The organism is Amycolatopsis alkalitolerans (genome assembly GCF_006152065.1).
In the GTDB taxonomy this organism is placed as follows: Bacteria; Actinomycetota; Actinomycetes; order Mycobacteriales; family Pseudonocardiaceae; genus Amycolatopsis_E; species Amycolatopsis_E alkalitolerans.
The window spans coordinates 110,621-159,216 of the sequence record NZ_VDFW01000013.1; the positions used below are offsets into that span (position 1 = coordinate 110,621).

Sequence of the window (48,596 nt, forward strand, 5' to 3'; positions counted from 1 at the left end):
GCCGTCTGGGTGGTCGAACACCATTTCTCCGACTACTCGTCCTGCCCGGACAACCTGCTGCTCCTGGCACATCTGGCCGGGCGCACCGAGCGGATCAAGCTCGGCACCGCCGCGGTCATCCTGCCGTGGAACAATCCTTTGCGGGTGGCCGAAAAGGCGCTGATGGTCGACACCGTCTCCGAGGGCAGGCTCCTGCTGGGCTTCGGCCGCGGCCTGTCGCGCACCGAGTACGAACCGTTCCGGATCCCGCTCGGCGAGACCCGCGACCGGTTCGACGAGGCCGCCCCGATGATCTTCGACGCGCTCGAAACCGGGTTCATCGAGGGCGACGGGCCGTTCTACCCGCAGCCACGCGCCGAACTGCGGCCGCGGCCACGCGCGTCGTTCCTCGGCCGCCGGTACCTGGTCGCCGGCTCGCCGGACTCCGTGGTCATGGCGGCGAAACTGCGGGCGAAGATGATGTCGTTCATCGTGCGGCCGGTGCCGGACCTGATGCCGACGTTCACGAAGTACCGCGAGCTGTACGAGACCGCGCACGGCGAAATCGCCCCGCCGATCGCGCTCAACGTCAACATGTACTGCCACGCCGACGACGAGCTGGCGCGAGAGCGGCATTTCGAGTACGTCAACCGGTTCTTCATGTCCAATGTGGAGCACTACGAGATGGCCGGTGAGCACTTCGCCGGGATCAAGGGCCACGAGCGGTACGCGGCGAATGCGGCCTACTTCCGGGAGATCGGGCTGGAGAAGGCGGCCAACGACTACGCGGCCACGGCTTTGTGGGGCAGCCCCGAGCGGATCCTCGGCCAGATCGAGGCGATCCGGGACGCCATCGGCGACTTCGAGCTGACCCTGGCGCCCGCTTTCGGCGGAATGCCGTATGACCAGGCGAAGGCCAGTCTCGGGCTGTTCGCGCGCGAGGTGCTGCCGAAGGCCCGCGGGCTGCGGGGCGAGCCGGTCAGCGTCGCGGCCTGACCCGTGGATTTCGCCGGCAGGGTCGCGTTCGTCACCGGCGCGGCGAGCGGGATCGAAGCCGAGAGCGCCGCGCTCGACGTGTCCGATCGCGAGGCGTACGCGCGGGTGGCCGGTGTGTTCGCGATCGGGCCGACCGAGGCGTCCCGCTACGAGGATGCGGCGGCTCCGCTGAAACAGCATTTCGACGCCGTCCTCGCGGCCATGCCACCGAGTCGGCGGATCCTGAAGGCATGGCGAGACGGAACGCGGTGCTACGCGCGTGGGCGGCCGACCGGGATCGTTTCGCCGGGCGGAAAAGCTCTCTGGCCGCGCCCGGGCTCCGGGATACCGTCGAATGATGCCGCTGCCGTCGATCCCGCGCACCGTGGCCGAGTGGGACCGGATCCGGCGTGTCAAGGAGGACGTGCTCTCCCGCGACCCGTTCTCGGTGGATCCGGCGGACCATCCCGAGGTCCGGCCGGAGGTGGTCGCGTCATGGCGGCGGTCGATGCTCGCCCGCGTCGATCCCGGGGCCCGCGACTACGTGTTCGACGAGGAGGTCCGGCCCCGCACGCGGCTCGCCGCGGTCGCCGAGCCGGTCCTGAACCGGCTCAAGGACGAGATCTCCGATCTGAACTCGTGGGGTTTCCTCGCCGACCGGGCCTGCCGGCTGCTCACCGTCGTCGTCGGGGACTTCCCGGACGCCGGCCGGGTGCACCGGCAGAACCTGGCCCCGGGCATGTGCTTCGGCGAGGACCTGATGGGCACCAACGGACTCGGCTGCGCGCACGAGACCCAGCAGGCGTTCCTGATCTCCGGCACCGAACATTTCCGTCGCGACACCGAGATCCTCACCACGACCGGGGTGATCATCCGCGACCCGTTCACCAAACGGTACGCCGGCACGCTCGGCTTGCACTGCCTGCGCGAGTACGGTTCGGCCGCCGTGCTGCCGCTGGTGGCCGAGATCGGGCGGTCCATCGAGGCGCAGCTGCTGGGCAGCCGCACGAGCGGTGAGCGGGAGTTCTTCGACGCCTTCACCGCCGCGCAGGGGCGCTACCGCGGGCCGGTCGTCGGGGTGAGCCGGCAGCTGTGCGTCGTCAGCACGCGGGCGCGGGCGCTGGTGCACGAGCAGGACGAGGAGTTGCTGCGGCGGATCGCGGAGGAGACCGGGTCGCGGCGGCAGAGCGTGCGGCGGAACCTGAGTTCCGGGGCGACCGTGACGATCGACGTGCTGCCCGTGCGCCAGCCCAAGGGCGAGTTCGCCGCCGTCCTCGTGCTGCATCCCCACGAGCCGCGGTCGCGGGTGAACCTCGGCCCGCCCTCGGCGGATCCGATGGGGGACTTCCGGAGCCGGCTCACCCGTGCCCTGCGCGAGGGGCATCCGGTGCTGCTCACCGGTGAGCGGGGCACGGGCAAGCGGCACGAAGCTCGTGCCGCGCTGGGTGATCCGGTCGAACTCGACGGTGCGCTCGCGCATCTCGACCCGGGTGGCTGGCTGCGCCGGCTGGACTCCGCGCTACGCGAGGAAAGGGCTGTGCTGGCCGGTCATCTCACCGACCTCCCGCCGGAGCTGTCGACCAGCGTCGCCGATCTCGTCGCCGCGGCACGCACGCCGGTCGTCGGGACGACGGCGGAGGAGAGCGGCAACGTCCTGGTGCGGGAGAGCTTCCCGGTGCGGTTGACGGTGCCACCGCTGCGAGAACGCCGCGCCGATTTCCGGGCGCTGTGCAAGACGCTGCTGGCCGGGCTGGGCGGGGAACCGGTCATGCTGGCGCCGCGCGCGGTGGCCGCGCTGCTCGCGAGCGACTGGCCCGGCAATGTCCGGCAGCTGCGTCAGGTGCTGGCCAGCGCGCGGATCCACGCCAACGGCCCGATGATCGACCTGGCCGATCTGCCGGCCCGGCACGCGCGCGACCAGCCGCTCGACGAGGTGCAGGCGGCCGAGCGGCGGGTACTGCTGGCCGCGCTGCGCGACACCGGGGGAGACCGCAACGCCGTCGCGGACCGGCTGGGGATCTCCCGCGCCACGGTGTACCGCAAGCTCAAGCGCCACGAACTCCGCTGATCCCCACATAGATCCCGCCCTCCCCCACACAGACCTCACCCTCGCGCCCGAGATCTCGGCGGCGGGGGCGCGGCGGCGCCCGGTGGTCAGGATTCTTCGGGGACCATTTCGATCGCGCCGCACGGGCATTCGGCGACGCAGATGCCGCACCCCTTGCAGTAGTCGTAGTCGATCGCGTACGTGCCGTCGTCGAGCTTGATCACCGCGTTGTCGGGGCAGACGCCGAAGCAGTTGTCGCAGCCGAAGCAGTTGCCGCACGACAGGCACCGGCGGGCCTCGAACAGCGCGCTCGACTCGTCCAGCCCGTGCTCGATCTCGTCGAAGGTGGACGTCCGCCGCGCGAGGTCGAGCTGCGGGCGCACCGTCGCGGGCGCGTCGCTGTAGTACCACGTGTTGAGCCCGCCGAACTGCGCGACCGGATGCTTCGGCCCGGGCTCGTAACGCGAGCCGCGCAGCCACGCGTCGATCGCGCGGGCGGCCTTCTTCCCGTGCCCGATCGCGGTCGTCGCCGTCCGCTCGCCCGCGATCAGGTCGCCCCCGGCGAACACCCCCGGCCGCCCGGTCATCAGATCCGCTCCCACCTCGACGACCCCGTCCTCGGCCCGCACCCCGGCCGCGCCCTCGAGCACCGAAAGATCGGCCTCCTGCCCGAGCGCGAGCACCACCGAATCCGCCGCGAGCTCCTCGAACTCACCCGTCGGCTGCGGGTACCCCTTCTCGTCAAGGCGCATCTTCTCGACGGTGATGGTGCCGTCGCCCGCTTCGGCGATGGTGGACAGCCATTTCATCGTGACGCCCTCGGCCTCGGCGCCGGAAACCTCGCTCTCGTGCGCGGGCATGCGCTCACGCGTGCGCCGGTAGACCACGACCGCGTCGGTCGCGCCCAGGCGCCGCGCGGTGCGGGCGGCGTCCATGGCGGTGTTGCCGCCGCCATAGACCACGACCCGCCGGCCCAGCTCCGGCCGCTCCGATCCCTCCATGTCGTGCAGCACCCCGACGGCGTCGAGGACGCGCGAGGAGTCCCCGGCGGGGAGGTACGCACGCTTGCCGATGCCCGCTCCGGCGCCGAGGAACACCGCGTCGAACTCACGCAGCTCCGCTTCCAGATCGGTCACCCGGTGGTTCAGTTCGAGTGTCACGCCCAGGTCCAGGATCCGCTGGAGCTCCGCGTCGAGCGCGTGGCGGTCGAGCCGGTAGCGCGGGATGCCGTAGCGCATCATCCCGCCCGGCGCCGCCGCGGACTCGAAGATCGTCACCGCGTGCCCGAGCAACCGCAGGTGGTACGCGGCGGACAGCCCGGCAGGGCCGGAGCCGACGACGAGCACGCGTTTCCCCGTCGCCGCCGCGGGTTCCGCCGGCTTCCAGCCCTGCCTGATGGCCTCGTCACCGAGGAACCGCTCCACCGAGTTGATCCCGACCGCCTCGTCGAGCTGCCCGCGGTTGCACGCGGTCTCGCACGGGCGGTAGCAGACCCGGCCCATCACGGCGGGGAACGGGTTGTCCGCCATGATCTGCCGCCACGCATGCTCGTAACCGCCGTCTTCGGCGTCGTAGAGCCATTGCTGGATGTTCTGCCCGGTCGGGCAGGCCTGGTTGCACGGCGGCAGCAGGTCCCGGTAGACGGGGCGCTCGGTTCGCCACGAGCCGGTCTTGTTCATCCGGCTCGTGCCGATTTCCAGGGTGATCGCGAACGGCTTGTCCATCAATCCTCCAGCAGGCCGTAGCGGCGGATGTTGCGGTCCGCGCGAGCCTGGATGCGCGCGACGACGTCGGTGGCCGGGTGCTCGCCGAACAGGTGCGCGTAGCGGCTCTGCAGGCGCAGGTACTCCTCGACGGGCACCTGCTTGCGGATCTTCGACGACGCGACGACCTCACCGTGCTCGGCTTCGAACACCGGGAAGATGCCGCTCTCGTGCGCCAGCCGGGCGATCCGGATGGTGTCGCGCGACGCGCTGCCCCAGCCGAGCGGGCAGGGCACGAGGATGTGCAGGTACCTGGCGCCGCGGAACTGCATGGCGCGGTGCACCTTGTACTCCAGGTCGTGCAGATCGGCGACGGTCGCCGTGGCCACGTAAGGGATCTCGTGCGCCATCGCGATCTGCGGCACGTCCTTTCCCTGCCCGAACACGTTTCCCGGCTCGGACCCGACCGCCGGGGTGGTCGCGGTACGGGCCGCCGGGGGAGTGGCGCCCGAGCGCTGGACCCCGGTGTTCATGTAGGCCTCGTTGTCGTAGCAGATGTAGAGCACGTCGTCGTTCCGCTCGAACATCCCGGACAGGCAGGCGAACCCGATGTCGACCGTGCCGCCGTCCCCGCCCTGGCCGACCACCCGGACATCCGTGCGGCCCTTGGCCTTCATCGCCGCGGCGACCCCGGTGGCGACGGCCGGCGTGTTGCCGAACACCGAATGCAGCCAGGGCAGCCGCCACGAGGTCTCCGGATAGGGCGTGGAGAACACTTCGAGGCAGCCGGTCGCGTTGACCGCGATCAGCTGGTTCCCGGCCGCGCGCATCGCGGCGTCGAGCGCGTACCGCGCGCCGAGCGCTTCACCGCAGCCCTGGCACGCACGGTGCCCGGAATCGAGCGCGTTGGTGCGCGCGGTGCTCGCCTGCACTGTGCGCTGCTCCGGGTCGAGCAGGCGGTTGCCGACGACGAAGCTCCCGGTCTGGTAGAACTTGATGGGCTGTACGGGCACGATTCCTACCTTCTCCCCAGGTCGGCGAGCATGTTCTCGGCGTGCGGGCCCGAGCGGCGGGCCGCCGCCATCCGCGCGAGTTCCCGGTCCACCAGCGACCGGTTCAGGTCCAGGAACGTCAGCGGCTCCAACGCACCGGGGTCGTCGAGCACGCTGTGCAGGGACTGCTTCGTCACCGCGCGCCCGCCCAGCCCGGCGATCACGGTGTGGCAGGGCACGGGGGTGGTGCCGAGCGCCGCGCGCACGTCGGCGGACACGATCCCGCCCAGCCCGAGCGAAAACGCGCGCTCCACCACGACGATCCGGCGAGCGTGCCCAGCCAGGGCACGGATCGCGTCCGACGGGAAGGGCCGCAGGCTGGTGATCCCGAGAACACCGGCGCGGGTGCCGGTTTCGCGCAGCTCGTCGACGGTGTCGCAGATCGTGCCGAGCACCGAGCCGAGCGCGATCACGATGGTCTCCGCGTCCTCGGTCCGGTACGGGTGCACGAGCCCGCCGGAGCTACGCCCGAAGATCTCCGCGAACCGGCCGGCGACGTCCGGGATGACGTCGAGCGCCTGCATCTGCTTGAGATGCGCGAGGTAGCGGACCTCGGTGAACGCCTCGGGCCCGACCATCGCCCCGATCGACACCGGGTCCGCCGGGTCGAGCACCTGGCGCGGTTCGTAGGGCGGCAGGAACGCGTCGACCTGCTCCTGCGTGGGCAGGTCGACCTCCTCGACGGCGTGGGTGAGCACGAACCCGTCCATGCACACCATCACCGGCACCGAGAGCTCCTCGGCGATCCGGAAGGCCTGCACGTGCAGGTCGGCGGCCTCCTGGTTGGTCTGCGCGTAGAGCTGGATCCAGCCGGAGTCGCGCTGGGACATCGCGTCGCTGTGGTCGTTCCAGATGTTGATCGGCGCCCCGATCGCCCGGTTCGCCACGGTCATCACGATCGGCAGGCCCAGCCCGGCGGCGTTGTGCACCGCCTCGGACATGTACAGCAGGCCCTGGCTCGCCGTCGCGGTGTACGCGCGGGCGCCGGCGGCCGAAGCGCCGATGGCGACGGACATCGCGGCGAATTCCGACTCGACGTTGACGAACTCGCAGGGGGCCAGGGTGCCCCGCTTCACCATGCCCGACAGCGCCTCGACGATATGGGTCTGCGGCGAGATCGGGTACGCGCAGATCACCTCGGGGCGGCACAGCGCGGTAACCTCCGCGACGGCGCGGGATCCCTCAATCTGCCGCAACATGCACACGCTCCTTCATGCGGTCGTGGACGAAGGTGTAGGCGGCCTGGGCTGCCGCGACGTTGCCGTCGGCGACGCGGCCGGTGAACCGCTCGCGGATCGCCGCGCGCACCGAATGCAGCGAGACCTGCCCGGTCAGCGCGGCGAAACCGCCCAGGAGCACGAGGTTGGGCACCGGGCGGCCGAGATGCTCGCGGGCGATCGCGGTCGCCGGCACCGTCAGCACGCGCTCCGGGCGGAACCCGCCGACGAACTCGCCCAGCCCCAGTCCGGCGAACTCGTGCGAGGAGTTGATCAGCAGGTAGGCATCCGGGCCGAGCCCGTCGAACACGCGAACCTGGTGCAGCAGCGTCGCGTCCTGGACGATCAGGGCGTCCGGGCGCAGGACGGGTTCGCGCGAGCGGATCGTGTGCTCGGAAAGGCGGCAGAACGCCACCACGGGGGCGCCGGTGCGTTCGGAACCGAAGCTGGGAAACGCCTGGGCGTGGCGGCCGTCGAGGAACGCCGCGACCGACAGCAGTTCGGCCGCGGTGACCACACCCTGGCCGCCGCGCCCGTGGATGCGGATTTCGAACATGCTCCCGACGATGGCAGCGGCCCCCGGACCCGGCGAAGGGCGGCAAGGCATCCGCCGGGAGGACCAAGGTCCCGCGGCCGGACTGGTAAATCGGCGGCGGGAACGGAAAAGACCAGGCAGTATGGGGGACTGTGACTGGGGATGATCAACCGCGTGCGCAGGGTAGCTGGCGGCGGCTGCAGATGGTGGCGATCTCGGGCTCGGCGGCCGAAGGGCTCATGCTCGCGGTGCTGCCGCTGCTGGCCGTCTCGATCACGACGGACCCGCGCGAAGTGTCGTGGGTCAACGTGGCCGGGCAGTCGCCGTGGCTGCTGTTCTCGCTGTTCGCCGGGGTGCTGATCGACCGGGCGCGGCGGACGACGGTACTGGCCTGGGCGTATGCGATCCAGATCGTCGCGGCGGTCGCGCTCGCGGCGGCCGGTACGGCCGGGGCGCTGAGCCTGCCGTTGCTGGTGATAGTGGCGTTCGTGGTGACCTCGGCGCAGGTGCTCGGCGACGGGGCCAGCGGCACCCTGGTGCCGGAGGTCGTCCCGCCCGAGCGGTTCGCCGCGGCGAACACGCGGCTGCAGCTCATCGACCGCGGGGTGGTCCAGTTCATCGTGCCGCCGCTGACCGGCTGGCTCGTCGCGGTGAGCGCCGGGGCGCCCGCGTGGCTCGCCGCGGTCGCGGCCGTGCTGGCACTGCTGCTCGCCCGGCGGATCTCCTCGGCCGCGGTCACGCCGTCGCAGTCGCATCCGCTGCGCGACATCGGCGCGGGGCTGCGGTTTCTCGTCCACACGCCGCTGCTGCGCTGGATCACCGTGACCGTCGGGCTGGGGTCGCTGGCCTCGAGCGCGGAGACCGCGATGCTCGTGCTGTATGCGACGCAGGTCCTGCATGTCGGACCCGTCGGCTATGGCGCGCTGCTCGCCTGCGAAGCGGCGGGCTGGGTGCTGTGCTCGTTCGTGGTGAGCCGGATCGTGACGCGGCTCGGCTACTCGTGGTCGATGCGGATCGCGCAGTCACTGGCCGCGGTGGCGGCCGCGCTGCTCGCGATCGTGCCGCCGTGGCCGGTGCTCGTCGGCGCGGTACTCGTCGCGACGACGGCGATCGTGCTGGTGTGGAACGTCTGCTCGCAGTCGAGCCGGCAACGGTTCACGCCGTCGTCCCTGCTCGGCCGGGTGCTGACGAGCCACCGCGCCCTCGCGTGGGGCCTGACCCCGCTCGGCGCGCTCGCCGGCGGGTTCATCGCGGCGAACTGGAGCCTGCGCGGGGTTTATGCCGCGGCGGGCGCGATCCACGCGATCGGCGCGGTGGTCGTCTGGCTGGCGCTTTCGCCGGCGGCGTTCCGGGACGCCGAGGCTGCCGTTACTAATCCGACCAAAAGTAGGCAGTCCCCAAGCAACACGTAACCGTTGCTACGCAAGCCGTATTGCCGTGGCTGTGGTCGGATTAGTAACGAACGGCACCGTACACGTGCGGGCCCAGCAACGACAGGTCGGCGGGGCTGAGCCGGTCGGACGCCGTCTTCGCCTGGTGCCAGTACGGGTAGAGCAGCGGCGGGGCGCTCACCGCGTCGAGCCGCTTCCTGTCCTCTTCGGACAGTCGCAGTCCGGCCGCGCCGAGGTTGGCGGTGAGCTGCTCCTCGGTGCGCGCGCCGATGACCAGCGAGGTCACGCCCGGTTTGCCCAGCAGCCAGGCGAGCGCGACCTGCGCCGGGGACACGCCGTGCGCCTGGGCGATCGAGACCAGTTCTTCGATCGTGTCGTAGAGCTTGTCCTCGTCGCGCACCGGCGGCTCGTTCCAGTCGGTCAGATGCCGCGAACCGGACGGCGCCGCCTGCCCGCGGCGGTACTTGCCCGACAGCAGGCCGCCCGCGAGCGGGCTCCACACCAGCACGCCGAGGCCCTGGTCGAGCGTGACCGGGATCAGTTCGTACTCCGCCTCGCGCGCTTGCAGCGAGTAGTAGATCTGCTGGCTGACGAACCGGTTCAGACCATGACGCTCGGCGGTGGCGAGCGCCTTCATCAGGTGCCAGCCCGAGTAGTTCGACGCGCCGATGTAGCGGACCTTGCCCGCGTGCACCAGATCGTCCAGTGCGGCAAGGGTTTCCTCGAGCGGGGTGACCCCGTCCCACTCGTGCACCTGGTACAGGTCGATGTGGTCGGTGCCCAGCCGGCGCAGGCTCGCTTCGCATTCGCTGATCAGGTGATGCCTCGACAGGCCTGCGTCGTTGATGCCCTTGCCCATCGGCATCCGGGCCTTCGTCGCGATGAGGGCGCGGTCGCGGCGGCCGCGCATCACCTCGCCGACGATCTCCTCGGACAGCCCGTCGGAGTACACGTTCGCGGTGTCGATGAGGTTGACGCCGGCATCCAGGCACAGATCGACCTGGCGGCGCGCGTCCTCGACGCCCGTATTGCCGACATTGCTGAAGTTCCCCTGCCCGCCGAAGGTCATCGTGCCCATCGTGAGCACGGAAACCCGCAAACCGGACCGGCCAAGTTGGCGATATTCCATGCCGCCGACCCTAGACCCGCGCGCCGTGGTTGATCACGTGCTCAGGCGAGCCGATCGGAAGGACTTCGTGGGCGAACCGCTCACCGGTGCGCGGGCACTCGAATCCGGCCCTTGTGGGTCTAGCATCTCCGCGAGTACCGCACGGTGGGTGGGTTTCGCCTGCTCATAGCGCTGGCGCCCGGTTTCGGTCAGCCTCACGAAGATGCCGCGACGGTCCATCTCGCACATCGACCGTTCGACGAAACCGGCCCGCTCCATCCGGGCCACCAGGCGGGAAGTGGCGCTCTGGCTCAGATGCACGACCTCGGTCAGATCCGCGCCGCGGCACTGGCCTTCGTCGTTGCGCACGAGGGCTTCCAGCGCCTCGAACTCGGTGACCCCGAGACCGTGTTCCTCCTGCAAACGGGCCTCGAGAGTGCTGGACACGGCCGCATGGAGTGCCAGCAGATCATGCCATTGCCGCACCAGGCCCTGGTCAGCTACGTCGCCCACGACCGGCACCATAGCATGCAGGAGAATCTTATGCAAACAAATTAAAATCTGTTGCATTAGATGCACATGCATGTAATGTGTCCCGCATGAGCCCATCCGGATCTCTGTCAACGACTTCGACTCGCTGGGACACCCGCCTCTGGGGTGTCCTGCTGACTGTTTCCACCGTCATCGGCCTGGACGCGCTCGACGTGTCCATGGTCGGTGTCGCGCTGCCGTCCATCCGCGCTGACCTGGGGCTTTCGACCAGCGCGCTGCAATGGGTCGTCAGCGGTTACGTCCTGGGCTACGGCGGGCTGCTGCTGCTCGGCGGCCGCGCGGCCGACCTGCTGGGACGGCGCCGGGTGTTTCTCGTCGCGGTGACGGTGTTCGCGCTCGCGTCCCTGCTCGGCGGCCTGGTCGACAACGGCACGCTGCTGATCGCGAGCCGGTTCGTCAAGGGCCTCGCCGCGGCCTTCACCGCGCCGGCGGCACTGTCGATCATCACCACGACCTTCAAGGAAGGACCGGCACGCAACCGCGCGATCAGCATCTTCGCGGTGTTCGGCGCGAGTGGCTACTCCGCGGGGCTGGTGTTCTCCGGTCTGCTGACCGAGGTCGGCTGGCGCTGGACCTTCCTGCTGCCGGTGCCGATCGCGCTCGCCGCGCTCGCCTTCGGCTACCGGTTGATCCCCGCGTATGCGCCCGAGCGGACCGGCGGCTACGACCTGCCCGGCGCCATCACGGGTGCGCTCGGTGCGCTGCTGCTGGTGTTCGCCGTGGTCGAAGCGCCCGAGGCCGGCTGGGGCGCGCCCCGCACGGTGATCTCGTTCGCGGTGGCGGCGGCGCTGCTCGTGGCGTTCGTGCTGATCGAGAGACGCAGCCGGCACCCCTTGCTGCGCCTGGGCATCCTGCGGTCAGGCCCGCTCGCGCGGGCGAACCTCGGCGCCGCGGTGTTCTTCGGCCCGTACGTCGGCTTCCAGTTCGTCGTGATGCTCTACCTGCAGTCGGTGCTGCACTGGTCGGCGCTGCAGACGGCGCTCGGGTTCCTGCCGGCGGCGCTGATCGTGGCGTTCGGATCGCCGCGGATCGAGCCGCTCATCGACCGCGTCGGCACCTCGCGCACGATCCTCGGGGGAGTGGTCGCGCACGTCGTGGCGTACCTGCTGTTCCTGCGGATCGACGAGCATTCCGGGTACTTCGGGTCGGTGCTGCCGAGCATGATCCTGCTGGGCATCGGCTTCACGCTGGCGTTCTCCTCGCTCAACATCCAGGCGACCACCGGGATCGGCGATGACGAGCAGGGCCTTGCCGGTGGCCTGCTGAACACGTCGCTGCAGGTCGGCGGCGCGATCGGACTCGCGGTGACGACGGCGGTGCTGACCGCGAACGGCGGCGAGGACGCGACGGCGGCCGCGCTGCTCACCGGGCTGCGGCCCGCGTTGACCGTGGTCGCCGGGATCGCCGCGCTCGGCGTGCTGATCGCGCTGTCCGGCGTGATCCGGTTGCGGCGCCCGGCGCCGGCGAAGCTGGAGTCCGCGATGTCGGTGGAAGAGATGGTCTGACCGGTCTGGTTGGAATGCCGGTTTTCTCGGGAAATCTTCAGCCTCCGCACGGGCGGCCTTCAGCCTGTGCACCCACGATGGTGGCAAGGCAGAAGGAGCCAGTGATGCAGGACAACGACAAGACCCCCGGCGAACCGACCCCGGAACAGACCCAGCAGATCCCGCAAGCCGCCGCGGCCGGGCAGGCACCGCCCGCGAAATCCAATCGGGTGCGGCGGGGGTTCGCGATCGGCGGGATCGCGCTGGCCGTGCTCGTTGCCGGAGGGGCGAGTGGCTTCGCCATCGGGCACGCCACCGCCGACCAGCCCGGGGCCGGGTACCACCGTGAATCCGGCGAATGGCCGGGCGACGGCCACGGATCCCACTTCCGCGACCGGTAACCTCTCGACGTATAACGACCTATACGGCCCGGCATCTACCGATCGGTGGATGCCGGGCCTCGTCCAGACCGCCCGGAAAACCAGGCCACGAGGCCGATTCGGCCGGACGCCCCGGCGCCGAACACTGGTTCCGTGCCAAGCCCATCCGACGAACAGCTCCAGCATCCCCGGACCGTGCGGGCATTCCGCACGCTGCGCCGCCTCGTCACCGGCTACCAGGCGATCAGCTTGCTCGCGCTGGTCGCGATCGTGCTGCTGCGCGACGACGCGGCCGCGGTCAATCCCGCGGTCTGGACACGCGCGATCATCGTCGTGCTCACCGCAGTGCTGCTCACCCTGTTCCTCGCCCGTGCCCGTCGTGGCTCGCGCGGCGCGTTCCGGCGGCTGCGGATCGTCTCGGTCATCACCCCGGTGGCGATCGTCGTGATCATCGCCCTGCCCGGCACGTTCCCGCTCTGGATGAAGATCGAACAGGGGGCCTGCGGCCTGGTCATGGCCGGCGCCGCGGCCGTGGCGAACGAGCGTCACCTGCGCGAATTGTTCGCCGCGGGGTCACAATCGCAGATGTGACCGAGTATCAGGGGGACCCGTGGCGCGTGCGCCTCGAACGCTTGCGGCGTGTCGTGCCGCTGCCGCTGCTGGCTGTCTCGACGGTCGCGTCGTTCGTGGTGCCGCGTCACGGACTCGTGCCCGTCGAAGCGATCTTGGTGATCGCCGCGGCGATCTGGTCGGTCGCGGTCACCGGACGGTTGCCCGCGGACACCCCGCAGCCCTGGCGACTGACCGCCTTCGCCGTGCACACCGCGCTCGCGGCCGTGCTGGTGGGCATCAACCTGACGTTCGGGATCTTCGCCTACTCCGGCTTCCTGTTCGCCTATCCGCTCGGGAAACGGTGGCGCACGGCCGGGTTCGGGGTCACCGCGCTGATCGTGTCGGCCTCGCTCTCGGGTGGCTACCCGGCGGGACTGACCGGGCAGAGCCTCACCTACCTGGTCGTCGCCGCGGTGATGCTCACGCTCGTGTTCAACTCCGCGAGCATCACCAACCACGCGCTGGAGCAGAACGAGGAGCGCAAGCGGATCTTGGGCGAGAACGCCCGCCTGCACGAGCAACTCCTCGCCCAGGCTCGTGACGCCGGGATCACCGAGGAACGCCGGCGTCTCGCCGGGGAAATCCACGACACGCTCGCGCAGGGGTTCACCGGCATCATCGCGCAACTCGCCGCGGCCGAACATGTCCGCGACGAACCGGAGCAGCTGTCCCGGCACCTCGAACTGGCCCGGTCGCTCGCGCGGGCGAACCTGACCGAGGCCCGGCGGTCCGTGCGGGCGCTGCGCCCCGAGCAGTTGGAGAGCGCGAGCCTTCCGGAAGCGATCGGCACCCTGGTGCGGGAATGGTCCGAACAATCAGGTGTCGCCGCGGCGATGAGCACCACCGGCACGCCGGAACGGACCGCGGCCGAGGTCGAGGACGTCCTGTTCCGGGTGGCTCAGGAAGCGCTCGCGAACGCCGGGAAACACGCCCATGCCGCCAAAGTCACCGTCACCGTGACCTACCTCGGCGACGCGCTGTTGCTCGACGTTCATGACGACGGGTGCGGTTTCGACCCGGAAGTCGCGACGGACGGCTACGGCCTGGCCGGTATGCGCGGCCGGCTCGCGCGGGTGGGAGGAACGTTGACGATCGAATCCGCGCCCGCATACGGCACCACGCTCAACGCGGTGGTGCCGCTGCGATGACGAGCATCCGGTTGCTGATCGTCGACGACCATCCGATCCTGCGCGACGGGCTCCGCGGGCTGTTCAGCGGTGAGGACGAGTTCGAGGTCGTCGGTGAGGCGGGCGACGGCGCCGAGGCCATCCGGCTGGCGCGGCGGCACGAGGTCGACGTGATTCTGATGGACCTGCGGATGCCGGGGATGGGCGGCGTAGAGGCCATCACGCGGCTGCGGGAACTCGGGCATCCGGCGCGCGTGCTGATCCTGACGACCTACGACACCGACCGCGACGTGCTGCCCGCGATCGACGCGGGCGCGACCGGATACCTGCTCAAGGACGCGCCTCGCGACGAACTGCTGCGCGCGGTGCGCGCCGCCCACGCGGGTCAGTCGGTGCTCGCGCCTTCGGTGGCCAGCACCCTGATCGGGCCCGTCGGAGCCAACCCGCCCACCGCGCTGAGCCCTCGCGAACTCGAGGTGCTGCGGCTGGTCGCCGACGGCGCCACGAACCAGGTCGTGGCGCGGCGGCTGCTGGTCAGCGAGACGACGATCAAGACGCATCTGCTGCACATCTACACCAAGCTCGGCGTACGCGACCGTGCCTCCGCGGTCGCCACCGCATACAAACGTGGGCTCCTGACGTAACAGTCATCCGACCTGTGTGGCCAACAGTTCGCCGAATCATCGGACACTGCGGCAGCGATTCCCCAAAAAGATCGGATGTATCCTGCCGAGAGAGCAGCAGGAAGGAGCGGGGCCGTGTCGGTGACCGATGACGCCATCGAGGCGATCAAGCAGATGATCGTGGACGGCGAACTGAAGCCCGGCGAGCGGCTCCCGCGCGAACCGGATCTCGCGGAACGGCTCGGCCTTTCCCGCAACTCGCTGCGCGAGGCGGTGCGCGCGCTTTCGCTCATCCACGTACTCGACGTCCGCCGCGGCGACGGCACGTACGTGACGAGCCTCGAACCGTCGTTGCTGATGGACGCGATGGGGTTCGTGGTGGATTTCCACCGCGACGACACGGTGCTGCAGTTCCTCGAGGCGCGTCGCGTCGTCGAACCGGTCGTCACCGAGATGGCGGCGATCCGGATGTCCACGGAGGACATCGACGGGCTCGCCGTGCTGCTCGACTCGCTGGACGAGGCGCCGACCGTGGAGCAGCTGGTGGACAACGACCTGGAGTTCCACCGCCGGATCGCCGCCGGCTCCGGCAACGCGGTGCTGGCGTCGCTGCTGGAAAGCGTGTCCGGCCGGACGTATCGCGCGCGAACCTGGCGTGGCATCACGCAGGAAGGCGTGGTGGCGCGGACGCTCGCCGAGCATCGCGCGATCCAGCAGGCACTGGCCGCCCGGCAGGTCGACGTCGCCCGGTCCGCCGCCACGATGCACGTCGCCGGGGTCGAGCAGTGGCTCCGGCAGACGCTCGTCGAGCGGACGTAGCGCCGGGCGCGCGTTTCGCGCGCGGTGGAGGCCGGACTCACCCGCGGTCGGGGCCGGACTCGCCGGTGGCGGGAGCCGGACTCGCGTGGGGCGAAGGGGGTTACCGGGGGCGGAGGCGGAGGTCTTGCATGCCGCCGTCGACGGCGAGGCCGGTGCCGGTGGTGGAAGCCGCCAGTGGGCTCGCGAGGTAGACCACGGCGTGCGCGACCTCCTGCGCGGACACGAGGCGGCCGTGCGGCTGCCGGGCTTCGAGCGCGGCGCGCTCGGCGGCCGGATCCTCGGCCCGCTCCAGCAATCGCCCGATCCACGGGGTGTCGGCAGTGCCGGGGTTCACGCAGTTCACCCGGATCCCCTCGGCGAGATGGTCCGCGGCCATCGCCCTGGTCAGCGCCACGACCCCGCCCTTCGACGCGCTGTAGAGCGCGCGCTGCGGAAGGCCCGCGGTCGCCGCGACCGACCCGGTGTTGACGATCGCCGCCGCGCGGGAGCGGCGCAGGTGCGGGAGCGCGGCCCGGCTCGTGCGCACCATGCCGAGCAGGTTGACGTCGAGCACGCGTAGCCACTCGGCGTCCTCGTTGTCGGCGACCGTGCCCTGCGCGCCGATGCCCGCGTTGTTCACCAGGATGTCGAGCCCGCCGAACCGCGCCACGACGGTCTCGATCGCCTGGCGCACCGAGGAATCATCGGTGACGTCGGCCCGCACGCCGAGCACGCCGCCGGATTCGGGCACCGGCTGCACGTCGAGCGCGGCCACGTGCGCGCCCCGCTCCCGCAGCGCCGTGACCACCGCCGCGCCGATTCCGGAAGCGCCCCCGGTCACCGCCGCGACCAGGCCGTCGAACTCGCTCATCCTGTTCCCCTCAGATCGGGTGTCTGTGCGCGAATGCTCGGGAAAACTAGCATGGGAGCCGAGTCTTGACGCTCAATACATCCGATGTCTATCGTCTGCGTGACGTCAGTCATACGAGGGAGTGTGTACGTGGCCCGGTTCATCGCCCTGCAGGCGCACGACGTGCGGTTTCCCACCTCCCGGACGCTCGACGGGTCCGACGCGATGAACCCCGATCCGGACTACTCGGCGGCGTACCTGCGGCTGATCACCGACGCCGGGAACGGGCACGAGGGGCACGGTTTCGTGTTCACCATCGGCCGCGGCAACGACGTCCAGGTCGCCGCCCTGCGCGCGCTCGAAAGTCAGGTGCTCGGGCGCGACGTCGACGAGACCCTCGCCGACCTCGGCGGGCTGTGGCGGGAGCTCGTGCACGATTCGCAGCTGCGCTGGCTCGGTCCCGAGAAGGGGATCATGCACATGGCCATCGGCGCGGTGATCAACGCGCTGTGGGACCTGCGGGCGAAACGCGAGGGCAAACCGCTGTGGCAGCTGCTCGCTTCGCTATCACCGGAACAGATCGTGGATCTCGTCGACTTCCGGTACCTGACCGACGCGCTCACCCGCGACGAAGCGCTCGAGATCCTCCGCGCGGCCCAGCCGGGGCGCGCGGAGCGCGAAGCGCGCCTGCTGGCCGAGGGGTATCCGGCGTATACCACCACGCCGGGCTGGCTCGGCTACGACGACGCCAAGCTCGCCCGGCTCTGCCGCGAGGCGATCGCCGACGGGTTCACCCAGATCAAGCTCAAGGTCGGCAACGATCTCGACGAGGACAAGCGCCGCCTCGGCATCGCCCGCGAGGTCTGCGGCCCGGACATCCGGATCGCCGTCGATGCCAACCAGCGCTGGGATGTCGCGGACGCGATCGAGTGGATGGCGGCGCTGCGCCCGTTCGGCATCGCGTGGGTCGAGGAGCCGACGAGCCCGGACGACGTGCTCGGGCACGCGGCGATCGCGAAGGCCGTCGCGCCGATCCCGGTCGCCACCGGCGAGCATGTGGCGAACCGCGTGCTGTTCAAGCAGTTCCTGCAGGCCGGTGGGCTCTCGGTGCTTCAGGTGGACGCGACGCGGGTCGCCGGGGTCAACGAGAACATCGCGATCCTGCTGCTGGCGGCCAAGTTCGGGGTGCGCGTGTGCCCGCACGCGGGCGGGGTCGGGCTGTGCGAGGCCGTGCAGCACCTGTCGATGTTCGACTACGTGGCCGTGTCGGGCACGGCCGAGAACCGGATGATCGAGTTCGTCGACCACCTGCACGAGCATTTCGTGACCCCGGTCGAGGTGCGCGGCGGGCGGTACCACGCACCCAAGGCGCCCGGCGCCGGGACGGAGATGCTGGCCGAGTCCATCGCGGAGTACAGCCATGGGTAGCGCTCCGCGCGGCCGGTTCGGGCTCGGCGCGGCGAGCCTCGGCAACCTGTACGCCCCGATCGACGACGAGCAGGCGCACGCGGTGCTCGAGACCGCGTGGGAGCTCGGGATCCGGTACTTCGACACCGCGCCCCACTACGGGCTCGGGCTGTCCGAACGCCGCGTCGGCGCGTTCCTCGCCACGAAACCGCGGAACGAGTTCGTGGTGTCCACAAAGGTCGGACGCCTCCTCGTGCCTCAGCGGGGAACCGGGCTCGACCCGGAATTCCAGGTGCCGGCGGACTACCGGCGCGTATGGGATTTCTCGTCGGACGGGGTGCGGCGGAGCCTGGACGAGTCCCTGACGAGGCTGGGGCTCGACTCGGTGGACATCGTGTACCTGCACGACCCGGACGAGTACGACCTGGGTCCCGCGCTGGCCGAAGGGCTGCCCGCGGTCGCCGCGCTCCGGGATGCCGGGGTCGTGTCGGCCGTGGGCCTCGGCTCCAAGTCGGCCGCGGCGCTGGCCGCCGGAGCCCGTTCGGGCATGCTCGACGTGCTGATGGTCGCCGGGCGGTACACGCTGCTCGACCAGAGCGCGCTGGAGTTCCTGCCGGAAGCCGCCGACGTGGTCGCCGCCGGGGTGTTCAACTCGGGCGTGCTCGCGACCGGCGAGCCTTCGGCTTCGGCGCGTTACGAATACGCGCCCGTGCCGCCCGAGGTGCTGGGTAGGGCACGCGAGATCGCCGCCGTCTGCGCCGAGTTCGGGGTCGACCTGCCGACCGCCGCGCTGCACTATCCGCTGCGGGAACCGGTGGTGCGCACGATCGTGGTCGGCGCCGCCAGCCCGGACGAGGTCCGGCAGAACCACGCCCGGCTGCAGTCGACCGTGCCCGGGGACCTGTGGGCGACGTTGCGGGACAAGGGGCTGATCCGGCGATGAAGATGGATACCCACCTGCACCTGTGGGATCTCACGGTGAGCGAGTACGCGTGGCTGCCCGCGGGCGGCCCGCTGCACGCGACGTTCACCGCGGAGCAGGCCAAGTCCGAACTGGACAGTGCGGGCATCGACGCGGCGATCCTGGTGCAGGCCGAGGATTCCGAAGCCGACACGGAGTTCATGCTCGCCCAGGCGGGCGCGCACGACTGGATCGCCGGGGTGGTCGGCTGGATCCGCCTCGACGAGCCGGCGACCGCGCGAGGGCAGCTCGACCGCTGGCAGCGGGACCCGGCCTTCCGCGGCGTCCGGCATCTGGTGCATGACGACCCGCGCGACGAGTTCCTCGAGCTGCCCGCCGTGCGGCGGTCGCTCGCGATGCTGGCCGAGCGCGGCCTGCCCTTCGACGTCCCCGACGCGTGGCCGCGGCACCTCGCGCGGACCGCGGACCTGGCCGCGGCGGTGCCGGACCTGACGATCGTGGTGGACCATCTCGGGAAACCACCCCGGGATCCGGCGGCGTTCGCCGCGTGGCTGCGCACGATGCGGGAGGTCGCCGCCAGGCCCAACACCGTCGCGAAGGTTTCCGGGCTGCAGGCGGAACCGTTCACCGTGAACGCCGTGCGGCCCGCGTTCGAGGCCGCTCTCGACCTGTTCGGACCGGACCGCCTGATGTACGGGGGTGACTGGCCGATGACCGTCCACTTCGGAGGATACGGTCCCGCGTGGCAGATCTACTCGGTGTTGCTCGACGAGCTGTCCGAGGCCGAGCGGGCCCGCGTGCTGTCCGGTACCGCGAACGCGGTCTACGGAGTAGGGGAGCGTGTGCGATGACCCTGCTCGAAGTCGAAGGCGTGAACAAGAGCTTCCCGGGTGTGCGGGCGTTGCACGACATGCGGCTCGACCTGCGTTCCGGCGAGGTGCTCGCGCTCGTCGGCGAGAACGGCGCCGGCAAGTCGACGCTGATGAAACTGCTGTCGGGCATCCACGCGGCCGATGCCGGGAGGTTCGCGCTCGATGGCGAGCCCTACCAGCCGTCCGGCCCGCGGCACGCGCTCGAACTCGGGATCAGCATCATCCACCAGGAGTTCAACCTGGTGCCGCATCTGACGGTCGCGCAGAACATCTTCATCGGCCGGGAACCCCGCCGGGGGCGGCTGCTGCTCGACGAGCGCAAGCTCAACGCCGAGGCCGCCGCGCTGCTCGACCGGCTGCATCTGCCGCTCGACCCGCGCGCGGTGGTCGGCGAACTGACGGTCGCGAACCAGCAGATGGTGGAGATCGCGAAGGCGCTGTCCTACGAACCCCGCGTGCTGATCATGGACGAGCCGACCGCGGCGCTCAACGACGCCGAGGTCGATACGCTGCACGAGTTGATCCGCCGTTTCGTCCGGCCCGGCACGGGCGTCATCTACATCTCGCACCGGATGGAGGAGATCAAGCGCATCGCCGATCGGGTCACGGTCATCCGCGACGGCGAGTACATCGACACGCTCGACGCGGCGAGCGCGACCACGGCGGAGATCATCGCGCTGATGGTCGGGCGCGTGCTTGACACCGGTGCGCGACCCGAAGGCGTCCGCACCGACCGCGAGGCGGTGCTCAGCGTGACCGGCCTGTCCACGAAGGCGTTGCTCACCGACGTTTCCTTCGACCTGCGGCGAGGTGAGATCCTCGGCTTCGCCGGCCTGATGGGCGCGGGCCGCACGGAGGTGGCGCGGGCGATCGTCGGCGCCGACAAGGTCACCGCGGGAACCGTGACCCTGCACGGGAAGCGGGTCCGGGTCGGCAACCCGGCGGACGCCGCGCGGCTCGGCATCGGCTACCTGTCCGAGGACCGCAAACGGTACGGGCTCCTGCTGGAGCAGGACGTCAAGGCGAACATCGCGCTTTCCGCGCTGCGCCAGCGGTTCACCAGGGCCGGGTTCGTGCGCGACCGGGCGCTGCGGGCCGAGGCCGAGCGGCGTATCGGGACGCTGAGCATCAAGACCCCTTCGGCCGACCAGACCACCAAACTGCTCTCTGGTGGCAACCAGCAGAAGGTCGTCATCGCCAAATGGATCGCGAAGGACTGCGACATCCTGATCTTCGACGAACCGACACGCGGGATCGACGTCGGCGCCAAGGAAGAGATCTACCAGCTGCTGAACGAGCTGGCGGGACAGGGCAAATCGATCATCATGATCTCCTCCGAGCTGCCGGAGATCCTGCGCATGGCGCACCGCGTCGTGGTGATGAGCGAGGGCCGGGTGACCCGCGTGCTCGGCGCGGACGAGGCGAACCAGGAGAACATCATGCACTACGCGACGTTGCGGCCGGACGAGAATCCCGCCGACGCCGCGGAACTCGGCCTCGGGAGGCAGCCATGACAGTGGTCAAAGCGCGGGCGGACGAGGGGCAGCGGGCCGGCGGGATGGCGGGCGCGATCAAGAGCAGGCTGCAGCAGCTGCTCGCGTTCGGCAGCCTCGTCGTGATCTACGCGTTCTTCTCCATCGTCAGCCCGTTCTTCTTCTCCTACGGCAACTTCATCGCGATCCTGTTCTCCACCGTGGTGATCGGGACGCTGTCGGTCGGCACGACGTTCGTCATCATCTCGGCCGGCATCGACCTGTCCATCGGCACCGGGATGGCGCTGTGCGCGGTGATGGCCGGGGTGTTCATGGTGAACATGCACCTGCCACTCGCGCTCGGGGTGCCCCTGACGATCCTGTTCGGCGGGCTGATGGGGCTGGTCAACGGGGTCAACGTGGCGATACTGCGGATCCCGCCGTTCATCGCGACGCTGGCGATGATGCTGGTGGCCGAGGGGCTCGCGCTGGTGCTCTCGCACAGCACGCCGATCTACTTCAGCAACGTGGGCGGCTACACGGATCTGTCCTCGGGTGATCTGATCCCGAACCTGCCCAACGCGGTGCTGATCCTGCTCGTCATCGCGGTGATCGCGGGCGTGCTGCTGACCAAGAGCGTGCTCGGGCGCTACACGTATTCGATCGGCAGCAACGAGGAGGCCACCGCGCTGTCGGGGATCGACGTGCGCCGGTGGAAGATCGCGATCTACGCCTTCGCCGGGCTGTTCACGGGGTTGGCCGGGATCATGATCTCCGCCCGGCTCGGGTCCGCGCAGCCGGCCACCGGGATGGGATACGAGCTGCAGGCGATCGCGGCGGTCGTCCTCGGCGGCACGTCGCTGTCGGGCGGGAAGGGCTCGATCATCGGCACCCTGATCGGCGCGCTCATCATCTCGGTGCTCAACAACGGCCTGCAGATCATGTCCATCCCGCAGGAATGGCAGAACGTCATCCTCGGCGCCGTCATCCTCGTCGCCGTGTACACAGACCGGATCCGCAAACGGGAAGCATGAGAACAAAGGAGTTCCTGCTATGAGGACAAGGAAGATCGTCGCCGCGGCCGCGAGTGCGGCGCTCGCGCTGGCGCTGACCGCGTGCGGGCAGGGCGGCACGTCGGGCGCCGGGGGGAACGGGCCGCTGATCGCGATCGTGTCGAAGGGGTTCCAGCACCAGTTCTGGCAGTCGGTGAAGAAGGGCGCCGAAGACGAGGCTTCGGCGAAGGGCGCGCGGATCACCTTCGTCGGGCCGGCGACCGAGAAGGACGTCGAGCAGCAAATCAACATGCTCACCAACGAGCTGGCGAAGTCCCCGCAGGCGCTGGGGTTCGCGGCGCTCGACTCGCGGGCGGCGGCACCCTTGCTGCAGCAGGCCAAATCGCAGAACATCCCGGTGATCGCGTTCGACTCCGGTGTGGACAGTGACATCCCGGTGACCACGGTGGCGACCGACAACAAGGCCGCCGCGGCGGAGGCGGCCAAGCACCTGGCCGAGCAGATCGGCGGTCAGGGCAAGGTGGCGATGGTCGTGCACGACCAGACGAGCCTGTCCGGGAAGGACCGGCGCGACGGGTTCCTCGACTGGATGCACAAGAACGCGCCCGGCATCACGGTGCTGCCGCCCCAGTACGGCGGGGGAGACCAGCTCGAGTCGGCGAACATCACGAAGTCGATCCTCCAGGCCAACCCGGACCTGAAGGGCATCTACGGGTCGAACGAGGGTTCGGCGATCGGCGTCATCAAGGGCGTGCAGGAAAGCGGCCGGACCGGGATCACGATCGCCGGGTTCGACTCGGGCAAGGCGCAGATCGACGCGATCAACAGCGGAGTCGAGTCCGGCGCCATCACGCAGGATCCCATGGACATCGGCAAGCAGCTCGTCGACGCCGCGCTGAAGGCCATCGACCACCAGCAGCTGCCGAAGCGGATCGACACCGCCTACTACTGGTACGACAAGTCGAACATCAACGACCCGAAGATCAAGGCGGCGCTGTACCAGTGAAGTCCTGACGGAGGCCGGGCCCGCGCCCGGCCTCCGTACTAGGCTGCGGGCATGATCGATGGCGCGCATGTGATCGTCTACAGCAGCGACGCCGAGGCGGACCGGTCGTTCCTGCGGGACGTGCTGAACTTCCCGCATGTCGACGCCGGGCACGGCTGGCTGATCTTCAAGCTGCCGCCCGCCGAAGCGGCCGTGCACCCCGCGGAAGCGCCGTCGCAGGAGCTGTATTTCATGTGCGACGACGTCGAGGCGACGGTGGCGGAGTTGAGCGAGCGCGGAGTGAAGTTCGTCGAGCCGATCACGAACGCCGGCTGGGGCAGGGTGACCCGGCTGCGGCTGCCCGGCGGTGCCGAGGTGGGCCTCTACCAGCCCCGCCACGAGCGGGCCACGGAGCTCTGACCGGCGGTTTGTCAACCGGTTCGGGCCGGATTGTCAGGGCGGCTGCCGGATGCGCCGAGGAACGGCCGGCGGGGTCTCGCGCGCGCACGTTCGGCATCTCCGCGCTGATCTGGACCAACGCCGAGCTCCGTGCCGCGCGCGAGGAGGTGGCGGCGTTGGCCGTGGCGCGGGAACGGGCGCGCCTCGGCCGCGACCTGCACGACGTGCTGGGCCACAGCCTCACCGCGATCAAGCTCAAGGTGGGCCTGGCCAGGAAGATGGTCGCGAACCTGCCCGACGTCGAGGGCCGTGACCCGATCGTGCGGGAGTTGCGATCGGTGGAGAACTCGCCGGGAACTCGCTGCCGGAGGTCCGCGCGACCGTGTCGGACTACCGCAAGGCCTCGCTGGCCGCCGAGCTGACGAACGCGAGGGCCGCGTTGCGCGCCGCCGGCATCGAGACGGAGCTGCCGCGCACCATCGACGAGGTCGACGCGCGGGCGCGCGAGGTGTTCGCGTACGTGCTGCGCGAGGGCATCACCAACGTGGTGCGGCACAGCGGGGCGACCCGGTGCCAGGTGATGTTCGGGCCGTGCAGCCTCGAGATCGTCGACAACGGCCACGGCGCCGACGGCGCGGGTGACGGGCACGGTCTGCACGGGCTCCGCGAGCGCATGTCCGCGATCGACGGTGAGCTCATGACGGAATCCGCGCCCGGTAAGGGTTTCCGGCTCAAGGCGAGCATCCGATGATCAGGATCCTGCTCTCGGACGACCAGGCGCTCGTGCGCGGCGCGCTGTCGGCTATGCCTCGGGGAGCTATTCCAGGAATGCGGGAAGCGACGAAACCAACCTGGCTGACGTGCCCGTCACCGCCGAGCACGGTCTGCTCGCCGGATCGATGGAAAGGCGCCATCGGGACCCGCTCGACCGGATGATCGCCGCGCGTGCACGTAATCTGGTGAGCGCCGGCCGATGAGTTTCCGGCGGCACGAGGGTCTGTACCGATGTCATCAGCCCGACCGAACCCAGCGAGGTGCCGCCATGTCCGCTCTCATCCAGGAACGACCCGCCCAGCGGGCCGGCCGGACGCCGACGGTGGTGCGGCTGCTGGTGCTGGCCACCTTCGTGGTGATCCTCAACGAGACCATCATGATCAACGCGATCCCGCGGCTGATGGAGTCGCTGCGCATCACCGAGCAGGCGGCGCAGTGGGTGTCCACCGCGTTCATGCTCACCATGGCCGCCGTGATCCCGGTGACCGGCTGGTTCCTGCAGCGGGTCACCACCCGGCGCGCCTTCGGCACCGCGATGGGCGTGTTCCTCGCGGGCACCGTGCTCGCCGCCGCCGCGCCGTCCTTCGGGGTGCTGCTCGCGGGGCGCATCGTGCAGGCCTCGGGCACGGCCGTGATGATGCCGCTGCTGATGACCACGCTGATGACCGTCGTGCCCGAACGTGACCGCGGCCGGGTGATGGGCAATGTCACGCTGGCGATGTCGGTCGCGCCCGCGCTCGGACCCGCGGTGTCCGGGCTCCTGCTGCAGGTGGGTTCCTGGCGGCTGCTGTTCGTGGCCGTCGTCCCCATCGCGGCCGTGGCGACCGTGGTCGGGCTGCGCCTGGTGGCGAACGTGGGCGAGCCGCGGGTGAGTTCCATCGACTGGCTGAGCGTGGTCGTGGCCGGGCTCGGGTTCGGCGGCGTGGTGTACGGGCTGAGCCTGTTCGGCGGCAACGGCGGGGAGGCCGGGCTCGGCATCGGCATCGTCGCCGCCGGCCTGGTGGCCATCGTGGCGTTCGTGTTCCGCCAGTTCAGGCTGCAGCGCACCGGTGTGCCCCTGCTGGACCTGCGCACCCTCCGGCACCGCACCTACGTGCTGTCGCTGGCCCTGATGTCGGCCGGGTTCCTGGCGATGATGGGGTCGATGATCCTGCTGCCGCTGTACCTGCAGCACCTGCGGGCGCTGAGCCCGCTGGAGACCGGCCTGCTCGTCATGCCCGGCGGCCTGGCCATGGGCCTGCTCGGACCGGCGGTCGGCAAGGCGTTCGACCGGTTCGGCAGCCGCCCGCTGGTGCTGCCCGCCGCGATCGGTATCGCGCTCGCCCTCGCCGGGTTCACCCAGCTCTCGCCGACCATGCCGTACTGGCAGGTGCTCGGGCTGCACACGCTGCTGATGGTGAGCCTCGCCGCGATGTTCACCCCGGTCTTCACGCTCGGGATGGGCGCGCTCCCGCCGCACCTGTACTCGCACGGCAGCTCGATGCTCGGGACCCTGCAGCAGGTCGCCGCCGCGTTCGGGACCGCACTCGTGGTGACCGTGATGTCCGCGCGCGCCAGCCACCTGCTCGCCGGCGGCGTCGCCGCGGTGCCCGCGCAGATCGGCGGGATGAAGCTGGCCTTCGCGGTCGCGGTCGCCGTCGCACTGGTGACGATCGTCATCGCCGTGAAGCTGCCGCGACGGGCCGCCGCCACCGAATCGTAGGCCCGGCCGGAACGAGTTCTCGTTCGCCGCGCCACTCCCGCCGCCAGCCACCTTGTCCCAATCGAGAACGTGTTCTACTTTTTGGGGTGGAAGGTGGTGTGCGAGTGAGGACTGAGCTCGGCCTGGCCGGCGCCGTCGTGCTGGTCACCGGCGGCGTCCGCGGCGTGGGTCGCGGGATCAGCCGGGTGTTCCTGGCGCACGGCGCCACGGTGGTGACCTGCGCGCGGAACGCGCCGGACGCGCCCGTGGCCGGGGGCGGCGGGGAAGCGCATTTCCTAGCCTGTGACGTGCGCGTACCCGAGCAGGTGGCCGCCCTGGTCGAGCGGGTCGTCGCCGAACACGGCCGCTTGGACGTGGTGGTGAACAACGCCGGGGGCGCCCCGTACGCCCCCGCCGCGCAGAACTCGCCCCGGCTGCACGACAAGGTCGTTCAGCTGAACCTGCTGGCTCCGCTGCTGGTGGCACAGCACGCGAACGCGGTGATGCAGCGGCAGGACCGCGGCGGGTCGATCGTGATGGTCTCCAGCGTGAGCGCGACGCGCCCGTCTCCGGGCACTGCCGCCTATGGCGCGGCCAAGGCGGGGCTCGACAACCTGACCGCCACGCTGGCCGTCGAGTGGGCACCGAAGGTGCGCGTCAACACGCTCGACGTGGGCATGGTGCGGACCGAGCAGGCGCACCTGCACTACGGCAGCGACGCGGCCGTGGAGGCCGTCGGCAAGACGGTTCCGCTGGGCCGGCTCGCCGAGCCGGAAGAGGTGGGCGCCTGCGCGGCGTTCCTCGCCTCCGGGCTGGCGTCCTATGTGAGCGGCGCTCGCCTGCTCGTGCACGGCGGCGGCGAGATGCCGGCCTTCCACACCGCGACCGACGTCAATCATCAGGAGGGTCCGTGAGCAGGTTGTGCCAGGACAGGGTCGTCGTCGTGACCGGCGCCGGCCGCGGGATCGGGCGCGCACACGCCCTCGCCTTCGCGGCGGAAGGAGCGCTGGTCGTCGTCAACGACGTGGACGACGGCCCGGTCGCCGAGGCGGTCACGGAGATCGAGGCGCTGGGCGGGAAAGCCGTGGCGAGCACCGACGACGTCGCGGACTGGGCGGGCGCGGAGAATCTGGTGAACACCGCCGTGGCGCACTTCGGCCGCCTGGACGTGCTCGTCAACAACGCGGGCTTCGTGCGTGACCGGATGCTGGTCAATCTCGCGGAGGACGAGTGGGATGCGGTCGTCCGCGTGCACCTCAAAGGCCACTTCGCGCCGCTGCGGCATGCGGGCGCGTACTGGCGCGCGGAGGCCAAGGCGGGGCGGGCCCGCGCGGCACGCGTGATCAACACCAGTTCTGGTGCCGGCCTGCTCGGCAGCGTGGGCCAGGGCAACTACTCGGCCGCGAAGGCCGGGATCGCGGGGCTCACCGTGGTCGCGGCCGCGGAACTGGCCCGCTACGGCGTGACGGTCAACGCGATCGCGCCGTCGGCTCGGACCCGGATGACGGAGGACGTGTTCGCAGGCATGATGGCGCCGCCCGAGTCCGGTTTCGACGCGATGGCACCGGAAAACGTGTCACCGCTCGTCGTGTGGCTGGGCAGTGCGGAATCCGCCGCCGTGACCGGGCGCGTGTTCGAGGTCGAAGGCGGCAAGGTGTCGGTCGCGCAACCCTGGCGGCACGGCCCCGCCACCGACAAAGGGGCGCGCTGGGAACCGGCCGAACTGGGCCCGGTGGTGGCCGAACTGCTGGAGCGCGCACCCGCGCCCGAACCGGTGTACGGAGCCAACTGATGGGCGTCATCGGCAAACGCGAGGACCATGTCGAGGTCGTCACCGTCGACTATCCGCCCGTGAACGCGCTTCCGGTGCAGGGCTGGTTCGACCTGGCGGACGCGGTGACCCGGGCGGGCCGGGACCCGGACGTGCACGTGGTCGTGCTGCGGGCGGAAGGCCGGGGCTTCAACGCCGGCGTGGACATCAAGGAGATCCAGCGCAGCGCCGGGTACGACGCGCTCGTCGGCGCGAACCGCGGCTGTTACGCGGCTTTCGGCGCGGTGTACGAATGCGCGGTGCCGGTCGTGGCTGCGGTGCACGGGTTCTGCCTCGGCGGCGGGATCGGGCTGGCCGGGAACGCGGACGTGGTGATCGCTTCGGAGGACGCGACGTTCGGGGTGCCGGAGGTCGAGCGTGGCGCGCTCGGCGCGGCGACGCATCTGGCCCGCCTGGTGCCGCAACACCTGATGCGGACGCTCTATTTCACCGCGCGCCGGATCACCGCGGCGGAACTGCATGCGCACGGTTCGGTGTACCAGGTCGTGCGGCGCGAGGAGTTGGACGACGCGGCGCTGGCGGTCGCGCGGGACATCGCGGCGAAGGATCCGCGCGTGATCCGGGCCGCGAAAGAGGCGCTCAACGGTATCGACCCGCAGCAGGTTCACCGAAGCTACCGCTTCGAGCAGGGCTTCACCTTCGAACTGAACCTGCTCGGTGCGTCCGATGAGGCCCGCGAGGAGTTCCTGAATGGCTGACAAGCGGATGACCGCCGACGACGTCGCGGCCGAACTGACCGATGGCATGACGGTCGGGATCGGGGGCTGGGGCTCGCGGCGCAAACCGATGGCGCTGGTGCGCGCGATCCTGCGCAGCCCGGTCAAGGACCTCACGGTGGTCTCCTACGGCGGGCCGGACGTGGGCCTGCTGTGCGCCGCGGGGAAGGTCGCGCATGTGGTGTTCGGGTTCGTCACGCTCGATTCGATCCCGTTCGACCCGTGGTTCGGTCGTGCCCGCGAATCCGGTGCGATCGGGGTGACCGAGTACGACGAGGGCATGTTCGGCGCGGCCCTTTCGGCGGCCGCGCAGCGGTTGCCGTTCCTGCCGACGCGCGCGGGGCTCGGCTCGGACGTGCTCCGCGTCAACCCGGGGCTGCGCACGGTCCGGTCGCCCTACGAGGACCGCGAGGAACTGGTCGCGGTACCGGCGCGGGGCCTGGACGTCGCGCTGGTGCACCTCAACCGCGCGGACGCCCGGGGCAACGCGCAGTACCTCGGCCCGGACCCGTACTTCGACGACTTGTTCTGCCTGGCCGCGAAGAAGAGCTTCGTCTCCGTCGAGAAGGTCGTCGGCACGGCCGAGCTGACCGCCGGCGGACCGGTGCAGTCGCTGCTGCTCAACCGCGGTTCGGTCGACGGCGTGATCGAAGCGCCGCGCGGTGCGCACTTCACCACCGCCGTGCCCGACTACGGGCGTGACGAGCGGTTCCAGCGCCACTATGTGGACTGTGCCAAGGATCCGGACCGGTGGCCGGGCTTCGTGGACCGGTTCCTTTCCAGTGACGAGCGAGCCTATCTGTCCGAAGTGGATAAATTCGAGGAGGCCGCGTGAACGTCACACGAGCGGAGATCGCGGTCGTCGCCGTGGCCGAACTGTTCCGCGGTGACGGCGAGATCGTGGTGAGTCCCATGGGGTTCATCCCGTCCCTCGGCGCGCGCCTTGCCCGGTCGACGTTCGCGCCCGATCTGCTGATGTCGGACGGCGAGGCGTATCTGGTGACCGCGGACGGCGTGGTCGAGGGCTGGCAGCCGTTCCGGAAGATGCTCGACACGATCGTGCCGCACGGGCGGCGGCATGTGGTCATGGGCGCCAACCAGGTGGACCGGTACGGCAACCAGAACATCTCCGCGATCGGCGAGCATGACCGGCCGGCCAAGCAGTTGCTGGGTGTGCGCGGCGCGCCGGGCAATACCGTCAACCACCGCACCAGTTACTGGGTTCCGCGGCACAGCAAGCGGGTGTTCGTGGACACCGTCGACGTCGTGTCCGGCGTCGGCTACGACAACGCGGCGAAAGCAGGGCCGTCCGCCGAACGCTTTCATGACGTGTACCGGGTCGTGACGAATCTCGGCGTGTTCGATTTCGCGACGCCGGACCACTCGATGCGGGCCGTGTCGCTGCATCCCGGCGTCACCGCCGACGAGGTGTTGGCGGCGACCTCGTTCGAGGTCGAGGTGCGCGATACCGGGACGACTCGTGCGCCGACACGCGAGGAACTACGGCTGATCCGGGAGGTGCTGGACCCGAAAGGCCTGCGCGACAAGGAAGTGCGGCCATGACCCTGGAAACCGCGCTCACCCGGCTTGCCGGGATCCGCCATCCGGTGGTGCAGACCGGGATGGGCTGGGTCGCCGGACCGCGGCTCGTGTCGGCGACTGCGGAGGCCGGCGGGCTCGGCATCCTGGCGTCGGCGACGATGACCTACGCCGAGCTGGAATCCGCGATCAAGGAGGTCAAGCGGCGGACCGGGAACCCGTTCGGGGTCAACTTGCGCGCCGACGCCGACGACGCGGAGCAACGGGTGGATCTCCTCATCCAGGAGCGGGTGAAGGTGGCGTCGTTCGCGCTCGCGCCGCGTAAGGAGATGATCGCCAAGCTGTCCGACCACGGCATCGTGGTGATCCCGTCGATCGGCGCGGCACGGCATGCGGAGAAGGTCGCGTCGTGGGGCGCGCACGCCGTCATCGTGCAAGGCGGCGAAGGCGGCGGGCATACCGGGGGAGTGGCCACGACGCTGCTGCTGCCGTCCGTCCTGGACGCGGTCGACATCCCCGTCGTCGCGGCGGGCGGCTTCTTCGACGGGCGCGGTCTGGCCGCGGCGCTCGCCTACGGCGCCGCGGGGGTCGCGATGGGCACGCGGTTCCTGCTGAGCAAGGAAAGTACCGTGCCGGAGGAGGTCAAGGAGTTGTACCTCCGGCAAGGCCTCACCGGCACCGTGGTGACCCGGCGCGTCGACGGGCTCCCGCACCGCGTCCTGCGCACGGACCTGGTCGAGCGCCTGGAGCACTCGGGCAGGCTTCGCGGGCTCGCGGGCGCGGTCCGGAACGCGGTGCGGTTCCGCCGGATCAGCGGGCTTTCGCTGCCCGCGATGGTGCGTGAAGGCCTCGCGATGAAGCACGGCAACGACCTGAGCTGGAGCCAGCTGATCATGGCGGCCAACACCCCGATGCTGCTGCGCGCGGGCCTGGTCGAGGGCCGCACCGACGCGGGTGTGCTCGCCTCCGGTCAGGTCGTCGGCATGCTCGGCGACCTGCCGACGGTGGCGGAGATCGTGGAAGGCACCGTGTCCCGCGCGGAGGAGATCCTGCACCGCCTGGGCGGCTGAAAAGCCGATGTTTACGTTTGCCGTGTTCGCCCCCGCGGTCGGTGAGTTTGCCCGTTGCGGCGGTGAGTTGGCTGGTCCGGTGGCTGCGTTTGCGCTCGGCGACGCCAGGGGCCAACTCGATGCCCTGGCAAGCAAACACACCCGCGTACAACGATTCGTCGAATGTGGATCTCGTCGGGGTGGGGGGTGGGGTTAGAGGCGTTCGATGATGGTGACGTTGGCGGTGCCGCCGCCTTCGCACATCGTCTGCAGGCCGTACCGGCCGCCGCGGCGCTCCAGTTCGTGCAGCAGGGTCGCGAGCAGTTTCGTGCCCGTCGCGCCGATGGGGTGCCCGAGCGCGATGCCGCCGCCGTTGACGTTCACGCGCCCGGGGTCCGCGCCCGTCTCCTCGAGCCACGCCAGCACCACGCTCGCGAAAGCCTCGTTGACTTCGAACAGGTCGATGTCGTCGACACCGAGCCCGGTCTTGCGCAACGCGTGCGCTGTCGCCGGGATGGGCCCGGTGAGCATCCACACCGGATCGGCGGCGCGGACGGACAGGTGATGCACGCGCGCCCGTGGGGTGATCCCGGTGCGGCGCACGAAATCCTCGGACGCCAGCAATGCCGCGCTCGCCCCGTCGGAGATCTGGCTCGCGACCGCGGCGGTCAGCGGCGAGCCTTCATTCAGCGGTTTGAGCGAGGCCATCCGTTCGAGGCTGGTATCCCGCCGCGGCCCCTCGTCGCGACGGAATCCTTCCACCGGCACGATTTCCGCGTCGAACCGGCCTTCGTCCTGCGCCGCGATCGCCCGCTGATGGCTGCGACAGGAGAACTCTTCCATCGCCGCACGCGAGATGTCCCAGTGTCCGGCGATCATGGCGGCGCTGCGGAACTGCGACACTTCGGCGCTGCCATAGCGTTCCTGCCAGCCCTTCGAGCCCGAGAACGGATCGTCGATCCCGAATTCGCGCCCGGCGAGCATCGCGGCGCTGATCGGGATCTGGCTCATGTTCTGCACGCCGCCGGCGAGCACCAGATCCATCGTGCCGGACATGACGGCCTGCGCCGCGAAATGCACGGCCTGCTGACTCGAGCCGCATTGGCGGTCCACGGTCACGCCTGGCACATGGTCCGGCCCGCCGGCCGCGAGCCAGGCCGTCCGGGCGATGTTCCCGGACTGGGAGCCGAGAGTGTCGGTGCAGCCCAGGATCACGTCGTCCACGAGCGCCGGGTCAACGCCCGTGCGCTCGAGCACGGCCTTGATGACGTGCGCGCCGAGATCGGCCGGATGCACGCCACTCAGCGCGCCGCCCCGGCGTCCGACCGGAGTGCGCAGGGCGTCGAGGAGGAAAGCTTCGGGCACGGGAGGCTCCTAGGGGTGCTGGCTGGAGACGGAGACGACTTCGCCGGTCAGGTAGGACGCGTAGTCGCTGGCGAGGAAGACCATCACGTTCGCGACCTCCCACGGCTGCGCGGCGCGGCCGAACGCCTCGCGCTGCTCGAGTTCGTGCAGGAGGTCGTCGCTGGTCACCTTCGCCAGGAACGGATGCATCGCGAGGCTGGGGGCGACCGCGTTGATCCGGACGCCGTGTTCGGCGGCATCCAGTGCGGAGCACCGGGTGAGCGCCATGACCCCGGCCTTCGCGGCGGCGTAGTGCGCCTGCCCGGCCTGGGCGCGCCAGCCGATCACGGACGCGTTGTTGACGATCGCACCGCCGCCACCCTGGGCGACGAACTGGCGCAATGCCGCCCGGGTGCAGCGAAACGTCCCGTTGAGGGTGATGTCCAGTACCCGGTTCCACTCCTCGTCGGTCATGTCCAGCACCGATTTCGTCCCGCCGAGACCGGCGTTGTTGATCAGCACGTCGAGCCGCCCGAACTGCGTGGCCGCCCCGGTGACCAGGGCCTGGATCTGGTCCTCGTCGGTGACGTCGCAGGCGATGGCGTGCACCTTGCCCAGTTCGGCCAGTTCGCTCGCCTTCTCGGCCAGCCGCCGCTCGTGCCAGTCGCTGATCACCACGCTCGCCCCCTCTTCGAGGCAGCGTTTCGCGACGGCGGAACCGATGCCGGTGCCGGCCGCGGCCGTGACCACCACGACCTTGCCCGCCAGCAGGTCGTGCCCCGGGGGATACGAGGGGTTCACCGGCGCTCCTCCTTCGGCAGGCCGAGCACCCGCTCGGCGATGATGTTGCGTTCGATCTCGTCCGAGCCGCCGTAGATGGTGTCCGCCCGGCTGAACAGGTAGAGCCGCTGCCATTCGTCCAGCTGCCCGGGGGCCACGAGCGACCGGGCGCCGCGAGCACGCATGGCCAGTTCGCCGAGACCGCGGTGCCACTGGGCCCACAGCAGCTTCCCCACGGCCACCTCCGGACCGGGCTCGCGCCCGAGCGTCCGCAGGGCGTGGGCGCGCAGCACGCGCAGCCCGGTCTGCGCGCGGTCCAGATCCGCCCGCAGGACCGGGTCGTCGAAGGTTCCGGTCCGTTTCGCCTCCGCGACGATGCCGTCGAGTTCGCGCCGGAAGCCGATCTGCTGGCCGAGGGTGGACACGCCCCGTTCGAACCCGAGCGTGGCCATCGCGATCCGCCATCCGTCTCCCGGTTCGCCGACGACGAGGTCGGCGGCGGTCCGGGCGCGGTCGAAGAACACCTCGTTGAACTCCGAAGTCCCGGTGAGCTGCTCGATGGGACGGATCGTCACGCCATCCTGCCGGAGCGGCACGAGGAGGTAGGACAGGCCGTGGTGGCGCTTGGACCCCGGTTCGGTCCTGGCCACCACGAAGCACCAGTCCGCCACCTGCGCCAGCGAGGTCCAGATCTTCTGGCCGGTGACCACCCACTGGTCTCCCTCGCGCACCGCCGACGTCGACACCGCGGCCAGATCGGATCCCGCGCCGGGCTCGGAGTAGCCCTGGCACCACAGTTCCTCGACGGAGACGATCTTCGGGAGGAACCGGGCCCGCTGGCCCGGCGTGCCGAAGGCGATCAGGGTGGGGCCGAGCAACTGCTCGCCGAGGTGGTTGACGCGCGCGGGCGCGCCCGAGGCCGCGTACTCCTCGTGAAAGGCGACCTGCTCGTCGAGTGTGAGGCCGCGGCCGCCGTGCTCGCGTGGCCAGCCGACGCAGGTCCAGCCGGACGCGGCCATGTGGCGTTCCCACGCGAGCCTGTCCTCGAAGGCCTCGTGCTCGCGTCCCGGGCCGCCCAGCCCGCGAAGATCCGCGAACTCGCCGGTCAGGTTGCCCGCCAGCCAATCCGCCACCTCGCGCCGGAAACGCGCCAGGTCGCGGCGCTCCTCATGCACGTGCGCGCTCCTTACTGTTGTCCGCGCCGGGGGCGCGTGCGCTACTGTAATGAGAACACGTTCTATTTTTCTGGTCCAGTGGGAGGCGCGATGGGGCAGGCCACCATCCCGGCCGCGTTACGCGACGCGGCAGCGCGTTTCGGCGGGTCGGAGGCGCTGGTCGACGGTCCGGTCCGGCTCGATTTCGCCGGCTTGCTGAAACGTGTTCAGTCGGTCGCGCGTGCTTTCGCCGCGCGGGGTGTCCAGCCGGGGGACCGGGTCGCGGTGAACCTGCCCAACACCTATCACTGGGTGCTGGCCGCCCTCGGCGCGTGCTACGCCGGTGCGACGCTCGTGCCGGTCAACACCCGATTCACCGGGGTGGAGACGGTGGACCTGCTGCGCCGCAGCCGGGCTCGCGCCCTCGTCGTCGCGGGCGACTTCCTGGGCGCGGACCGGTACGCCGCGATTCAGGAGGCGGCCGGTGACACGGGCCTGCCGGAACTGGGCACCGTCGTGCGGGTACCGATCGAAGGTGCTCTGCCCGCGGCGGCGGGCGCCCTGGACTGGGCGGAGTTCGAGGCGTTGGCCGCGAACGTGCCGGTGAGCGAGGTGGAGGCGCGTGCCGACGCGGTGTCGCCCGAGGACGTCAGCGACATCCTCTTCACCTCCGGCACCACAGGCCGCAGCAAGGGCGTGCTTTCCGCGCACCGGCAGGTGATCGACGTAGCCGCGGCCTGGGCGGAATGCGGCGAGGTGACCGAAGCCGACCGGTATCTGGTGATCAACCCGTTCTTCCACAGTTTCGGCTACAAGGCCGGCATCGTCGTCTGCCTGCTCACCGGCGCGACCCTGGTGCCACAGGCGGTGTTCGACGTGCGGGCCGCACGCGGGCTGATCCAGCGTGAACGGATCTCGGTGCTGCCGGGCGCTCCGACGATCTTCCAGTCGCTGATCCACGACCCGGCGCGCACCGAACACGACCTGTCGTCCCTGCGGCTGGCCGTGACGGGCGCCGCGACCGTCCCGGCGGCGCTCGTCGAGCGGATGCGCGACGTGCTCGGCTTCGAGACGGTGCTGACGGCCTACGGACTCACCGAAGCCGTCGTGGTCACGATGTGCCGGCCCGGCGACGATGCCGCGATCGTCTCGGGCACGTCGGGACGGGCCACGGCGGGGTTCGAGGTCGCGATCCAGGGTGAGGCCGGGGAAGTCAACGTGCGGGGCCCGAACGTGATGCTGGGCTACCTCGACGATCCCGGCGCGACCGCGCAGGCCGTCGACGGCGAAGGCTGGCTGCACACCGGAGACGTGGGGGTGCTCGACGCCGCCGGCAACCTCACCATCACCGACCGGCTCAAGGACATGTACATCTGCGGCGGGTTCAACGTCTACCCGGCGGAGGTCGAGCGGGCGCTTGCGGAACTGAGCGGGGTCCGTGACGTCGCGGTGATCGGGGTGCCCGACGGCCGGCTCGGCGAGGTGGGCAAGGCGTTCGTGGTGCAGGCCGGTGGATTGACCGAGGAGTCGGTCCTCGCCTTCTGCCGGAAGCGGCTGGCCAACTACAAGTCACCCCGGTCCGTCACGTTCGTCGGTGAACTGCCGCGCAACGCGTCCGGCAAGGTCCTGAAGCGACTGCTGAGTGAGGAGAAGGTATGAGCGTCAACGGTTCCCCGGCCGACGTGGTGCGCTACGAGCGGCGGGGACCGGTCGCCGTGGTCACGATGAACCGGCCCGAGTACCGCAACGCGCAGAACTCCGCGATGACCTACGCGCTGGACACCGCGTTCGCGCGTGCCGTGGACGACGCCGAGGTGAAGGTGATCGTGCTGGCGGGAGCGGGAAAGCACTTCTCCGCGGGGCACGACATCGGTTCGCCGGGCCGGGACGCCGACCGGAGCTTCGACCGGCGCGCGGTGCTGTGGTGGGACCACGTCGACCGGGAGGGCGGAGATCAGCGGTTCGCCCGCGAGTCCGAGGTCTATCTCGGTATGTGCCGCCGCTGGCGGGAGATCCCCAAGCCGATGCTCGCGAGCGTGCAGGGCGCGTGCATCGCCGGCGGGCTGATGCTCGCGTGGGTGTGCGATCTGATCGTCGCCGCGGACGACGCGTTCTTCGCCGATCCGGTGGTACGGATGGGAATTCCCGGTGTCGAGTACTTCGCGCACCCGTGGGTGCTGGGTCCCCGCGCGGCGAAGGAGGTCCTGTTCACCGGCGACCGGTTCAGCGTGCGGCAGGCCAAGGAATGGGGCATGGTCTCGCGGATCGTGGCGCGTGACGAGCTCGAACGGGAGACGATGGCGCTCGCGGAGAAGATCGCCGCGATGCCGCAGTTCGGGCTGGCGCTGGCGAAGAAGGCCGTCAACCAGGCGGAGGATCTGATGGGGCTACGGTCCGGAATGGACTCGGTGTTCGGGCTGCACCATTTCGCGCACGCCCACAACGCGGAGACGTCGGAGGACTCGCTCGGCGGCCAGTCCGCCCGCTCGATGCGGGACGCCCGCTGATGGATCTCGACATCGACGCCGCTTCGGCGGCCTTCCGCGACGAGGTCCGCGACTGGCTCGCGGCGAACGTCCCGCGCCTGCCCTCGATGGACACCGCCGAGGGTTTCGCCGCGCACCGCGAGTGGGAGGCCGAGCTCGCGGGCGCGAGGCTTTCGGTCGTGTCGTGGCCGCGCGCCTACCACGGGCGCGAAGCCTCGCTGCTGCAATGGGTGCTGTTCGAGGAGGAGTACTACGCCTCCGGCGCGCCGGGCCGGGTGAGCCAGAACGGGATCTTCATGCTGGCGCCCACGCTGTTCGCGCACGGCACGCGGGAGCAGCGCGACCGGATCCTGCCGCCGATGGCGACCGGTGCCCAGGTCTGGGCGCAGGCTTGGTCGGAACCGGAAGCGGGCAGCGATATCGCGGCCCTGCGCAGCCGTGCGGTGCGCACCGAAGGCGGCTGGCTCCTGTCCGGGCAGAAGACCTGGAGTTCGCGGGCGGCGTATGCCGATCGCGCGTTCGGGCTGTTCCGCACCGATCCGGCGGCGCAGCGCCACCGCGGGCTGACGTACTTCATGTTCGACCTGCGTGCCGAGGGAGTCACGGTCCGCCCGATCCCGCAGCTGGACGGCGAGCCGGGCTTCGCCGAGATCTTCCTCGACGAGGTGTTCGTCCCCGACGCGGACGTGATCGGCGAACCCGGCGCGGGCTGGCGGGTCGCGATGACCACGGCCAACAACGAACGCGGGCTGTCGCTGCGGAGCCCGGGGCGGTTCCTCGCGGCGGCGAACCGGCTCGTGGACCTGTGGCGCGCCCGCGGCGGCCCGGAGTCGGTCGGGGAGCGGGTCGCCGACGCGTGGATCGGTGCGCGGGCCTACCAGCTCTACACGTTCGGCACGGTCACCCGGCTGGTCGAGGGCGGGGAGCTGGGCCCCGAGTCGAGCGTCAACAAGCTGTTCTGGTCCCAGCTGGACATCGCGCTGCACGAGACGGCGCTGGACCTGCTCGGGCCGCTGGCGGAGACCGACGAGTCGTGGGTCGACGGGTACCTGTTCTCCCTCGCCGGGCCCATTTACGGGGGCACCGACCAGATCCAGCGCAACACGATCGCCGAGCGCGTGCTCGGCCTGCCGAGGGAGGCGCGGTGAGGTTCGCGGTATCGGACGAACAGCGGCAGTTCGCCGCGAGCCTGCACGACCTGCTGGCCGGCGCGGACACCCCCGCGGCCGCCCGCGCCTGGGGCGAGGGACGGCACGAGGCCGGCCGCAAACTGTTCCGTGGCCTTGCCGATCTCGGCGTGCCGGCCCTCCTGATCGACGAGCGGCACGGCGGGCTTCAGGCCGAAGCGGCCGACCTGGTCGTGGCGTTCGAAGTGCTCGGTTATCACGTCGTGCCTGGGCCGCTGATCGAATCCGCGGTCGTGGTCCCCGCCGCGCTGGCCGGAGGCGATCTCGCCCGGAAATGGCTGCCCCCACTCGCTTCGGGCACGGCGCTCGCGACCGTCCTGGCGCCGCCGGAAGTGCCGCTCGCGCTGGACGCCGACATCGCCGAACTCACGCTCGAACTACGCGACGGCGCGGCGTGGGAGGTTCGTGCGGGGAGCCTCGAACCGGTGCCCTCGATCGACCCGGCCCGGCGGCTGTTCCGTGTCGCGGACGAGCGGATACCGGCCGGTGCGGCCGCGCCACGCGCCTTCGACCTGGGTGTGCTCGCCGCGTCCGCGCAACTGCTCGGTGCCGGCCAGTGGCTCCTCGACGAGGCGACCGCGTACGCGCGGCAGCGGCACCAATACGGCAAGCCCATCGGCCAGTACCAGGCGGTCAAACACCTCCTCGCCGATGTCGTGACCCAAGTGGAGCTCGCGCGCCCACTCGTCCACGGCGCGGCGGTGGCCGCGCAGGAGGGCAGTGCGACGCTGGCCCGCGACGTCTCGGCGGCCAAGGTCAAAGCGGGCGAGGCGGCGTACCTGGCCGCGCGCACCGCGCTCCAGGTGCATGGCGCCATCGGCTACACCGCCGAGCACGACCTCGGCCTGCGGCTGGTGAAAGTACGGGCGCTGCTGGGTGCCTGGGGCGACGCGGCGTTCCACCGGGCGCGAGTGCTGAAGCATCTGGCTGGGCAACGATGAACACGCCCGACCCGACCGAGACCGAGGAAGCCAAGGCGTTGCGTGACGCGGTGCGCGGCCTGCTCGCCAAACGTTCCGACGTACGCACCGCCATGGCCTCGCCGCTCGGCTATGACGACAAGCTCTGGTCCACGCTGTGCGAACAGATCGGCGTCGCCGCGCTCGCCATCCCGGAAGAGTTCGGGGGAGTGGGCGCGACCATGGCCGAGGTATGCGTCGTGCAGCAGGAACTCGGGCGCGCTCTCACGCCTTCGCCGATGCTCGGCTCCGCGGCGCTCGCTACGCAAGCCTTGCTGGCCACCGGGAACGAGGAGGCGTGCGGCCGCCTCCTGCCCGGAATCGCGGCGGGCGGCGGCATCGCCACGCTGGCGTGGACCGGTGAGGACGGCCACTGGTCACCGGAGCGGGTCCCGTGCACCGCGACCGGATCCACTGTGGACGGACAAGCGCATTACGTGCTCGACGCCGACATCGCCGACGTGGTCCTGGTGGTCGCCGGAACCCCGGACGGCGTAGGGCTTTTCGAGGCCGCCCCGGACGCCGCCGGCCTTCGCCGCTACCAGGTTCCCACGATGGACCCCACCCGCCGCCTTGGCGTCATCGAGTTCTCCGGCACACCGGCCGAACGGCTCGATCGCGGCGCGTACCCGCTCGCGCGGGTCCGGGATCTCGTGCTCGTCGCGCTGGCCGCCGAACAGGCCGGGGCCGCCGGCCGGGCGCTGGACCTGACCGTCGAGTACACGAAACAGCGACACCAGTTCGGCCGCCCGATCGGCGGTTTCCAGGCGCTCAAGCACCGGATGGCCGACGTGTACGTGCACGTCGAGGCCGCCCGGTCGGCCCTGTACGCGGCGATCGTCGCGGCGCTGGACGGGGATCCGGAATTCCCGGCGGACGCGGCCACCGCCCGGCTGGTGTGCTCGGAGGCCTTCCGGCACGCGGCGGCGGAGATGATCCAGTTGCACGGGGGTATCGCGATCACCTGGGAACACGACGCCCATCTGTACTTCAAGCGCGCACACGGAAGTTCCTGCCTGCTCGGCCGGTGAGCACGGGTGGTGGCCGACATTAGGATGGCCACGTGACCGACCGGAGGGGCTCGCGATGAACGAGAACGTGATCTGGAACGACGGGGACGACAGCAAGATCGTACAGTCGGGCACCCACATCGGGGACGTGGTCTTCAATTCCGGTCCCGGCGCGGAGCCCCGGGGAGTCGGGGAAAATCCGGTCTTCGCCGTGGCCGGCTACTTTCCGGCGTCGAAGGTGACCCTCGCGGCCGACCGGCGCAGCACCGTGGCCGTGGGCGGTCAGGTGGTCGTCAATCTGCAGTCGCGTCCCCTCGACCGTGCCGTGATCCTCGACCGGATCCGTGCGGTAGTGCTTGCCCGCAGGAGCCCCAGGCCGGCGTTCGAGGAGTTCCGGCCCGGTGGTTCGATGCCGCCACGGCACTTCGACGTCCATCTCGACGATGATCCGCCCCGGGTGGAAGCCCGGGGCGCCGATTTCCCCTTCAAGATCAGCGCCGAAGATCCCGAGCAGTTCCGGATCACGGTCCTGCTCCTGGAGAACGAGGTCCACTGGCGGCTCGAGCTGGACTGGACCTATCTGGATCGCCAGGGCACAACGGTCATCGACGACGGTGGGAAGCCGTTCGAAACCTATCCGGTCGGCCGCGCGAGGTGGTAGCCCGCATCAGCCCGCTCGCGTGGAGCCCGCCGCGGCAGGCGCGAGATGCCGCCGGAACCAGTCGCGGGCGAGCGCGGCGACCTGCTCGAGCGCGCCGGGCTCCTCGAACAGGTGGGTTGCGCCGGGCACGATCGTGAGCTCACAGCCGCGCGGCAGATCCGCCTGAGCCCGCCGGTTGAGTTCGAGAACGGTCTCGTCGTGCCCGCCGACGATCAGCAGGGTGGGGGCCGTGACGAAGGCGAGGTGCCGTTGGGCCAGGTCGGGCCTGCCGCCGCGGGATACGACCGCCCGGATGTCGACTCGCGGGTCGGCCGCGGCCCACAGCGCCGCCCCGGCCCCGGTGCTGGCTCCGAAGTAGCCGACCGGCAGGGCGGCGGTGTCCGCTCGCGTGCCCAGCCATCCGGTGACCTCGACGAGCCTGCGGGCGAGCAACTGGATGTCGAACACCCGGGCGCGATCGAGTTCTTCCTGGTCGGTGAGCAGGTCGAACAGGAGCGTGCCGAGCCCGGCGCGGTTGAGCTCCGCGGCGACGTAGCGGTTGCGCGGGCTGTGCCGGCTGCTCCCGCTGCCGTGCGCGAACACCACGATCCCGACCGGGCTCTCGGGAATGGTGAGATGTCCCGCCAGCCGCACCCGGTCCGCGAAAACTTCGACTTCCTCGTCGCGCAGGAGCGGATCGTCGGCCGCCTCCGGAACCTCCTTGGCGGTCAGCTGGAGCAACTCGGTGACCTCACGGTCGGAGGTCGGCCGGAAGTCGCGGTACCACCGCCCGACGGCCACGAACCAGGCCGGGGCTTCCAGGCACACCACGTCGTCGGCGACCTGCCGCAGTGAGGCGATCGCGTCGGCGGCCCCGACCGGCACCGCCAGGATGACGCGGGCCGCGCCCTGCGCGCGGGCCACCTGGCAGGCGGCCCGCGCGGTGGACCCGGTCGCCACCCCGTCATCGACGATCACGGCGGTCCGGCCCGTCAGCGGGATCCGGTCCCGCCCGGCCCGGAACTTCTCCACCCGGCGCAGCAGTTCGGCTCGTTCGGCGCGCTCGACCTCCGCGATCTCGCCGGAGCGCACCCGCGCCTGGCGCACGACCTTGTCGTTGAGCACCCGGACGTCACCTTCACCGATGGCGCCCAATGCGAGTTCGGGCTGATACGGCACACCGAGTTTGCGCACGACGATCACATCGAGGGGCGCGTGCAGCGCTCGCGCGACTTCGAACGCCACCGGGACACCGCCTCGCGGCAGCCCGAGGATCACGAGATCCTTGCCGCGCAACGACTCCAGGCGCTCAGCCAGCTGGCGCCCGGCATCGGCGCGATCACTGAAGACGGTCACGGGCACACTGTGCGACCCGGGCGGGCCGGGCACGAGGGACCACGGTCGGGAACCGGTGGGTCTTTGGTCAGCCGACGAGGTCTCCCGGCTCCTTCAGCCGCGGCGTCGCCGGTTCGTCGAGGTCGGCGTCGCGGGTTTCGGCGATGCGCCAGATGGACAGGACCGTGAGCAGCGCACACGCCGCGATGAACAGGGCCACGTAGTGGGTCTGCCCGTGACCGAGCGCGAGCAGGCTGGTGGCGATCAGGGGAGAGAAGCCACCGCCGAGCAGTGACGCCAGCTGGTATCCGAGCGAGGCGCCGGTGTACCGGCTTTCGGTGCGGAAGCTCTCGGCGGTCACCGCGGGCCATGGCGCGTACATGATGGGCTGGAGCACGCAGCGGCCGAGCAGCAGGGCCGCGATCATCCCGATCGTGCTGCCCGAGCCCAGCATCCAGAACAGCGGATAGGCCAGAACGACCGTGCCGACTGCGCCGGTGAGCATGACCGGGCGGCGCCCGAAGCGGTCGGCCAGCATGGCGACGGCGGGCAGGACGGGCATCGAGATCGCGGAGCCGATCGCCAGCGCCAGCAGCACCGAGGATTTCGAATGTCCGTTGTGGACGGCGTAGGTGATGACGAAGGTGCTCCACAGAGCCTGGATGACGAGCGGCCCGAGACCGAGCCCGGTGGTGAGGATCAGGTTGCGGGGGTGGCGCAGGACGTCCACCAGGGGCAGCCGGGCGGGCGTACGGGCCTGCCTGCGGTTGGCGAAGACGGGGCTTTCGGACACCCGGACCCGCACGAACAGCCCGACCGCGAGCAGCACGATGCTGAACAGGAACGGGATCCGCCAGCCCCAGGCCAGGAACTGCGCGGACGGCAGCCAGGACACCGCGAGCACGGCCACTGTGGACAGTAACGAACCCAGCGGCGCGCCCATCACGGTGAAGCTGGCCCAGAAACCACGCCGGCGGTTGCCGGCGTGCTCGCTGGTCATCAGGACCGCGCCGCCCCATTCGCCGCCGAGGGCGAGGCCCTGCACGCAGCGCAGCACCACCAGCAGGACCGGTGCCCAGATGCCGATCGTGGCGTGGGTGGGCAGCACCCCGATCAGGAAACTGGACACGCCCATCGTGGTCATGGTCAGCAGCAGCATGGACTTGCGGCCGATCCGGTCGCCGAAATGCCCGATGATGAGCCCGCCGATGGGGCGCGCGAGATAACCGGCGGTGAAGCTGCCGAACGCGGCGATCGTGCCGACGAGGGGAGCCAGGCTGGGAAAGAACAGCTTGTTGAACACCAGCGCGGCCAGCGTGCCGAAGAGCAGGAAGTCGTAGTACTCCATGGCGGTGCCCAGCATGCCGGAGACGGCGACCCGGCGGATCTGGGCGGTGGTGGGCTGCGTCATCGAAGCCTCCGCATCGAGGTCAGTGTCCCAGGGGGATCCGGTCGAGGTCCTCGCCGACGATCAGCCGGCCGGTGAAGTGCTCGGCCGCCTCGTGCCAGCGCGAATGCCCGGAGTCGGCGGGGACGAGATGGTTGAGCACGAGCGTGCTGGCGCCCGCCTTCTGCGCGATCCGGCCGGCGTCGGGAATCGAGGTGTGCGCGGTGGTGTGATGCGCGAGCGTCGCCCGCGCGCGGGGCGTGTCGACGCCGCCGAGGAGCCGCTGGACCCACTGCTCGTCGATGGCCTCGTGGACCAGCACGTCGGCGCCGGTCGCGAGCGTGATCATGTTGTCGCAGACGCCGGTGTCGCCGGAGAACACGACGGAACCGGCCGCGGTGTCGAAACGGAACGCGTAGGCCGGGGTCATCGGGGCGTGCTGGACGAGGATCGCCGACACCTCGACGTGCTCGTCCCGGTACACCGGGACCGGATCCATCGGCGGGGCCGGCGCGGTCTCCGGATCGAACGGCACCGCCGGGGGCAGTTCGATGTCGTGCGCCGCGAGCAGCAGATCGGGATGGCTGCGGCCGTTGTCGCGCATCCGGTCGTTGAGGTCGGTGGCGAACGCCTGGTACAGGTACCCGACCGTCGCGGCGAACCCCGGGACCGGATCGTCCGGGCACGCCACGGTCTGGGCTTCGAGGTCGGCCGAGGGTGCCGGGACACCGCCGCGGGAACCCGGCCCGAACAGCTTCGCCGGTTCCTGAACGCCTTCGAGACCCTCGTACCAGCCGTACAGCAGCAGGTTCGCCAGATCGGCGACGTGGTCGGAATGCAGGTGCGTGACGAATCCCGCCCGGAGCCGCCCGAGGTCCAGGCCCGCGAGCTTCGCCTGACGGCAGGCGCCGTAGCCGAAGTCCACGAGGTAGACCGCGCCGCCGGTGACGACGGCCGAGGAGATCCCCGCCCGGGTCGCCCGCAGGCGTGGTCCGCCCGCGGTGCCCAGCAGGACGATTTCCGTTCCGGCGCTGCTGTTCTGCGTCATGACTGCGATTCCACCCTTTGCCGAGACATAACACAAATGCCACTTATGCTGGGAGGGACATAGAAATCCTCAATGGCGGAGGACGGGATGGAACGCAGGCAGATCGAATACTTCCTCGCCGTCATCGACCACGGCGGTATCACCGCGGCCGCCGGTGCGCTGCACGTCGCCCAGCCCACCCTGTCCCACGCCATCAAGCTCCTCGAGTCCGATCTGGGCGCCGTCCTGTTCCACCGGATGCCGCGGGGAGTCCGGCTGACCGCGGCCGGTGAGGCGTTCGCGGACTCCGCGCGCCGGATCGTCCGCGAGCTGGAAACCGGTCGCGCCGCGGTGAAAGCCGTGTCCGGGCTGGTGGCCGGGAGGCTGGATCTGATCGCGCTGCCCGGCGTCCTGCTCGATCCGCTCGCCGCCCTCATCGGGCGGTTCCGCGCGCGATATCCCAAGGTTCAGGTTCGGGTGACCGCCGCCGAACGCCCCGAACAGATCCGCGACGCGGTCCGCTCCGGTGCCGCCGAGTTGGGCTTCACCGACCGCGTCGACGCCGGCGAGCGTGACCTGACCGGCGACCTCGTCGCGGAGCAGGAACTGGTGGTCGCGCTGCCACCCGGCAGCGAGCCGCCGCCCGGTGGTGTGGTCGAGGTCCGCCGGCTGCTTGAGATGGACCTGGTGACCGGGGTCCGCGGCATGGTGATCGAGGTGCTGACCCGGGCCGGCGCCGACCGGGCGGCCGAGTTCACCCCGGTCGTGGAATCGGGCCTGCGCGCTTCGTCGCTCTACCTCGTACTCGCCGGCGCGGGCGCGGCGGTGCTGCCCCGCACGCTCGCCGAGATCGGGTGCCCGCACGGGGTTCTCATCGCCCCGCTCGATCCCCCGCAACAGCGGCGATCGTATGTGCTGCGCCGTGCCGCGTCGCTGTCTCCCGCCGCGCAGGCGATGCACGGCATGCTGCGGTCGGAAGGCGCGGCGTGATCAGGCGAGCAGCGGGGCTAGCTGGCTCGCGTGCTCGCGAAGCTGGCCGACCAGTTCGGGGTTCGGTCCGGCGACGCGGTCCGGCGGCCCGCTCAGCGCGAGTCCCGCGATGAGGGTGCCCTCGGTGACGTCGTGGATCGGCACGGCGAGGCAGCCACGGGCCGGATGCAGCTCGCCGCACTGCCTGGCCAGCCAGTCCGCCCGGCAACGCGCCAGTTCGGCGTCGAGCCGGTCCGCGTCGATGACCGTCTGCGCGGTGAGCTGCCGCAGGCCGCGGACCGTCGCTCGCCAGTCGGGCTGCCCGGCCAGGAATAGCTTCCCGAGCGCCGACGCGTGCGGGTAGCGCGCGAGCAGCGCCTCGTCGTGCGGCGGATGGTCGGGGTCGGTGTCGAGCAGCACGAGCCGCCCGGTCCGGTAGGACGCGAGGTGCACGCCCCAGCGCACGCGCTGGCGCAGGTGATCGACGACGGCGCGGGCCGCCGCCGGCGGGCGTGCCGCGGCCGGTATGGACAGGCGGGCGGCGCGGCGGCCCAGCGCGAAGCCGCGCAGATCGGGCAGCCGCACCAGGTAGCCCTCGCCGACGAGCAGGTTGAGCAGCCGGTAGGTGGTGGCAGGCGGCATCTTCAGCGCGGCGGAGATCTCCTTCGCCGTCACCCCGGGCCCGGTGGCGACGACCTCTTCGAGAACGGCGAGCGCGTTGCGGACCGCCTTGGGCTGGCGTCCCGACAGCGGCGCGGGATCCGGGCTCACGGCCGGCCGTCCAGCAGATCGGTGGCCGTGGTCTCGTCGTAGATGCCGATCGCGGCCAGCCGCCGCGGCCGCCGCAGCCAGCCGAACCACGCCAGCCCGCACGCGGCGAGCACGGCGAACACGAGCGGGTAAGGTCCGTCCACAGTGGACATCGTGAACAGGGTCAGTGCGGCCAGCAGGGCGGCGGCGACCGCGGCCGCCGCCACCGCGCCGCGGGTCAGCTCGCCGATCCGGTACAGGAACGCGGGCGCCGCCACGCACACCAGCAGGTAGGCGATCAGGTAACCGAACCCGGCGACGTTGACCAGCGTGGTGAACAGCTGGTCCGGCGGGATGCCGGCGCTCAGCAGCACCGCCGCCGCGAGCGCGATCGCCGGGATCGTGCTCAGGACCGCGACATGGGGTGTCCGGAACCGCGGATGCGTGGCGCCGAGCCGCCGCGGCAGGATACCCTCGCGGCCCATCGACAGCAGGAGCCGCGCCAGGGCGTTCGACACGGTCGTCGCGCAGGCGAAGAACGACGCGGCGATGCCGAAGTCGAGCAGGTACGAAAGCCACGGCAGGTGCTGGGCGGCGGCGAGCACGGCGACCGGTTCGTGCTGGGCGGCCAGCCCGCCGGGCACCGACCGCAGGCCGACGGTCTGTGTGTAGGCGGCGACGAGGTACAGCACCCCGCACAGCGCCGCCGTCCACTGCATGGCGCGGGGGACGGACTGGAACGGCCGCCGGGCCTCGACGCCGAACGAGGTGGCGGCTTCGAACCCGATGAAGGCACCGAGCGCGGGGAGCACGCCGGCCGCGATCCCGCCGAACCCGCGATCCGGGGCGGACACCGGCGAAACCGGGCCGACCCGGATCAGCAGCAGCGCGAACACCACCAGCATCAGGCTGATCGACACCGCTTCGGTGACAAGCACGACCTGCGCCGAAAGCCGCACGCCCCGCAGCACGCACACCGTCACCAGCGCACCGAGCAGCAGGGTCGCCAGCGCGCGGTGTGTTTGTTTGCCAGGGTACTGAGTTGGCCCTTGGCGTCGCCGAGTTGGCTCGGGGCGTTATCGAGTTGGCCGGCCGCTGTCGCCGGGGGCAAAATCAGCGACCGGACCAGCCAACTCGACACCGCAGCGGACAAACCCACCGACCCTACGGGCAAACACGGCAACGTAAACCGGACAGGATCACACGACACTAGCCGAGGTGGGTACTGCGCCGTTCGTTACTAATCCGACCACAGTCACGGCTATCCGGCTTGTGTAGCAACGGTTACGTGCTGCTCGGGATCTGCCTACTGTAGGTCGGATTGGTAACAGCGGTATCACAGGTCCGGCCCGGCCGAATCCAAATGAGAATTCCCGCGCGCGCGTTCCCGGGTTGCGAGAACGCGCGCGGTCGTGTTCGCAGTAGCGGAGACGAGGGTTTGACCCGCCGCTACTTCGATGCCACCGTCGCCGGCGACCTCGGCGAACCGCGCACCATCCGCAACGCGGTCTGCATGCACGAAGAGGACTACGGCGTGCTGTGGAAGCACAGCGACATGTTCGCCGGCTCCCACGAGACCCGGCGCCAGCGGCGGCTGGTCATCTCGTTCTTCACCACGATCGGCAACTACGACTACGGCTTCTACTGGTACCTCTACCTCGACGGCACGATCCAGCTGGAGGCCAAGGCGACCGGTATCACCTTCACGTCCGCCTACGCCGGCGATTACGCCACCGAAGTGGCGCCCGGCCTCGGCGCGCCGTATCACCAGCATCTGTTCTCGGCGCGGCTGGACATGTGCGTCGACGGGATCCGCAACGCCGTCGACGAGGTCGAGGCGCGGCGGCTGCCGGTCAGCGCGGAAAACCCGTATGGCAACGTTTTCCGCCAGTCCCGCGTGCGGCTGAGCACCGAGTCCGGTGCCGCCCGCCTCGCCGACAACGGCCGCGCAAGGGCCTGGCATATCGTGAACCTCGAAAGCCGGAACCGCTTTGGCCACAACGTCGCCTACGCGCTCTATCCGGAGGGGCAGCCGGTGCTGCTCGCGGACGAGTCGTCGTCGATTCACCGCCGCGCGGCCTTCGCCACGAAGCACCTGTGGGTCACCCGGTACGACCCGGAGCAGCGCTACCCGGCCGGCGACCTGGTGAACCAGCATCCCGGCGGGGCGGGGCTGCCGGCGTGGACGGCGGCCGACCGGAGCATCGACGGCGAGGACATCGTGCTGTGGCACACCTTCGGCCTCACGCATTTCCCGCGGCCGGAGGACTGGCCGGTGATGCCCGTCGACTACGCCGGGTTCACCCTCAAACCGGTCGGGTTCTTCGACCGCAACCCCACGCTCGACGTCCCGCCGTCGGCGAGCGGGCATTGTCACGGTGGCGTTGACGGCCCTTATGAACCGCCCCGGGTTCGGTAGAGACTCGTTACTGGGGTCAGGCGACCAGGCTGGTCAGGTCGCCTGAGTCGTACAGG

At 70.6% G+C, this 48,596-nt stretch carries 45 protein-coding genes and 3 pseudogenes (1 of these 48 cut by a window edge); 33 read left to right on the forward strand and 15 right to left on the reverse strand.

The window, feature by feature from the left end; translation table 11 throughout:
* Positions 1 to 975: the 3' portion of an LLM class flavin-dependent oxidoreductase gene (locus FG385_RS16800; RefSeq protein WP_139097684.1), read on the forward strand. 117 nt of this gene lie to the left of the window's left edge; 975 of the gene's 1,092 nt are visible here — the last part of the coding sequence; its start codon lies off the left edge, out of view; it ends in the stop codon at positions 973 to 975.
* Positions 976 to 1,312: 337 nt separating this feature from the next.
* Positions 1,313 to 3,022 carry a sigma-54-dependent Fis family transcriptional regulator gene (locus tag FG385_RS16805; RefSeq protein ID WP_160148834.1) on the forward strand — a complete coding sequence of 570 codons (1,710 nt, stop codon included), beginning with the start codon at positions 1,313 to 1,315 and terminating at the stop codon, positions 3,020 to 3,022.
* An 86-nt stretch (positions 3,023 to 3,108) separates the two neighbouring features.
* Here the strand turns inward: FG385_RS16805 and FG385_RS16810 are convergent, their stop codons facing one another.
* Genes FG385_RS16810 through FG385_RS16825 form a run of 4 tightly spaced genes read right to left on the reverse strand, consistent with a single transcriptional unit; the run spans position 3,109 to position 7,529 of the window.
* Entirely contained in the window at positions 3,109 to 4,725 is a 1,617-nt protein-coding gene (locus tag FG385_RS16810; RefSeq protein WP_200834491.1) for an NAD(P)-binding protein, read from the reverse strand.
* Entirely contained in the window at positions 4,725 to 5,717 is a 993-nt protein-coding gene (locus FG385_RS16815) for a thiamine pyrophosphate-dependent enzyme (RefSeq protein ID WP_139097687.1), read from the reverse strand. The genes FG385_RS16810 and FG385_RS16815 overlap by 1 nt, the downstream gene beginning before the upstream one ends.
* 5 nt (positions 5,718 to 5,722) lie before the next feature.
* Positions 5,723 to 6,955, reverse strand: a complete 1,233-nt coding sequence (locus FG385_RS16820; RefSeq protein ID WP_139097688.1) for a transketolase C-terminal domain-containing protein — start codon at positions 6,953 to 6,955, stop codon at positions 5,723 to 5,725.
* Positions 6,939 to 7,529 carry a 2-oxoacid:acceptor oxidoreductase family protein gene (locus tag FG385_RS16825; RefSeq protein WP_139097689.1) on the reverse strand — a complete coding sequence of 197 codons (591 nt, stop codon included), beginning with the start codon at positions 7,527 to 7,529 and terminating at the stop codon, positions 6,939 to 6,941. Before FG385_RS16825 ends, FG385_RS16820 begins: the two co-directional genes overlap by 17 nt.
* A 182-nt stretch (positions 7,530 to 7,711) precedes the next feature.
* Between FG385_RS16825 and FG385_RS16830 the strand changes: the two genes are divergently transcribed.
* Positions 7,712 to 8,920, forward strand: coding sequence for an MFS transporter (locus FG385_RS16830; RefSeq protein ID WP_139097735.1), 1,209 nt, complete (start codon positions 7,712 to 7,714; stop codon positions 8,918 to 8,920).
* Positions 8,921 to 8,960: 40 nt separating this feature from the next.
* Here the strand turns inward: FG385_RS16830 and FG385_RS16835 are convergent, their stop codons facing one another.
* Both FG385_RS16835 and FG385_RS16840 read right to left on the reverse strand, forming a co-directional pair.
* On the reverse strand, positions 8,961 to 10,028 hold the full coding sequence (locus FG385_RS16835; protein ID WP_139097690.1) for an aldo/keto reductase: 1,068 nt from the start codon (positions 10,026 to 10,028) through the stop codon (positions 8,961 to 8,963).
* A gap of 120 nt (positions 10,029 to 10,148) precedes the next feature.
* Positions 10,149 to 10,520: pseudogene (locus tag FG385_RS16840) on the reverse strand (MarR family winged helix-turn-helix transcriptional regulator); the annotation flags it as partial.
* Between the two features lie 86 nt (positions 10,521 to 10,606).
* On the opposite strand from FG385_RS16840, the gene FG385_RS16845 reads away from it, so the two are divergent.
* From FG385_RS16845 to FG385_RS16870, 6 genes are all read left to right on the forward strand, one after another.
* Positions 10,607 to 12,064: an MFS transporter gene (locus tag FG385_RS16845; RefSeq protein ID WP_139097692.1), complete on the forward strand. Its 1,458-nt coding sequence runs from the start codon at positions 10,607 to 10,609 to the stop codon at positions 12,062 to 12,064.
* Positions 12,065 to 12,168: 104 nt separating this feature from the next.
* On the forward strand, positions 12,169 to 12,444 hold the full coding sequence (locus FG385_RS16850; RefSeq protein WP_139097693.1) for a hypothetical protein: 276 nt from the start codon (positions 12,169 to 12,171) through the stop codon (positions 12,442 to 12,444).
* A 132-nt stretch (positions 12,445 to 12,576) separates the two neighbouring features.
* Positions 12,577 to 13,014: a hypothetical protein gene (locus FG385_RS16855; protein ID WP_139097694.1), complete on the forward strand. Its 438-nt coding sequence runs from the start codon at positions 12,577 to 12,579 to the stop codon at positions 13,012 to 13,014.
* Positions 13,011 to 14,183 (forward strand): sensor histidine kinase, encoded by a 1,173-nt coding sequence (locus tag FG385_RS16860; protein ID WP_139097695.1) that lies wholly within the window; start codon positions 13,011 to 13,013, stop codon positions 14,181 to 14,183. The genes FG385_RS16855 and FG385_RS16860 overlap by 4 nt, the downstream gene beginning before the upstream one ends.
* Positions 14,180 to 14,806, forward strand: coding sequence for a response regulator (locus tag FG385_RS16865; protein WP_139097696.1), 627 nt, complete (start codon positions 14,180 to 14,182; stop codon positions 14,804 to 14,806). The genes FG385_RS16860 and FG385_RS16865 overlap by 4 nt, the downstream gene beginning before the upstream one ends.
* Before the next feature lie 114 nt (positions 14,807 to 14,920).
* Complete coding sequence (locus FG385_RS16870) at positions 14,921 to 15,604, forward strand: FadR/GntR family transcriptional regulator (RefSeq protein ID WP_139097697.1); 684 nt, start codon at positions 14,921 to 14,923, stop codon at positions 15,602 to 15,604.
* Positions 15,605 to 15,704: 100 nt separating this feature from the next.
* Here the strand turns inward: FG385_RS16870 and FG385_RS16875 are convergent, their stop codons facing one another.
* Entirely contained in the window at positions 15,705 to 16,454 is a 750-nt protein-coding gene (locus FG385_RS16875; protein ID WP_139097698.1) for an SDR family NAD(P)-dependent oxidoreductase, read from the reverse strand.
* A 129-nt stretch (positions 16,455 to 16,583) separates the two neighbouring features.
* Here FG385_RS16875 and FG385_RS16880 point away from each other — a divergent pair, with 129 nt between their 5' ends.
* The 16 genes from FG385_RS16880 (at position 16,584) to FG385_RS16960 (ending at position 31,114) form a co-directional block, all read left to right on the forward strand.
* On the forward strand, positions 16,584 to 17,861 hold the full coding sequence (locus tag FG385_RS16880) for an L-fuconate dehydratase (RefSeq protein ID WP_139097699.1): 1,278 nt from the start codon (positions 16,584 to 16,586) through the stop codon (positions 17,859 to 17,861).
* On the forward strand, positions 17,854 to 18,783 hold the full coding sequence (locus FG385_RS16885) for an aldo/keto reductase (protein ID WP_139097700.1): 930 nt from the start codon (positions 17,854 to 17,856) through the stop codon (positions 18,781 to 18,783). The genes FG385_RS16880 and FG385_RS16885 overlap by 8 nt, the downstream gene beginning before the upstream one ends.
* Positions 18,780 to 19,613, forward strand: a complete 834-nt coding sequence (locus FG385_RS16890) for an amidohydrolase family protein (RefSeq protein WP_139097701.1) — start codon at positions 18,780 to 18,782, stop codon at positions 19,611 to 19,613. The genes FG385_RS16885 and FG385_RS16890 overlap by 4 nt, the downstream gene beginning before the upstream one ends.
* Positions 19,610 to 21,148 carry a sugar ABC transporter ATP-binding protein gene (locus FG385_RS16895; protein ID WP_139097702.1) on the forward strand — a complete coding sequence of 513 codons (1,539 nt, stop codon included), beginning with the start codon at positions 19,610 to 19,612 and terminating at the stop codon, positions 21,146 to 21,148. The genes FG385_RS16890 and FG385_RS16895 overlap by 4 nt, the downstream gene beginning before the upstream one ends.
* A complete protein-coding gene (locus tag FG385_RS16900) occupies positions 21,145 to 22,140 on the forward strand; it encodes an ABC transporter permease (RefSeq protein ID WP_139097703.1) in 996 nt (331 codons plus the stop codon). Before FG385_RS16895 ends, FG385_RS16900 begins: the two co-directional genes overlap by 4 nt.
* 19 nt (positions 22,141 to 22,159) lie before the next feature.
* Complete coding sequence (locus FG385_RS16905) at positions 22,160 to 23,125, forward strand: ABC transporter substrate-binding protein (RefSeq protein ID WP_139097704.1); 966 nt, start codon at positions 22,160 to 22,162, stop codon at positions 23,123 to 23,125.
* Positions 23,126 to 23,176: 51 nt separating this feature from the next.
* A complete protein-coding gene (locus tag FG385_RS16910) occupies positions 23,177 to 23,524 on the forward strand; it encodes a VOC family protein (RefSeq protein WP_139097705.1) in 348 nt (115 codons plus the stop codon).
* 8 nt (positions 23,525 to 23,532) lie between these two features.
* Positions 23,533 to 23,925: a histidine kinase gene (locus FG385_RS16915; RefSeq protein WP_160148835.1), complete on the forward strand. Its 393-nt coding sequence runs from the start codon at positions 23,533 to 23,535 to the stop codon at positions 23,923 to 23,925.
* Positions 23,886 to 24,254, forward strand: a complete 369-nt coding sequence (locus tag FG385_RS16920; protein WP_139097707.1) for a sensor histidine kinase — start codon at positions 23,886 to 23,888, stop codon at positions 24,252 to 24,254. Before FG385_RS16915 ends, FG385_RS16920 begins: the two co-directional genes overlap by 40 nt.
* Before the next feature lie 291 nt (positions 24,255 to 24,545).
* The gene (locus FG385_RS16930) at positions 24,546 to 25,979 is read left to right on the forward strand and encodes a DHA2 family efflux MFS transporter permease subunit (protein WP_139097708.1); all 1,434 of its coding nucleotides are present in this window, start codon (positions 24,546 to 24,548) and stop codon (positions 25,977 to 25,979) included.
* A gap of 104 nt (positions 25,980 to 26,083) precedes the next feature.
* Entirely contained in the window at positions 26,084 to 26,872 is a 789-nt protein-coding gene (locus FG385_RS16935) for an SDR family oxidoreductase (RefSeq protein WP_139097709.1), read from the forward strand.
* Complete coding sequence (locus tag FG385_RS16940) at positions 26,869 to 27,750, forward strand: SDR family oxidoreductase (protein ID WP_139097710.1); 882 nt, start codon at positions 26,869 to 26,871, stop codon at positions 27,748 to 27,750. Before FG385_RS16935 ends, FG385_RS16940 begins: the two co-directional genes overlap by 4 nt.
* The gene (locus tag FG385_RS16945) at positions 27,750 to 28,487 is read left to right on the forward strand and encodes an enoyl-CoA hydratase family protein (RefSeq protein ID WP_139097711.1); all 738 of its coding nucleotides are present in this window, start codon (positions 27,750 to 27,752) and stop codon (positions 28,485 to 28,487) included. Before FG385_RS16940 ends, FG385_RS16945 begins: the two co-directional genes overlap by 1 nt.
* On the forward strand, positions 28,480 to 29,340 hold the full coding sequence (locus FG385_RS16950; RefSeq protein WP_139097712.1) for a CoA transferase subunit A: 861 nt from the start codon (positions 28,480 to 28,482) through the stop codon (positions 29,338 to 29,340). Before FG385_RS16945 ends, FG385_RS16950 begins: the two co-directional genes overlap by 8 nt.
* Complete coding sequence (locus tag FG385_RS16955; protein ID WP_139097713.1) at positions 29,337 to 30,068, forward strand: CoA-transferase subunit beta; 732 nt, start codon at positions 29,337 to 29,339, stop codon at positions 30,066 to 30,068. Before FG385_RS16950 ends, FG385_RS16955 begins: the two co-directional genes overlap by 4 nt.
* Before the next feature lie 2 nt (positions 30,069 to 30,070).
* On the forward strand, positions 30,071 to 31,114 hold the full coding sequence (locus tag FG385_RS16960) for an NAD(P)H-dependent flavin oxidoreductase (RefSeq protein WP_139097736.1): 1,044 nt from the start codon (positions 30,071 to 30,073) through the stop codon (positions 31,112 to 31,114).
* A gap of 192 nt (positions 31,115 to 31,306) precedes the next feature.
* Here FG385_RS16960 and FG385_RS16965 read toward each other — a convergent pair whose 3' ends face one another.
* Genes FG385_RS16965 through FG385_RS16975 form a run of 3 tightly spaced genes read right to left on the reverse strand, consistent with a single transcriptional unit; the run spans position 31,307 to position 34,392 of the window.
* A complete protein-coding gene (locus tag FG385_RS16965; protein WP_139097714.1) occupies positions 31,307 to 32,458 on the reverse strand; it encodes an acetyl-CoA C-acetyltransferase in 1,152 nt (383 codons plus the stop codon).
* A gap of 9 nt (positions 32,459 to 32,467) precedes the next feature.
* Complete coding sequence (locus FG385_RS16970; protein WP_139097715.1) at positions 32,468 to 33,238, reverse strand: SDR family oxidoreductase; 771 nt, start codon at positions 33,236 to 33,238, stop codon at positions 32,468 to 32,470.
* On the reverse strand, positions 33,235 to 34,392 hold the full coding sequence (locus tag FG385_RS16975; RefSeq protein WP_407645501.1) for an acyl-CoA dehydrogenase family protein: 1,158 nt from the start codon (positions 34,390 to 34,392) through the stop codon (positions 33,235 to 33,237). Before FG385_RS16975 ends, FG385_RS16970 begins: the two co-directional genes overlap by 4 nt.
* A 90-nt stretch (positions 34,393 to 34,482) precedes the next feature.
* Here FG385_RS16975 and FG385_RS16980 point away from each other — a divergent pair, with 90 nt between their 5' ends.
* The 6 genes from FG385_RS16980 to FG385_RS17005 are packed head-to-tail and all read left to right on the forward strand — an operon-like array spanning position 34,483 to position 40,674.
* The gene (locus FG385_RS16980) at positions 34,483 to 36,030 is read left to right on the forward strand and encodes a FadD3 family acyl-CoA ligase (RefSeq protein ID WP_139097716.1); all 1,548 of its coding nucleotides are present in this window, start codon (positions 34,483 to 34,485) and stop codon (positions 36,028 to 36,030) included.
* A complete protein-coding gene (locus tag FG385_RS16985; RefSeq protein WP_139097717.1) occupies positions 36,027 to 36,878 on the forward strand; it encodes an enoyl-CoA hydratase in 852 nt (283 codons plus the stop codon). Before FG385_RS16980 ends, FG385_RS16985 begins: the two co-directional genes overlap by 4 nt.
* Positions 36,878 to 38,005: an acyl-CoA dehydrogenase family protein gene (locus FG385_RS16990; RefSeq protein ID WP_139097718.1), complete on the forward strand. Its 1,128-nt coding sequence runs from the start codon at positions 36,878 to 36,880 to the stop codon at positions 38,003 to 38,005. The genes FG385_RS16985 and FG385_RS16990 overlap by 1 nt, the downstream gene beginning before the upstream one ends.
* Positions 38,002 to 38,985, forward strand: a complete 984-nt coding sequence (locus FG385_RS16995; protein WP_139097719.1) for an acyl-CoA dehydrogenase family protein — start codon at positions 38,002 to 38,004, stop codon at positions 38,983 to 38,985. Before FG385_RS16990 ends, FG385_RS16995 begins: the two co-directional genes overlap by 4 nt.
* Complete coding sequence (locus FG385_RS17000; protein ID WP_139097720.1) at positions 38,982 to 40,034, forward strand: acyl-CoA dehydrogenase family protein; 1,053 nt, start codon at positions 38,982 to 38,984, stop codon at positions 40,032 to 40,034. Before FG385_RS16995 ends, FG385_RS17000 begins: the two co-directional genes overlap by 4 nt.
* Before the next feature lie 55 nt (positions 40,035 to 40,089).
* Positions 40,090 to 40,674, forward strand: a complete 585-nt coding sequence (locus FG385_RS17005; protein ID WP_139097721.1) for a hypothetical protein — start codon at positions 40,090 to 40,092, stop codon at positions 40,672 to 40,674.
* A gap of 6 nt (positions 40,675 to 40,680) precedes the next feature.
* Here FG385_RS17005 and FG385_RS17010 read toward each other — a convergent pair whose 3' ends face one another.
* The 3 genes from FG385_RS17010 to FG385_RS17020 all read right to left on the reverse strand — a co-directional run bounded on the left by FG385_RS17010 (position 40,681) and on the right by FG385_RS17020 (position 44,423).
* Positions 40,681 to 42,009, reverse strand: a complete 1,329-nt coding sequence (locus tag FG385_RS17010; protein ID WP_139097722.1) for a phosphoribosyltransferase — start codon at positions 42,007 to 42,009, stop codon at positions 40,681 to 40,683.
* A gap of 67 nt (positions 42,010 to 42,076) precedes the next feature.
* Positions 42,077 to 43,399 (reverse strand): MFS transporter, encoded by a 1,323-nt coding sequence (locus tag FG385_RS17015; protein ID WP_139097723.1) that lies wholly within the window; start codon positions 43,397 to 43,399, stop codon positions 42,077 to 42,079.
* A gap of 19 nt (positions 43,400 to 43,418) precedes the next feature.
* On the reverse strand, positions 43,419 to 44,423 hold the full coding sequence (locus FG385_RS17020) for an MBL fold metallo-hydrolase (RefSeq protein ID WP_139097724.1): 1,005 nt from the start codon (positions 44,421 to 44,423) through the stop codon (positions 43,419 to 43,421).
* Between the two features lie 87 nt (positions 44,424 to 44,510).
* Here FG385_RS17020 and FG385_RS17025 point away from each other — a divergent pair, with 87 nt between their 5' ends.
* Positions 44,511 to 45,392 carry a LysR family transcriptional regulator gene (locus FG385_RS17025; RefSeq protein ID WP_235022609.1) on the forward strand — a complete coding sequence of 294 codons (882 nt, stop codon included), beginning with the start codon at positions 44,511 to 44,513 and terminating at the stop codon, positions 45,390 to 45,392.
* Here the strand turns inward: FG385_RS17025 and FG385_RS17030 are convergent, their stop codons facing one another.
* Together FG385_RS17030 and FG385_RS17035 are read right to left on the reverse strand one after the other, a co-directional pair.
* Positions 45,393 to 46,142, reverse strand: coding sequence for an IclR family transcriptional regulator (locus tag FG385_RS17030; RefSeq protein WP_139097726.1), 750 nt, complete (start codon positions 46,140 to 46,142; stop codon positions 45,393 to 45,395).
* A pseudogene (locus tag FG385_RS17035) lies at positions 46,139 to 47,137 on the reverse strand (APC family permease); the annotation flags it as partial. The gene FG385_RS17030 and the pseudogene FG385_RS17035, both read right to left, overlap by 4 nt.
* A 434-nt stretch (positions 47,138 to 47,571) precedes the next feature.
* Here FG385_RS17035 and FG385_RS17040 point away from each other — a divergent pair.
* A pseudogene (locus tag FG385_RS17040) lies at positions 47,572 to 48,540 on the forward strand (copper amine oxidase); the annotation flags it as partial.
* Positions 48,541 to 48,596: the final 56 nt, after the last annotated feature.

Bases quoted from the DNA above. Each gene is read 5' to 3' on its own strand.
- FG385_RS16805 (WP_160148834.1), top strand. From the start codon at position 1,313: ATGCCGCTGCCGTCGATCCCGCGCACCGTGGCCGAGTGGGACCGGATC.
- FG385_RS16810 (WP_200834491.1), bottom strand. From the start codon at position 4,725: ATGGACAAGCCGTTCGCGATCACCCTGGAAATCGGCACGAGCCGGATG.
- FG385_RS16820 (WP_139097688.1), bottom strand. From the start codon at position 6,955: ATGTTGCGGCAGATTGAGGGATCCCGCGCCGTCGCGGAGGTTACCGCG.
- FG385_RS16825 (WP_139097689.1), bottom strand. From the start codon at position 7,529: ATGTTCGAAATCCGCATCCACGGGCGCGGCGGCCAGGGTGTGGTCACC.
- FG385_RS16830 (WP_139097735.1), top strand. From the start codon at position 7,712: ATGGTGGCGATCTCGGGCTCGGCGGCCGAAGGGCTCATGCTCGCGGTG.
- FG385_RS16835 (WP_139097690.1), bottom strand. From the start codon at position 10,028: ATGGAATATCGCCAACTTGGCCGGTCCGGTTTGCGGGTTTCCGTGCTC.
- FG385_RS16845 (WP_139097692.1), top strand. From the start codon at position 10,607: ATGAGCCCATCCGGATCTCTGTCAACGACTTCGACTCGCTGGGACACC.
- FG385_RS16850 (WP_139097693.1), top strand. From the start codon at position 12,169: ATGCAGGACAACGACAAGACCCCCGGCGAACCGACCCCGGAACAGACC.
- FG385_RS16865 (WP_139097696.1), top strand. From the start codon at position 14,180: ATGACGAGCATCCGGTTGCTGATCGTCGACGACCATCCGATCCTGCGC.
- FG385_RS16875 (WP_139097698.1), bottom strand. From the start codon at position 16,454: ATGAGCGAGTTCGACGGCCTGGTCGCGGCGGTGACCGGGGGCGCTTCC.
- FG385_RS16885 (WP_139097700.1), top strand. From the start codon at position 17,854: ATGGGTAGCGCTCCGCGCGGCCGGTTCGGGCTCGGCGCGGCGAGCCTC.
- FG385_RS16890 (WP_139097701.1), top strand. From the start codon at position 18,780: ATGAAGATGGATACCCACCTGCACCTGTGGGATCTCACGGTGAGCGAG.
- FG385_RS16895 (WP_139097702.1), top strand. From the start codon at position 19,610: ATGACCCTGCTCGAAGTCGAAGGCGTGAACAAGAGCTTCCCGGGTGTG.
- FG385_RS16900 (WP_139097703.1), top strand. From the start codon at position 21,145: ATGACAGTGGTCAAAGCGCGGGCGGACGAGGGGCAGCGGGCCGGCGGG.
- FG385_RS16905 (WP_139097704.1), top strand. From the start codon at position 22,160: ATGAGGACAAGGAAGATCGTCGCCGCGGCCGCGAGTGCGGCGCTCGCG.
- FG385_RS16910 (WP_139097705.1), top strand. From the start codon at position 23,177: ATGATCGATGGCGCGCATGTGATCGTCTACAGCAGCGACGCCGAGGCG.
- FG385_RS16930 (WP_139097708.1), top strand. From the start codon at position 24,546: ATGTCCGCTCTCATCCAGGAACGACCCGCCCAGCGGGCCGGCCGGACG.
- FG385_RS16945 (WP_139097711.1), top strand. From the start codon at position 27,750: ATGGGCGTCATCGGCAAACGCGAGGACCATGTCGAGGTCGTCACCGTC.
- FG385_RS16950 (WP_139097712.1), top strand. From the start codon at position 28,480: ATGGCTGACAAGCGGATGACCGCCGACGACGTCGCGGCCGAACTGACC.
- FG385_RS16980 (WP_139097716.1), top strand. From the start codon at position 34,483: ATGGGGCAGGCCACCATCCCGGCCGCGTTACGCGACGCGGCAGCGCGT.
- FG385_RS16985 (WP_139097717.1), top strand. From the start codon at position 36,027: ATGAGCGTCAACGGTTCCCCGGCCGACGTGGTGCGCTACGAGCGGCGG.
- FG385_RS16990 (WP_139097718.1), top strand. From the start codon at position 36,878: ATGGATCTCGACATCGACGCCGCTTCGGCGGCCTTCCGCGACGAGGTC.
- FG385_RS17000 (WP_139097720.1), top strand. From the start codon at position 38,982: ATGAACACGCCCGACCCGACCGAGACCGAGGAAGCCAAGGCGTTGCGT.
- FG385_RS17005 (WP_139097721.1), top strand. From the start codon at position 40,090: ATGAACGAGAACGTGATCTGGAACGACGGGGACGACAGCAAGATCGTA.
- FG385_RS17015 (WP_139097723.1), bottom strand. From the start codon at position 43,399: ATGACGCAGCCCACCACCGCCCAGATCCGCCGGGTCGCCGTCTCCGGC.
- FG385_RS17020 (WP_139097724.1), bottom strand. From the start codon at position 44,423: ATGACGCAGAACAGCAGCGCCGGAACGGAAATCGTCCTGCTGGGCACC.
- FG385_RS17025 (WP_235022609.1), top strand. From the start codon at position 44,511: ATGGAACGCAGGCAGATCGAATACTTCCTCGCCGTCATCGACCACGGC.